We start from the raw sequence: 56646 nt of genomic DNA, 5'->3' as shown, positions 1-56646 counted from the left end.
CCCGGCGGCGCGCCGATCAACCTGGCCACCGAATGCTTCTCCATGAACTCGCTCATGTCGATGCGGATCAGGGATTCCTCGGTGTCGAACAGGAAGGCGGCCAGCGCCTTGCACAGCTCGGTCTTGCCGACGCCGGTCGGCCCCAGGAACATGAAGGAGCCGTACGGGCGGTTCGGGTCGGACAGGCCGGCGCGCGAGCGGCGGATCGCGTCCGACACCGCTTCGATCGCCTCGTCCTGGCCCACCACGCGCTTGTGCAGCTCGTCCTCGATGTGCAGCAGTTTTTCGCGCTCGCCCTGCATCATGCGCGACACCGGGATGCCGGTGGCACGCGCCACCACCTCGGCGATTTCCTCGGCGCCGACCTGGGTGCGCAGCAGTTTCGGCTTGCTTGCCTCGCCGTCTGCGCCTTCTGCGGCCTCTTCGGCCTTCTTCAGCTGGGCTTCCAGTTCCGGCAGGCGGCCGTACTGCAGTTCCGAGACGCGCTGCCAGTTGCTCTGGCGCTTGGCTTCCTCCATCTGGTGGCGCAGGCGCTCGATCTCTTCCTTGATGTGGGTGGTGCCCTGCACCGCCGCCTTCTCGGACTTGAGGATCTCTTCGTAGTCGTTGTACTCGCGTTCCAGGCGCGCGATCTCTTCGCCGATCAGCTCGAGGCGGCGCATCGACGCTTCGTCGGTTTCCTTGCGCACGGCTTCGCGCTCGATCTTCAGCTGGATCAGGCGGCGCTCGAGCTTGTCCATCACTTCCGGCTTGGAGTCGATCTCGATCTTGATCTTGGCCGCCGCCTCGTCGATCAGGTCGATCGCCTTGTCCGGCAGGAAGCGGTCACTGATATAACGGTGCGAGAGCTCGGCCGCGGCGATGATGGCCGGGTCGGTGATCTCCACCTTGTGGTGCAGCTCGTATTTTTCCTGCAGGCCGCGCAGGATGGCGATGGTCGCCTCCACGCTCGGCTCGTCGACCATGATCTTCTGGAAGCGGCGCTCCAGCGCGGCGTCCTTCTCGACGTACTTGCGGTACTCATCCAGCGTGGTGGCGCCGACGCAGTGCAGCTCGCCGCGCGCCAGCGCAGGCTTGAGCATGTTGCCGGCGTCCATCGCGCCTTCGGCCTTGCCGGCGCCGACCATGGTGTGGATCTCGTCGATGAAGACGATGGTCTGGCCTTCGTCCTGGGCCAGCTCCTTGAGCACGCTCTTCAAGCGCTCCTCGAACTCGCCGCGGTACTTGGCGCCGGCCAGCAGGGCCGCCATGTCGAGCGAGAGCACGCGCTTGCCCTTGAGCGAATCGGGCACTTCGCCGTTGACGATGCGCTGCGCCAGGCCTTCGACGATGGCGGTCTTGCCCACGCCCGGCTCGCCGATCAGGACCGGGTTGTTCTTGGAACGGCGCTGCAGCACCTGGATCGCGCGGCGGATTTCGTCGTCGCGGCCGATCACCGGGTCCAGCTTGCCCATCCGGGCACGTTCGGTCAGGTCGAGGGTGTATTTCTTCAGCGCTTCACGCTGACCTTCGGCGTCCTGGGAATTCACCGATTCGCCGCCGCGCACGGCGGAGATGGCGGATTCGAGCGCCTTGCGCGCCAGCCCGTGCTCGCGCGCCAGGCGGCCGGCCTCCGACTTGTCTTCGGTCAGCGCCAGCAGGACCATCTCGGAGGCGAGGAACTGGTCGCCGCGCTTCTGCGCTTCGCGATCGGCCAGGTTCAGCAGCGCCACCAGCTCGCGCGAGACCTGCACGTCGCCGCCGGTGCCCGAGACCTGAGGCAGGCGTTCGAGTGCCGACTTGAGCGCGTTGGCGAGGCCGCCGACGTTGACGCCGGCGCGCTGCAGCAGTGAACGGGCACCGCCGTCGTCCTGGTTCAGCAGGGCGACGAGCAGGTGGACCGGATCGATGTACTGGTTATCGTTGCCGACCGCCAGGCTCTGGGCATCCGCCAGCGCTTCCTGGAGCTTGGTCGTCAGTTTGTCTTGCCGCATGGTATTGCTCCCTAGTGGTGTTCTTAACTGAGGAGCAAAATTGGGATGTCTGTCTGCTTTTCAAGATGTGCAACGCAGCTCCCCTTGCACGGCAAGCCGCGTCCTCATTCCACGGCGGCCTTGGGCTCGCCAGGGCGCGCGCCGCCGAGGTCGCGCACGTTCTTCTGGACGGCGACCACGGCGAACAGGCTCAGCACGAAGGACATGGCGTAGAAACCCTTTTCGCTCGGCGCCAGGGTGGCGTTCCACAGGCCGACCGTGAGCAGCAGGATGGCCGAGATCAGCGACACCCAGCACAGGCCGGCGTAGATGCCGGTCACCGGCAAGCCCTCGCTGCGGTCACGGACCGTCTTTTGCAGCGATACCGCTGCAAAGAGGCCGAACAGCAGCAGGGTCAGGTAATAGCCCTTCTCGTTCAGCTGCATCTGGGCATTCCACAGGCCGATCAGGTAAGCGCTGCCGCCGATCAGGAGTGCACCCCAGGAAGCACCGACGAAGGCGGCGGTAGGACGCTGGACGGTTTGCATGGCTGTTTCCTCAAGTTAATGAACTAGCCGCAAACTTATCACGCTCCCCGAGCAGCACGATTGATCTATGCAGGGGGTAGCAGCCCGTGATACCGCTAGCCGCGCAGGACGCGCCATGTGGCGAAGCCTGCCACGCAGAACAGGATCGAGCCGAGCAGGTGCAAGAGGGTATGGGCCAGCGCCCAGCCGTATTCGCCGCGCTGGAGCAGCAGCACCGATTCGCCGGAAAAACTGGAGAAGGTGGTCAGGCCGCCGAGGAAGCCGGTGATGGCGAACAGGCGCCACTCGGGCGACAGGCCGGGATAGGCGCTGAAGAAGCCCAGCGCCAGCCCGACCAAGTAGCCGCCGACCAGGTTGGCCGCCAGCGTCCCGACCTGCACGTAGGCGTGCAGGGTCCCCAGCCAGAGGCCCAGCCCCCAGCGCAGCCAGGCGCCGATCGCCGCCCCGGCACCGACCGCCAGCCAGCTCACGCTTCAGCCCACTTGCGCTTGGCGGAATCGTCGCTGGCGCGCGCGTCGACCCAGCGCGCTCCTTCCGGCGTCTGCTCCTTCTTCCAGAACGGCGCGTCGGTCTTCAGGTAGTCCATGATGAACTCGCAGGCGGCGAAGGCCTCGCCGCGGTGCGCCGAGCTGCAGGCCACCAGCACGATCTGGTCGAGCGGTTTCAAGGGACCGACGCGGTGGATGACCTGCACGCCGAACAGCGGCCAGCGCGCCCTGGCCTGGGCCACGATCTCTTCCAGCGCCTTTTCCGTCATGCCTGGATAGTGCTCCAGCTCCATCTCCGACACGGCGGAACCCTCGTTCAGGTCGCGCACGGTGCCAATGAAACTGACCACGGCGCCCACACGACCGTCGCCCGCGCGCAGGGCAGCGAGTTCACGCGACAGGTCGAAGTCCGCTTCCTGCACGCGGATGTCGGTCACCTGGGCCGATGCCGGCGCGCGCATCGGCACAGTCATCGGCCGTCCTTCGCGTAGCGCGTCAGCAATTGCTCGATGCGCAGTTCGGTGCGGGCGTCAAGCAGCGCCGGCAGCGCCAGCAGCTCGTGCAAGCCCTTGGCAGCGGCGCCCTGCCCCGCGCCGTGGCCCGACTTGTGACCGGACTTGAGCGAGCTTTGCAGCACCTCGACCTGCAGCTTGAGACGCTCGCGCGCGAATTCGGCGCCGCTGTCGATGCCGGCCGCGATCTCCAGGCGCAGCAATTCGTGCAGCAGGCGCTCGCGATTGGCCTCCAGCTGGCGGGCGTGGCCGCTGCGGTCGCCTTCGAGCGCACCAAGGGCGGCCTCGAAGCGCGCATGCAGCACCGGTTCGTAGCCGCCTTCGAGTGGCAGCAGCGCGTCCCAGCGCCCGCGCCAGTCGGAAGGATTGGTGTGGGCGTCGGGATTGACGATGGCGTTTTCCAACGCCTGGATCAGGCGCAGCTTGTCGCGCACGGCGCCGGCCAGCGCCAGCCCGGCGGCGCGGCGCGCCACGTCGGCGTGGTGCTGCACCGCCGCCAGCGCGGCGTGGTAGCGCTTCTCGATGCGGGCCTCGTGGGCGCGCGGCACCGGCCCGATCGCCGCCCACTCGGCCGCCGCCTCGCGCAGCAGCTTGCCGGCGGTGGCGGGAGTCGCATCCGGCGCGGCGGCTTCGAGACGCGCGCAGAGCGCCTCCTTGGCGCTTTCATGGGCGCGCCGTTCGGCGTCCGCCGCATGGGCGTGCTCCTTGCGCTTGGCGAACAGCGCGTCGCAGGCGGCGCGGAAGCGCTGCCACAGCGCCTGCTCGGCCTTGCGCTCGAGCGGCAGCGCACGCGCATGTTCCTGCCAGCGCGCCTGCAGTTCGCGCAGCGCGTCGACGGCGTGACGGTCGTGCGGGTCGAGGGCCAGCGCTTCGTCGATCAGCTGCTCGCGCACGCTCATCTCGCCCTTGCGCTGTTCTTCCAGCGGACGCTGGAGCGTGTTGAGCGCGTCGGAGAACAGCGCGTCGAGGCGCTTCTTGTCCTTGCGGTCGATCGCGCCCAGGTGGCTCCAGGCGGTGCGCAGGCGCTGCACGGTGCCGGACACGTGTTTCCAGTCGGCCTCGCCCGACTCCAGGCGCGCGATCTCGGCCTGGGCTTCCTCGACCAGGGCCTGGCCGCGCGCGGCGTTGGCGTGGCGCTCGTCGGCCAGGTGGCGGAAGTGAGCGGCGGCCGGCGCATAAGCCGCCGTGCAGGCGGCGTCGAAGCGCTCCCACAGCGAGCGCGGCGCGGGCCCCGACAGGCTGTCGAGCGCCTTCCAGCGTTCGCGCATGCTGCCGACCTTCTTGGCCAATTCCCCCATCGCCAGGTTCTGGGTCGATAAGACCTCGACCTGCTTGATGAGTTCTTCGCGCGAGACGTTGCCGCCCCAGCGCGCCCAGTCGGACAGGCGCTTGAGCTCGGCGCGCACGTGGTTCAGGCGCTCGAGCTGGGCCGGCGTGAGGCGCATGCCCTTGTCCTTGCTTTCCTTGAGCGACTTGTCGAGTTCGGCGGCGGTGCCGAGGGAACCCTGCTGCAGCGCCGCTTCCATCGCGTCGAGCCGGTCCAGGAAGTGCTGGTCGGCGCCCTTGTTCTGGGCCTTGGGGGCTTTCGGCGCGGCGGGCGCGGCCGCGGCCGGCCTGGCCGGCTCCTGCTTCGGCTTGGGCGCCTCTTGCGGCAGGCCGGCCAGCAGCTCGTCGAAGCGCCCCTGCAGTTGTGCGCCCGGTCCGTTGGCGGGCAATGCCGGCAGGCGCTGCCATTCCTTGCGGAGCAGTTCGGCCTTCAGTTCCGCCACAGGCTGGGCCTGCCATTGCGCCAGCGCAGCCTCGCGCGCGGCCAGCGCGGCGCGGTCCTGTTCGATGGTGGCCAGGCTGGCGGCCAGGCGCGCCTGCTCGGTGGCGACTTCCGCCACCAGCGCCCGCGGCAGCGAGGCGTGACCCGGCGCGATCAGTGCGGCGGCCTGCTCGCGCGACAAGGCGTCGAGGCGTTCGGCAAAGGCGGCAGCCTCGAGGTCGCCCGAGTCGAGCTGGCGCAGCGCGGCCAGGCGGTCGATCATGGCGCGCTGCAACTGCACCTGGTCTTCCAGGCGCTTGCCGAGCTCGGCGCGGACGGCATCGAACTCCGGCGCCAGTTCCGGAGCGGTGATGACCGCCCATTTGCGGTCGAGCTCGGCAACGTGGTTCGGGGTCAGCAGCTCGTCGCCGAGCAGCGCCTTGGCATGCGCCAGGGCTTCCTGGCCGCGGCGCAGTTCGGCGTCATGGTGGCGGATCGCATCCAGGCGCGACTGCATCAGTTTGGCGACGCGACGATCGGTATTGCGCATTGCCGCATGCACGCGTTCGAGCTGCGGCCGGCTGTGGACCAGCTCGGCGGCGGCAAGGCGCAGTTCGGAGAATTCGGAGGAAAGAATGAAGGCGACGGCAGTTTCCTCGTCGCCGTTCAGGTGCTTGAGCTGTTCGGCCTGCTGCTCGCGCGGGGTCGGCGCCCCGGCGTCCGCGCCCCTCGGCCCGCCAGCTGGCGCGGACGGGCTCGTCGCCGCCGGCGCGCTTCCCGGTTGCTCACCGGAAGCGCCGGCCGGCTTGTCGCCACCCTGCCGCTTGAAAAGGAATTCGAACATGATGAAATCGCACTTCCAAAACCCCCATCATAGCAAAGAACCATGGTGGCGCTTGCCGCGCGCTTCAGTGCGCGGCATAGTGCGGCAGGAACGACACCGCGCCTTGCTTGACCGGATTCCTGACCATGGCGCCGGCCGCGACCTGCCCGGGGCCATAGCCACGATTCTCGTTCTGCCAGGCATCCTGGGCCAGCATCTGGTTGGCGATCGCGAACCAGACTTCGCTCGGCACATGGACGCGCGCCAGCGGGAACAGCTCGCGCTCCTCGCGCTCCAGGCGCTCGAGCAGCAGGTTGCAGCACCGTTCCAGCGCGGCGCCGTAGCCGGCGTCATGCACGGCTGCCGCCGCATGGGCGTCGGCGCGCGCCTCGATGGCGGCCAGGGTCAGGGCATCGAGGTCCGCCAGGAGTCCGGCAACTGCGTCGTCAGCCGCGCGGGCGCGGCGCAGGGCCGGCACCACGAACTTGTCGAGCTTGCGCCAGTAGCAGTTGTCGAAGGCGACCCGCAAGGCGTCGCAGGCCAGCTTGACCTCGCGCGGCGTCGGCATGGCATGCTGCCAGGCGCCCGGTTGCCAACGCTCCAGCAGGGACTGCAGGCCGATGCGCGCGCTGGCTTGCTCGATGGACAGGGTAACCAGCGTGTAGGTGGACGTCAGCATCTTGTCTCCTCTCGGGATAGCTTCGCCAAGGCGAGGCCTGGCGCGGGCCGCGAGTCTTGGCTGGGGAAGCGTTTTTTGTCGGGGTGGGCGGCAGCTTTTATTGTTATGGCCGGCCTCTGGGAACTCGTAGTGTAGAGAGATGCCCCTGCTCGGGTTTGAGGTGGCGCAAGCCCGGACCGGTGGACATTGGAGACTTTTTAGTTGTTGCGATGTCAAAGCACGATTACGGCAACCCGACGGTTCCGGAAGCCTCGAAGGCTGCAGCCAGGCGCATGCCGAAGGTTTCCGGCACGGCATGGATCACCCGCACCCTGGGGCATCCATGCCAGCGCGCACAGCGCTGTACGGCGCCCGCCACGTCCTCGACCAGGCGCTCGCTGAGGCGCACGCCCGGTTCCAGGTGAACGCTACGCAGTTCGAATTCGCCGGCCTTGCGGTGGGCCTTGGCGTCGACCCGGCCGACCAGCGCGCCGCGGCGCAGGATCGGCAGCGTGAAGTAGCCGTAGCGCCGCTTTTGCGCCGGGGTATAGCATTCGAGCCGGTAGTCGAAGCCGAACAGTTCGAGCGCGCGGCGGCGGTCCCAGACGATCGGATCGAAGGGCGACAGCAGCGTCGTCAGGCGCGGCGCCAGCCTGCCCTCCTCCGCCTGGCGCGCAAGCACCGCATGTTCGGGATGGATGTAGAGCGGCTCTCGCCAGCCCTCGACCCGTGCGCGCAGCAGCAGGCCCTGCTCCGCCAGCGCCGCCGGGTCGGGGTGCGGACGCCGGGTGCGGTGATAATCGGGAATCCACGCGGCCCTGGCCAGCCCGAGGGCGCGCACTGCCTGCAGCACGAAGCTGCGGCGCACGTCCTCCAGCGGCGGCAGGTGGCCGTCGTGCCAGCTCGGGTGCACGCGTTCGGCCAGGTCGTAGATGCGCTGGAAGTTGTGGCGGCGCGCGATCATCAAGCGGCCCGCGGTGAACAGCACTTCCAGCGTGCGCTTTTCGGGCTTCCATTCCCACCAGCCGCCTCCTTTCCCGTCGCTGCGCTCGAAGTCGGACGAGCGCACCGGACCTTTTTCACGCACGTGCGCCAGCAGGGCCGCGACCTCGTCGGCGCGCTCGCGCATCCAGTCGGCGGAATACTTCCAGCCCATGGCTTGCGGATCGAGCATGCGGTGGCGGTACAGGCCGTAATCCTCGATCGGCAGGAAGCAGGCCTCGTGCGCCCAGTACTCGAACAGGCGGCCCTCGGCCAGCAGTTCGTCGAGCCAGCCCGGGTCGTAGTCGCCCAGGCGGCTCCACAGCACCAGGTAGGGACTGCGCGCGACCACGCTGATGGTATCGATCTGGAGCATGCCCATGCGCCGGATCGCCGCCAGCACGTCAAGCTTTGCCGCACGGCGGCGGCGCGGCGCCAGCATGTCCTGCGCGGCCAAGTGCAGGGCTCGGGCGCCACTTAAAGAAAGTTCGAAATCCGGCTTGATCGCGCTCATATCCTTATTTTAATAGCAAACCAATACTACTGTAAAAAAACACAGTCTTTTCTTGGGCAACACGAGGAGTCTGCGCTATAGTGAGCGCCGACCCGACTTTCCATAATCACCATGCGGCTGCTTCATACTTCCGACTGGCACCTGGGCCAGACCCTGCACACCTTCGACCGGACCTACGAGCATGCGTGCTTCCTCGACTGGCTCGTGGAAACGCTCGAGGCGGAGGAGATCGACGTGCTGCTCATCGCCGGCGACATCTTCGACAATGCCAATCCGTCGGCAGCCGCCCACCGCCAGCTGTACCGTTTCCTGCAGCAGGCGCGCAGCAGGGTGCCGCACCTGCAGGTCGTGGTCATCGCCGGCAACCACGATTCGCCGGGTCGGCTCGAAGCGCCCACGCCGCTGCTGGAAGCGCACGGCACCATCGTGGTGGGCAACGTGGCGCGCGCGCCGGACGGCAGCGTCGACCTCGAGCGCCTGCTGGTGCCCCTGCGCCGGCGCGACGGGACGGTGGGGGCCTGGTGCCTGGCCGTCCCCTTCCTGCGCCCGGGCGACGTGCCGCGCGTGGCGGCAGAAGATGCATCGACCGCGCTGGATCCCTACCTGCACGGCACCACCGTGCTCTACCGGCAAGCCTTCGCGCTGGCGCAGTCGCGCTGCACGGGGAATGAAGCGATCGTCGCCATGGGCCACTGCCACATGGTGGACGGCCAGTCGTCCCAGGATTCCGAGCGCCGCATCGTGATCGGCGGCACCGAGGCGCTGCCGGCCTCGATGTTCGATCCGGCTGTCGCCTACGTGGCGCTGGGCCACCTGCACCTGGCGCAGCGCGTCGGCGGCCACGAGCACCGGCGCTATTGCGGCAGTCCGCTGCCGCTGTCCTTCTCCGAGGTCGGCTACCAGCACCAGGTGCTGCGCATCGAGCTCGACGGCCCTGCCGCGAAGTCGGTGACGCCGCTGCCCGTGCCGCGCGCGGTGCAATTGCTGCGCGTACCGAGCCAGCCGGCGCCGATCGACGAGGTGCTGGCCGCGCTCGAAGCGCTCGCGCTTCCCGAGGCGCCGCCGCACCAGCAGCCCTTCCTCGAGGTGCGCGTGCTGCTCGAAGGTCCCGAGCCGGGCCTGCGCGCGCGGGTCGAAGCGGCCTTGGCCGGCAAGCCGGTGCGCCTGGCCAAGATCGAACCGACGCGCCGCCACGCCGCGCCGGACAGCGTCGAAGAAGCCCTGAGCCTCGACCAGCTGGCCCAGCTGCAGCCGGACGACATCTTCCGGCGCCTGTGGGCGCAGCGCTACGGCGACGAAGCCCCTCCCGAGCAGTTGGCCGCCTTTGCCGAGCTCACCACGGCCCTGGGTGGAGACGCGGCATGAGGATCCTGCGCATCAGCGGCAAGAACCTGGCTTCGCTGGCCGGCGAATTCCTGGTCGACTTCGAAACCGAGCCGCTCGCCTCGAGCGGCCTGTTCGCCATCAGCGGCCCCACCGGCGCGGGAAAAAGCACCCTGCTCGACGCCCTGTGCCTGGCGCTGTACGACGCCACGCCGCGCCTGCTCAAGCGCGCCGGCAGCCAGCTGCCGGACGTCGGCGGCGACACCGTCTCGGCGCTCGACCCGCGCACCCTGCTGCGGCGCGGCGCCGCCGAAGCCTGGGCCGAGGTCGACTTCGCCGGCAACGACGACATCCGCTACCGCGCCCGCTGGAGCGTGCGCCGCGCCTACGGCAAGCCGAGCGGCGCGCTGCAGCCTTCCAAGATGACCCTGCACCGCCTGCCCGAGCTCGATCCGCTGGGCGGCACCAAGACCGAAGTGGCGGCTGAAATCGTGCAGCGCATCGGCCTGTCCTTCGAACAGTTCACGCGCGCCGTGCTGCTCGCGCAGAACGAATTCTCGGCCTTCCTCAAGACCGACGAGAACGAACGCGGCGAGCTGCTGGAAACCCTCACCGGCACCACGATCTACAGCGACATTTCCCGGCGCGCCTTCGAGCGCTACCGGGCCGAGCAGGAACGCACCCGGACCCTGTCCGCGAAGCTGGCCAACCAGGCCCCGCTGCCGCTTGAGGAACGCGACAAGCTCGAAGCCGAGCGCGTGAATGCCGAGCTGGCGCTGGAAGCGGTCGATGCGCGCCGCGTGGCCCTCGAAGGCGAACTGCGCTGGCACCAGGAAGCCGCCAAGCTGGAGCGCAGCGAAGCCCAGGCCGTGGAAAGCCTGGCGACGGCGCAGGCCGCGCAGCAGGAAGCGGCCGGGCGGCGCCAGCGCCTCGCCACCCTCGATGCGGTGCAGCCGGCCCGGCCGCAGGTCGCGGAAGTCCAGCGCCTGCAGGAAGAACACAAGGCGGCGGCCGAATCGACCGGCAAGCTGGAAAGTGCGCTCGCGACGGCGCTGGATGCACGCCGCCAGGCGGTGCTGGACGTCGACGCCGCCCTGTCCGCCCTTGATGCCGCCGAGAGCGCCTTGCGTGCCTCCGCGCCTCAGCTCGACACTGCCAAGGCGCTCGATGCCGCGATCGCCGCCCTTGCGCCCGCACACGGCCAGGCGTCCAACGCACTGGAAGCGGCCCGTGCCGAGGCGCGCCAGGCGCGCAGCGTGCACGCTGCCAAGGCCGCCGAACACGAGACCGCGAAAGGCCAGCGCGAGCGCGCCGCCGGCTGGCTGGCGCTGCACGCACGGCTGGAACCGATGGCGGCCCAGTGGCCGCGCTGGGACAAGCTGCTGGCCCAGGCCGCGCAATCGGTCGCGCTCGATGCCGGCGCCGCGACCGCGCTGGAGACGGTGAGCCGCCAGGCCCGGCAAGCCGGCGCGCACGAACAGGCCGCCGTCCAGGCGCTGACAGGCGCCACCCGGCGCCTCGATGCCCTCGACACGGCGCGGCGCGAAGCGATGGCGGTCCTCGAGGCCGTCGATCCGCAGGCGCTGGACAGCGAACGCCAGGCCCTGGATGCGCGCCGCGAACGCCTCGCCGCCGCCGAAAAAGCCTGGACGGCGCTGGTCACGACACGCCAGGAATATGCCGACACTGCTGGCGAACTCGACCGGGTGGACACGGCCCGCGCCGCCGCCAGCCGCCTGCTCGAGGAAGCACGCGGCGCCGGCCCCGCCCTCACGGCGGCGCTGCAGCAGGCCGAGAAATCGCTGGCGGCGGCGGAGCTGGCCTGCGCCGCCAACGTGGAGCAATTGCGCGCGAGCTTGCACGACGAGGCGCCCTGCCCGGTCTGCGGTTCGCACCAGCATCCCTACCGCGACGATGGCCGCGAGGACATGCTGCACGCCATGCTGGCGAACCTGCGCGCCGAAGTCGGCAACTGCCGGGCTCACCTGCGCGACAACGAAGCCGTGCAGGCGGCGCAGGCCGCCACCCTGGCCGCCTCTGGCGACCGGCTCGCCGGACTGCAGCGCGAGCGCGGCACCCTGCGCAAGCTGCTCGACGAGCTCGAGGCGGAGTGGGTCGCGCAGCCGCTGGCGGCCGAGGTTCCCGCCGCCGAGGGCCAGGACGATACGGCGCGCCGGGCCTGGTTCGCCGACGCCCGCGAAGCGTCGCGCGCCGCCGCGGCGGCGCTGGACGGCCGCGTCGCCGCCCTGCGCCGCGCCGCGCAGGCGCGCGACGCCGCCCAGGCCGCCTACGACAAGGCGCAGCAGGAACATGCCGGCCTGCGCCAGGCCCTCGACACCGCCCGCGAGGCCGGCGCACGCCTGCAGGCCGAGCTGCGGGCCGCGGCGGTCCAGCGCGACGCCGTCGCCGCCCAGCTGGCAGGATTGCTGGCCGAGCTCGACCCGGTCCTGTCGCATGCCTGCGGCGACGGCTGGCAGGACGCCTGGCGCCGCCAAAGCGCCGCCTGGCGCGACAGCCGCGCCCAGGAGGCCGCGCAATGGCAGCAGCAGACCGAACTGCAGACTCGCAGCAGCGCCGCCCTCGCCACGCTCGAGGCCGAGCTTGCCGGCGCGCTCGATCGCATCGCCCAGGCCGATCGCCACGGCGCCGGGGTGGCCGCCGAGTTCAACCGGATCGACGCCGAACTGAAGGACAAGCGCGCCCAGCGCCTCGCCCTGTGGAGCGGCCGGCCGGTCGCGGAGGTGGAACAGGAACTGCAGGCCGCCGTCGGCGCCGCCCGCAATCACCTGGCTGCACGCCAGGCGGCCGCCACCGAAACCGCGCAGCGCGAAGCCAGCGCCCGCAGCGCGCTGGCCCAGCTGGCCGGGCATATCGCCCATCTGGACGCCGCCGGTGTCAAGGCTGCCGCCGCGCTGGCCGACTGGCTCGAGGACTACCGCAAATCGGCCTTCATCAAGGGCCTCGACCCGATCGAGGACTCGGCCGAACTCGGCCGCCTGCTGGCGGTCGGCGGCACCTGGCTGGCGCAGGAACGTAGCGCGCTTGGCGCGCTCGACGCCCAGGTCGCCAGCGCCACCGCCGTGCTGGCGGAGCGCCGCGCCCAGCGCGGACTGCACGCCGAAGGCGCGCCCGAAAGCGGCCTGAGCCTTGAAACCGTGGCCGCCGCCGTCGAAGCCCTGACAAGCGAGCGCCGCGCGGCCCACGACCTGGCCACCGAACTGCGCATGCGCATCGGCCAGGACGACACCCGGCGCGTGCAGGCGCAGGCGGTGCTGGCCGAGATCGAGCGCCAGCAGCTCGAGGAGCAACGCTGGGGCAAGCTGTCCGAGCTGATCGGCTCCAGCGACGGCAAGAAGTTCCGCAATTACGCCCAGCAATTCACCCTCGACGTGCTGCTCGGCTACGCCAATGCCCACCTCGGACAACTGGCGCGGCGCTACCGCCTCGAGCGCGTCAGCCACAACGGCGCGCCCTCGCTGGCCCTGATGGTGCGCGACCAGGACATGGGCGGCGAAGTGCGCTCGGTCAATTCCCTGTCCGGCGGCGAATCCTTCCTGGTGTCGCTGGCCCTGGCGCTCGGCCTGGCCTCGCTGTCCTCGAACCGGGTGCGGGTCGAGTCGCTCTTCATCGACGAGGGCTTCGGCAGCCTCGACACCGACACCCTGGGTGTGGCGATGGATGCGCTGGACGCGCTGCAATCGCTGGGCCGCAAGGTGGGCGTGATCTCGCACGTGCAGGAGATGACCGAGCGCATCGCCACCAAGGTGCTGGTGCGCCCGGCGGGGGGCGGCAGCAGCGCGGTCGTGGTCGAGTAGCCGGCGCGGGTGTAGAATGCCGCTCTTCCCGAAACTCAGACAGACACTCCCATGAAGCCAGCTCGCTTCCTTACTTTCAAGTGCGCCAAGTGCGCCAAACCGGTCAAGGTCACCCTGCAGAAGGTCTCGGCCTGCTCGCACATCCAGCCTTACCTGGGCGTCTGCGAATGCGGCGAGCCCAAGCGCCACGCCACCGGCAGCCCGGACGCGGTCAAGTCCTATCTCGAATCGGCCGACGGCAACTGGCACCACCATCACTGATCGGCCTTCGATGAGCGACATCACGTGGCTGGAAGGTGGTACTGAACGCTCGGCGTCCTGGCGCTCGGAAAGCGGCTGGCCGGCGCCGAAGAAGGTGGTCGTCGCCGACGACACCATGAACGCCGACACCGCCTACCGGCTCGCGCTCGAGGGCACCGCCCTGCTGTGGCGCGGCGACTTCCAGAACGCGCGCCAGCTGCTGAGCGCCCTGGTGCGCCGTGTCGAGCACAAGAGCGATCGTGCGCGCCGCGCCAAGGCGGGCAAGCCGCCGGCGACACCAAGCGAACAGTTCCACCGCCACCGCCTGCAGCAGCTGCAGCGTGCGCGCACGCTTGCCATGCTCCTGATCCCCTTCGAGGCCGGCCACGTGATTCCGCTGCGCCGCGCACCCGACGTGCGCGAGGCCTGCCTCGAGGCCTACGGTCCGGCGGAGAGCCCCTATGTCGCTTCGCTGCGCGAGCTGCTGGGCGTGATCGGCGCCCACGAATGGCGCCGCAAGGGCGTGCGCATCGCGGCGCTCGATGCGAACATCCACCCGTGGTACGGCGTGTTTTCGCCGGTGCGCGGGGAATACGTCGAGCTGGTGGCCCAGGCTCCGCTGCCCAAGGCTGCAAAGCTGGCCTTCGACATCGGCGCCGGCACCGGCGTGCTGTCGGCGGTGCTGGCGCGGCGCGGCATCGAGCGCGTGCTCGCCACCGACATGGATGCGCGCGCACTCGGCTGCGCGCGCGAGAACATCGCGCGCCTCGGCCTGGCCGCCCAGGTCGAGGTGATCCAGGCCGACCTGTTCCCCGAAGGCCGTGCTCCCCTGGTGGTGTGCAATCCGCCCTGGCTGCCCGGCAAGCCCAGCTCGGCCATCGAATATGCGATCTACGATCCCGACAGCCGCATGCTCAAGGGTTTCCTGGGCGGCCTGGCGCAACACCTGGAACCCGGCGGCGAAGGCTGGCTGATCCTGTCGGACCTGGCCGAGCACCTCGCGTTGCGCACGCGCGAACAATTGCTGGGCTGGATAAGGGATGCCGGGCTCGACGTTGTTGCCCGGCACGACGTACGCCCGACCCATGGCAAGGCGACCGACCCCGACGATCCGCTGCACGCGGCCCGCTCGCGCGAAGTGACATCGCTGTGGCGCCTGCGAGCAATCGAAGATTGCACAAGCCGCCAATCCGCGCTATAATATTTTTCTCAGACGCGGGGTGGAGCAGTCTGGCAGCTCGTCGGGCTCATAACCCGAAGGTCACAGGTTCAAATCCTGTCCCCGCAACCAAATACCGATAAAAGCCCGACTCTTGTAGCCGGGCTTTTGTTTTCTGCGGCAGCAAAAACGACGCAGCGCAGCATCCAGGCAGATGAGAGACAAGAAAGACAACGCGACAATCGACCTGCCGGGCTTCGAGCCGGCCGCACCGCTTGACCCCGTTGTCGAACCGAAGCGCACCGCTCCCCGTGCGCGTCGCGCCTCGCTGAAACAGGAGCAGCTGGAACTGCTCGAAGAAACCGACACCACCGGCCTGCCCGTCTGGCGCCGCGACGAGAACCTCGACCTGACCGGCCTGCCGGTGTGGGCGCCGGCCTCGGCGTAGTCCGGCATATGGCTACACTTGGCCAAACCCTGGCAGGACACCCATGAACACGCAACCCTTCACTTCGCTGCCCCTGGCGCCGCGCTTCCTCGCCAACCTTGCCACCCTGGGCTACCACGGGATGACGCCGATCCAGGCCGCCTCGCTGCCGGCGGTGCTGGAAGGACGCGACCTGATCGCCCAGGCCAAGACCGGCAGCGGCAAGACCGCCGCCTTCGGCATCGGCGTGCTGCACAAGCTCAACCCGGCCTGGTTCGCGGTGCAGGGCCTGGTGCTGTGCCCGACACGCGAACTGGCCGACCAGGTCGCGAACGAGCTGCGCCGACTGGCGCGCGGCGTCGGCAACGTCAAGATCCTGACCCTGACCGGCGGCGTCGCCATGCGCCCGCAGATCGCCTCGCTCGAGCACGGCGCCCACATCGTGGTCGGCACCCCGGGGCGCATTCGCGACCACCTGGGCCGCAACACCCTCGACCTGTCGAAAGTCCAGACCCTGGTGCTGGACGAGGCCGACCGCATGACCGACATGGGCTTCTACGACGAGATCGAACGCATCGTCTCGGCCTGCCCGCAGCGCCGCCAGACCCTGCTGTTCTCGGCCACCTATCCGGACGACATCCGCTTCGCCACCGCCGGCTTCCTGGTCGATCCGCTCGAAGTGGCGGTCGAGAGCCAGCACAGCGCGGATAGAATCGAACAGCGCTTCTACGAGATCGGCTTCGAAGGCCGCGACGAAGCGGTGGCGCAGTTGCTCAAGCACTACCAGCCGGTCTCCACCCTCGCCTTCTGCAACACCAAGGCCCATTGCCGCGAGCTGGCCGATCACCTGCGCGAGCAAGGCTTCTCGGCACTGGCCTTGTACGGCGAACTGGAACAGTGGGAGCGCGACGAGATCCTGGTGCTGTTCGCCAACCGCAGCTGCTCGGTACTGGTGGCAACCGACGTCGCCGCGCGCGGCCTCGACATCGCCAACCTCGACACCGTGATCAATGCCGACGTCTCGAAGGACCCGGAAGTGCACGTGCACCGCATCGGCCGCACCGGCCGCGGCGGCGAAAGCGGCCTGGCGCTGACCCTGGCCGCGCCGAACGAAAAGAAATGGGTGCGCCTGATCGAGGAATACCAGGACGCGCCGGCCGAATGGCACAAGCTCGACGAGCTGGGCGAACACCCTGAAGCAGCCGCGCCGGCCCCGATGCTGACCCTGCACATCGCCGGCGGCAAGAAGGCCAAGCTGCGCCCGGGCGACATCCTCGGCGCCCTCACCGGCGACGCCGGGTTGACCAAGGAACAGGTCGGCAAGATCAACGTCGGCGAGTTCGCCAGCTACGTGGCGCTCGACCGCCACGCCGCCCACGCGGCAGTCGCCAAGCTGAACGACCGCCAGGCGCCGGGTCCGGAATTCGGCGTGATCAAGGGCCGCTACTTCAAGATGCGCTTCCTCGAAGTGTGAGTACGGACGGCTGTTTGTAACGAAGTTGTAACAGCCGCGCACGGTTGGCTCAGCAGCGCCACCGGCGCGGCAAATCTGGCATTATTTGTCAAAATACAAATACCGCGCCGGGACACATTCCGGACAGCCTCCTGCGTGTCAGGGCGCGGCTCGACGCCATGATGACCAGCACTCCCGTAACCCAGCAACAGCAGACCGACGGCCGGACCGTGCGCGAAGTCGTCGAGTTCAACCATGAACTCGTCAACGAAGTCTGGTGCCGGCGCATTTTCCGCCAGATCCTGCAGTCGCTCGAACTGCAGTACGCGATGCAGATGCCGCACCGCCCGATCAGCCCCGACACGGTGCTGGTGCTCGACTCCGGCGACCCGATGCTTCTGCCCTCGCCGGACGTGGGCAGTGCCTGGTCGGAAGCGGGCGACATGCACGACCTGGCCGCCGTGGTCCATTACGCCATCACGCGGGAATATCCGCCCGCGGCGCCGCTGCAGGGGCGGCTGTCCGGCAACGGCGGGGACCAGTACAGCGACAGCTTCGTGACCGCCGTCGACCGCTGCCTGTCGCCCGATCCGCAACAGCGCCCCCACAGCATCGAACAATTGCGCAACCTGCTCGGCATCGTGCCGCTCGGTCCGCCCGTTCCCGCGCAGGCGCTGTCCCCGGTGCCGCCGGAGCCGACGGTGTCCTTCCTCAGCGAACCCGCGCCCGTCAGCGAAAGCAGCGGACTGAAGCGCTGGCTGTTGCTGGTTGCCGCGGCGACCGTCCTGCTGGCGGCCCTCGGCGCCCTGTTCGCCCTGCTGCACGGGGCCGACTCGCGCGACACCGTCACGCTGGCCCTGCCGGGAGACGGCGACACGGCAGCCGCGGCGCCTGAAACACCTGCCCCCGCCCCGGCAGTGGCGGGAGCGGACGCCGGCCTGTCCGATCCGTCCATCCTCGCCGCAAGCGATCCTGCCGCACTTCCCACTCCGGCGGCGCCGGCCACCGAGACGCCGCCGGCGACCGGCCAGCCGGCCACGGCGCGCCCGGTAGCAGCCGCGGCAGGCGCTACCTATAAACTGGTGATCAAACCCTGGGCCATGGTGCAGGTCGACGGCGTCGACCACGGCGCCAGCCCGCCGCTCAAGCGCCTGACGCTGGCGCCCGGCCAGCACACGATCCGCATCGTCAACCCGAATTTCCCCGAGCACACCGTGATGGTCAACGCCGTCAAGGGCGCATCGGCGACCATCGAACTGGATTTTACTGAAGAGGAGGTGGAGTGAACCTGCGCATCCCGAACCATGGCTTGCGTGCCTGCCTGCTCGGCGCCGTGATGCTGCTCGGCGGCTGCGCCGAATTGAATTCGCAGCTCAATTCCATCATGGGCAAGAACGATCCGCCGCGTCCCCGTGCGCGCGTGGACGACCGCTCCCACCCGCGCGCCGAGCGTGTCGAGCGCACCGAGCGCCCGGCCCCGCGTCCTGAGCGCCCGGCCTCGAACCGCGACGACGCCGCCCTGCGCGAAGGCATCGCCCTGTACCACGACGGCGACTTCAACGGCGCGATCAAGCGCTTGAGCTCGAACGACATGAACAGCGGCTCGGTGCGCAACCGCGTCAGCGCGCTCAAGTACACCGCGTTCAGCTATTGCGTGACCAACCGCCCTACTCCATGCCGCCAGGCCTTCGAACGGGCGCTGCGGCTGGATGCGTCCTTCGACCTGAGCCCCGGCGAACAGGGCCACCCGCTGTGGGGGCCGCAGTTCGCCAAGGCCAGGCAGAACGTACGCTGATTACAGCTTCACGTTGATGGTCGCCGGATACACCGGCGCGCGGCGGCGCTTCGATGCCTGTTCGTAGGCATAGGCCATCCCGATCAGGGACGCTTCGCTCCACGCCCCGCCGACAAACGAGATCCCCACCGGCAGGCCGCGCGTAAAGCCGGCCGGCACCGTGATGTGCGGATAGCCCGCCACCGCGGCCGGGCTCGAGAAGCTGCCGCCGTAGTGGTCGCCGTTGACGTAGTCGGTGAGCCAGGCCGGGCCGCCGGTCGGCGCCACCAGGGCGTCGAGCTTGTGCTCCTTCATCACCTGGTCGATGCCTTCGTCGCGCGAATAGCGCAGGTCGTTGGCCAGGGCTTCGCGGTACTCGCGTGCGTCCAGCCCCGGCTTGGCCTGGGCCGCGACCAGGTGTTCCTGCTTGAAGTACGGCATCTCGCGGGCCGCGTTCTTTTCGTTGAACGCGATCACGTCCGCCATGTTCTTGACCGGCGCGTGCGGCGCGTAGTTCTTGAGCCAGGCCTCCAGGCCCGGCGCGAATTCGTACAGCAGCACCTGCAGCTCGCTCTCGTTGTACTTGTCGACGTTCGGCACTTTCACGTCGACCAGGGTGGCGCCCTGCGACCTCAAGACCGCCAATTCCTTTTCGATGATCGCGTCGACCGCGTCATTGCTGCCGAAGAAGTTGCGCGCGACGCCGATGCGCTTGCCCTTCAGGCCGTCAAGGCGCAGGGCCGCCGCGTAGTCGGCCACGCGGCTCTTGCTGTCGGCGGTCGCCTTGTCGTCGGGATCGGGGCCGGCCATGGCGGCCAGCATCAGGGCCGCGTCCGCCACGCTGCGGGTCATCGGGCCGGCCGTGTCCTGCGAATGGGCGATCGGGATGATGCCGCTGCGGCTGAGCAGGCCCAGGGTCGGCTTGATGCCGACGATGCCGCAGGACGAGGAAGGCGAGACGATCGAGCCGTCGGTCTCGGTGCCGACGGTCAGGGTGGCCAGGCTGGCCGCGGCGGCGGCGCCCGAGCCCGAGCTGGAACCGCTGGTATTGCGGTCCAGCGCGTAAGGGTTCTTGGTCTGCCCGCCGCGGCCGCTCCAGCCGCTCACCGACTTGGTGGAGCGCATGTTGGCCCATTCGGACAGGTTGGTCTTGCCGATGATGACGGCGCCGGCATTGCGCAGCAGGGTGACGACGTGCGCGTCCTTCACCGCGCGCACGCCGTCGAGGGCGAGCGAACCGGCGCTGGTGCTCATGCGGTCGGCGGTGGCGATGTTGTCCTTCAACAGGACCGGGATGCCGTGCAGCGGGCCGCGCAGCCGGCCGCTGGCGCGTTCGCGGTCCATCTCGGCCGCGATCTTGAGGGCATCCGGATTGGTTTCGATCACCGAATTCAGGCGCGGGCCGGCCTTGTCGACGACGGCGATGCGCGCCAGGTATTGCTGCACCAGGGAGCTTGACGTGAGCTTGCCGGCCGCCATCTGGGCCTGCTGTTCGTGCACGCCGGCATCCAGGATGCCCGCTGCGGCCCCGCCCGGCGCCTTGGTCGCGGCTTGCGCCCCTGCGCTTGCCGCGGTGGCGCCCGCCGCCATGCCTGCGCTTACTCCGAGCCGAACGAAATCCCTGCGTTTCATACACGTCTCCATGTCAAATAATGCATGAGCATAGCAGTAAAAATTACTCATGTGACACGTCGCCGGTGATATCGCCCTGCCGCGTACTGGCGAAAAAAAACGCTGCCGAAGCAGCGTTTTTCCTTGGGCGTTCGACGCTTAGTTACGAACGACTTTCTTGTACTCGTTGGTGCGGGTGTCGATTTCGATGACGTCATCGGTGCTGACGAACAGCGGCACCATCACGGTGTGCTGCTTGGCTTCGATGGCGTTCTCGATCTTGGCTTCCTTCAGGACGTTGCCCGAGGTGTTGCCCTTGACGGCCGGCTCCGAGTACACGACCAGGCGTGCGATGGTGGTCGGCAGTTCGACCGAGATGGCCTTGCCGTCGTAGAACACGGCTTCGCATTCCATACCGTCTTTCAGGTAGTTGATGGCGTCGCCCATGTTCTCTTCTTCGATTTCGTACTGGTTGTACTCTTCGTCCATGAAGACGTACAGCGGGTCGGCGAAGTACGAGTAGGTCACCGGCTTCTTGTCCAGCACGACCACGTCGAACTTGTCGTCGCCGCGGAACACGTTTTCCAGCGGAGCGTTGGTCAGAAGATTCTTCATCTTCCACTTGTAGGTGAAGCCCGTGCGGCTCGAACCGTTCACGTCCGAACGCAGCACGATGAATGGCTTGTCTTCGACCATAATGATGTTGCCAACACGGATTTCTTTAGCGAATTTCATAGTAGTTTTACGTAAAAAGTAAGTTGCATTAAATCAGCGGTGGCTATGAGCGAAGAAAGCTTGGGAGCCTACGTTTGATCCTGTGGTATTCGTTACAAACTAACCGCGCATTATACCGGATTTTGCGCAGCGAGCCTCAGTTCACGGGCGAAATCCAGCAGCTTCGTCGTCAAATCGCCATGGGCGAGCACTTCGCCCCGCCATTCTTCTGCACGAATGGCAATGCGGGGCAACTCACCTTGCAAGTCCTGCCACGCGACCGGCATCGGATCGATATCGATGGCGCCATTCCATCCAAGCGAGAAGCGCTCGAGCGCCGGCAATCCGTTCGCATAACGGCCGAGGAAGGCGCGCAGTTTTTTGTGATGCAGGTTTTCGTCTTGCGGATAGATATGCCAGACAAAAGGCCGCCCCGCCCATTGGGCGCGCACGAAAGAATCCTCGCCGCGCACGAAATTCAGGTCGCAGGCCCACAGCAGCCGGTCGTAGTCGGGTTGCGGCACGAAAGGCAGCACCCGCACGGTGAGCGCGCCGGCCGTAGCGCTGTCACCGGCACGCGCGCCGCTCCCCATGAATGCCTGGACCGCCTCGGCCGCCACGCCTTCCGGCACCACGCAAGTCACGGGCCGGACGCCTTCCGACCAGGCGCGCAGCAGCTCGGCGACCGGCGCATGCGGATAGCAGAACAGCGAGACTTTCAAGGCGTCCATCTCCGCGGCAGGCAGGCCGAGGCCGCCGAGGAAGGCAGCCATCGCGGGAGGGTCGGCCTGGAAGGCCAGGCGTTCCTCGTCGAGCCCGGCTTCGTGCAGCACGCCGCCGGTCTTCGCGGTAAATCCCGGGAAGAAGAAATGCTTGGTCAGTTTCAGGCGCGGATGCATGGACGGCAGGCGGTGGCAGCCCTCCACCCACTCTTCCGCCGTCAGGCCTTCGAGGTTGAACCACACCGGTCGCGGCGTGCGCTGCGCCATGGCCGCGACATAGCCGGGCGGAATGTCGACCGCGAAGAATTCGATCACGATGTCCGCGACCTCTTCCGGCGCGAATGTGCCTTCCTGGTCGCGCCAGTGACGAACGAGCACGCCCTGCACCGTCTGCGCGGCGGCGGTGACGTCGACCTCCGGGCAGATGCGGCGGAAACTGTGGAGATCGTCGACCCAGAGGCTGACGTGGACGCCATGTTCGCGCCACAGCTGGCGCGCCAGGCGCCAGCAAATGCCGATGTCGCCGTAGTTGTCGACGACCTTGCAGAACAGGGCGAGGGTAAGAGCTGGAGTGAATGGCATGTCGATACGCGAAAGCGTTGGACAAAATGAAAAACCGGAGCACCTCTCCGCGCATGCGCGTTGATCTACTCCGGTTTTATGCTGGCGTCCCCACGGGGATTCGAACCCCGGTACTCACCGTGAAAGGGTGATGTCCTAGGCCTCTAGACGATGGGGACCTTGAACTGTACTTGCTGCTGTTTACTACGAATTGCACCGCACCGCGGTGTCAATCTTGCTGCCAAATTCTTGGCGTCCCCACGGGGATTCGAACCCCGGTACTCACCGTGAAAGGGTGATGTCCTAGGCCTCTAGACGATGGGGACCCGGACGGTCAGAACTGTTGTTTTTCCTACGTGGTGGAGGTAAGCGGGATCGAACCGCTGACCTCTTGCATGCCATGCAAGCGCTCTCCCAGCTGAGCTATACCCCCTACGGGAAAACAACATTCTAACATACTGCAACTACTTCTACTACTGCGTGCCGCTGGTTGCACGCTGGCGTCCCCACGGGGATTCGAACCCCGGTACTCACCGTGAAAGGGTGATGTCCTAGGCCTCTAGACGATGGGGACCTTGAACTACCGCACTACTTTACTACCGCGACCTGATTACTGCCGCACTCCAGAGTGGTGGAGGTAAGCGGGATCGAACCGCTGACCTCTTGCATGCCATGCAAGCGCTCTCCCAGCTGAGCTATACCCCCTCTTTTCACACTGTCGCAAACTACTTCGTACTGCCTGTTTGCTACCGTGTGCTGCTGAAGTGCGAGCATTATAGCGGAGCGCCTTGCATTTCGCAAATACCCATTTCGAGAAAATGCGCGCTCCGCAAAAAAACAATTTAGAGGTACTTCGCGATGCGGGTTAACACCACGTCGCGGCCGAACAGTTCCAGCACCGCATCGATGGCCGGCGTCTGCAGCTGGCCGGTGACGATCAGGCGCAGCGGCATGGCGATCTGCGGCATCTTCAGGCCGTGCGCGCCCAGCACTTCCTTGAACATGGCGGCGATCGCAGCCTTGTTCCATTCCACATCCTTGCAGCGCTCTGCGAAAGCGGCCAGCGCCGGGCGCACCGCATCGGTCAGGTGCTGGGCCAGCAGCGCGGCATCGGGCTGCGGTTCGCGATAGAACAACATGGCGGTATCGGCCAGCTCGTTGATGGTATTGGTGCGATCCTTCACCAGCGCGATCACGGTCGGCAGCGCCGGTGCGTTCTCGAATTGCGCGCCCTGCTGCTGCAGCACCGGACGGGCCAGGCCGGCCAGGCGCTCGTTGTCGGCCTGCTTGATGTAATGGTTGTTCAGCCAGGCCAGCTTTTCCGGGTTGAACTGGGCCGCCGACGCGGTCAGGTGCTCGAGGTTGAACCACTCGGTGAACTGCTCCATCGAGAAGATCTCGTCGTCGCCGTGGCTCCAGCCCAGGCGCGCCAGGTAGTTGAGCATCGCTTCCGGCAGGTAGCCCTGCTCCGGATACTGCATGACGCTGACCGCGCCGTGGCGCTTGGAGAGCTTCTGGCCGTCCGCGCCCAGGATCATCGGCAGGTGGCCGTACTGCGGCAGCTCGGCGCCGAGCGCGCGCAGGATGTTGATCTGGCGCGGCGTGTTGTTCACGTGGTCGTCGCCGCGCAGCACGTGGGTGATCTTCATGTCCCAGTCATCCACCGACACGCAGAAGTTGTAGGTCGGGGTGCCGTCCGGGCGCGCGATGATCAGGTCGTCGAGCTCCTTGTTGGCGATGGTGATCGGGCCCTTGACCACGTCGTTCCAGGTGACTTCGCCATCGAGCGGGTTCTTGAAACGCACCACCGGCTTGACGCCTTCGGGTACCGGCGGCAGGGTCTTGCCCGGCTCCGGACGCCAGGTGCCGTCGTAGCGCGGCTTCTCGCCGGCTGCGCGCATGCGCTCGCGCATCGCCTCGACTTCTTCCGGCGAGCAGTAGCACAGGTAGGCAGTGCCCTGCTCCAGCATCGAGGCCACCACCTCGCGGTAGCGGTCCATGCGCTGCATCTGGTAGAACGGGCCTTCGTCATGCGACAAGCCGAGCCACTGCATGCCGTCCAGGATCGCCTGCACGGCTTCCGGCGTCGAGCGTTCGAGGTCGGTGTCTTCGATGCGCAGGATGAAGGTGCCGCCGAAGTGGCGTGCATAGGCCCAGGAATACAGCGCGGTGCGGGCGCCGCCCAGGTGGAGGTAGCCGGTCGGGCTGGGTGCGAAACGGGTGCGGACGGTCATGTCTGGATGCAAGAAAGGTAAAGGAGTTATTTTACCCCGCCGTCCTTGGCTCACGCACCCATGCGCGCACCCGCCCTGCTTCAGGCCTGCGTGGACGGCTGCAGCAGTGGCCGCGGCGCCGCCAGGGCGCGCCGTACCGCCTCGGCCAGCTGGCGCGCGGCGCGCCGGACCTGGGCCGGCGTATGCCGCGCCATCAATTGCAGGCGCAAGCGCGCCGCGCCGAGGGGCACGCCGGGAAATTCCATCGGGTTGACGAACACCTGCCGGCGCGCCAGCAGCATGCCGGCGATCCGCGTGGCGGATTCGGGGCCCAGCAACAGCGGGACAATCGGCGACGGGTTGCCCAGGCAGCGCAAGCCCTCCTCCTGCAACAGGGCGCGCAGCTCGACCGCGTTGCGCATCAGGTCGGCGCGCAGGCGCTCGCCTTCCTCGCCGGTCGCGATGCGCAGGCACTCCAGCACGGTGGCGGCCTGCACCGGCGACAGCGCATTCGAGAACATGTGCGGCCCCGCGAACAGCTGCAACTGGCGCCGCACGCTGGGCTCAAGGCAGGCCACGAAGCCGCCGTTCGAGGCGAAGGTCTTGGAAAAGGCGCCCATCACGATGTCGATCTTGCCCAGCATCCCCTGGGCGCCGATCACGCCGCTACCGCCCGGCCCCACCGCCCCGAGGTCGTGCGCCACGTCCACCAGCAGGGTGGCGCCATACTCGCGGCACAGGTACTGCATCAGCGGCAGGTCGGGACTGTCCGCATCCATGCTGAACAGGCCTTCGGTGATGACCAGGATCGCACCGTTGGCATCTACCGCGCGCAGGCTGGCCAGCAGTTCGCGCAGGTGGTCGCAGTCGTTGTGGCGGAACGCGGCGACGTTGCGGGTGGCCGCGTGCGCGCCCTGGCGCAGCGAGGCATGGGCCAGGGTGTCGATCAGCACGTGGTCGCTGCCGTGCACCAGGGCGGTCACGGCGCCGAAGGCCGCGCCCCAGCCGGTCGGGAACAGCACCACCTGGCTGCAGTCCAGCAGCTGGCCGATCGCCTCCTCCAGCGCACTCGAATAGCGGCTGTTGCCGAGCAGGATGGCCGAGCCGGCGCTGTGCGGCCCGCATTCGGCCATCACGCGCATGGCCGCGTCGATGACGGCCGGGTGGGCGGACAGCGACAGGTAATCCTGCGAGGCGAAGTTGATGCCCTGGCGGCGCTCGACGGTGGCCAGCGGCGCCGGCGGGCCGTCCAGGGTGCGGCCATAGGGCCAGACGCCGTGGCGGGCGCGCAGCGCGCACCACTCGTCGAGCGGCGCGGCGCGGCGCAGCAGGTCGCGTCCGCGCGGCTGGCGGAACAGGGCGACGTTGCCGCCCAGCGCGCCCGACGCGGCCAGCGCGTCGAGGTCGTGGGCGGGATCAAAGGGAATCGGTTCATTCAGCACGGCATCCTCCGGTACAAGAGATGAGCAGACAAGCGACATGGACGGGAATTCAGGCCGGGACGAGGGGCGCGGCCTCGACCTGGCGCGCCAGCATCGCCGCCACCTCGGCGGGCGGCAGCGGGCGGGCGAAGTAATAACCCTGGGCGCAATCGCATCCCATCGCGCACAGGTCGGCCAATTGCTCGGGCGTCTCGACCGCCTCGGCGATCACGTTCAGGCCGAGCCGGTGCGCCATCGACACGATGGCCTCGGCGATCGCGAACGAGCGCCCGCCGGACCTGCCCGCGCCCGCCCCGGCCGTGCCCAGGCGGCGCACGAACAGGCCGTCCATCTTGAGAATGTCGATCGGCAGCTCGGACAGGTAGTTCAGGCTCGAGTAGCCGGTGCCGAAGTCGTCGATCGAGACCAGCACGCCGGCCTGGCGCAGCCCGCTCATCAGGGCGCAGTTGCCGGCCAGGTCTTCGATCAGCATGCCCTCGGTGATCTCGAGGTCGAGGCAGCGCGCCGGCATCCCGGTTTCATGCAGGATCGCCAGCACCCGCGCCGGTAGCCCGGGCTCCTTGAGCTGGCGCGCCGACAGGTTGACCGCGGTCTTGATCTCGGGGAGGCCGCTGGCGCGCCAGGCGCGGTTCTGCAGGCAGGCGGTGCGCAGCGCCCAGTCGCCGATCGGGACGATCATGCCGGTCTCCTCGGCCAGCGGAATGAAGCGGCCGGGGTCGACCCGCCCGTACACCGGATGCTGCCAGCGCAGCAGCGCTTCGACGCCGACCACGCAGCGGGTGGCCAGGTCGATCTGCGGCTGGTATTCCAGGAACAGCTGGCCTTGCGCGAGGGCGTCGCGCAGGCCGTTCTTGAGGGCCAGGCGTTCGCTCTGCGGCTGCACCGTGTCGCCGGAGTAGACCTGGACGCTATGCTCGCCCCAGCGCTTGGCGCTGCGCATGGCGATGTCGGCGCGCTTGAGCAGCGCGTCGAGGTCGCAATCGGCCGCCGGGTACAGGGCCACGCCCACCGCCAGCGTGACGAAGCATTCGCGTCCCGCCACGCTCAGGGGCAGGCCGAAGCGGTCGAGGACCTTCTCGGCCACCACCTGGGCGTCGGATTCGAAGCTCAGGTCTTCCAGCAGCGCGATGAATTCGTCGCCGCCCCAGCGCGCCACCGTGTCGGAATCGCGCAGGCAGCGCCGGATCGCGGCGCCGGCCTGGGCCAGGAGCTCGTCGCCGGCCTCGTAGCCGAATTCGTCGTTGATCTCCTTGAAGCCGTTGATGTTCAGGAGCAGCAGCGCCACCAGGCGGCGGTTGCGGTTGGCGCGGTCCATGGCATGGCGCAGGCGGTCGCGCAGCAGGTTCCGGTTGAGCAGGCCGGTGAGCTGGTCGCACTGGGCGCCACCCTGCAGGCGTCCGGCGCTCACCCGCGGGCCGCTGCCGGGGCCCTCCGCCCCGGCCTGCTCGACCGCCAGCTTGGGCAGCACCGGCAGGCGCTCGTCGTCGTCATGGCACTGGACCCGGTTGCGCCCCAGGGACTTGGCCACGTACAGCGCCTCGTCGGCGCGCGCGATGGCCTGGGCCACAACTTCGCCGAGCCGGTATTCGACCACCCCGACCGATACCGTCAGGCTGATCTCGCTGCCGCCGGTTTCCTGGCCGCGGAAGCGGAGGCCGGCGATCACGCGCCGCACCCGCTCGGCCAGCACCAGCGCGTCCGGCGCCGGGGTCTCGGGCAGCATCAGGAGGAACTCCTCGCCGCCGTAGCGCCCGAAGGCGTCGGTGCCACGCACCTGCCCCTGCACCGCCTCGGCGAAGCGGTGCAGCACCAGGTCGCCGGCCGCATGCCCATAGGTGTCGTTGATGCGCTTGAAGAAGTCGATGTCGAACAGGCACAGGCAGAACGGGCGGCCATTGCGGTCGGCGCGCTCCTTTTCGCGGTCGATCAGGCCGAGCAGGAAGCGGCGGTTGTGGCTGCCCGTGAGCTCGTCGCGGATCGCCAGCTCGTTGATGGTGGCCAGGGCGCGCTGGAGCTTGACGAAGCCCTCGGTCTTGGTCAGTTCGAACAGCAGCACGAACACCAGCACCACCACGTACAGGCCGAGGTTGCAGATCAGGTGCAGCAGCGGCATGTCGAGGCTCGGGGTGTGCAGCACCGCCAGGCCGAAGGCGCTCACGCCCCAGATCGCGGCGGCGGCGGCGCAGCTGACCATCAGCCAGAACACGCCGCTGGCCACCCCGCCGAGGAACATGGCCACCACCGGCGCGGTGATCAGCCAGCTGGCCGTGGGCGCATGGATGCCGCCCAGGTGCCAGGTCAGCCAGGTGAAATTGAAGAACAGCGCGCACAGGAACAGTTCGCGCGCCAGCGCGATGCTGCCCGTCAGGCGCAGCACCGGGGGCGCCATCAGCATCACCAGGCAGCAGGCCAGGATCTCGGCGGCCGCCAGCCGCAGGCCCAGCATCCAGTAGGCCAGCGCGTACAGCGGGCCGGCGGTGGCCGCCATTAGGGCCGCGTTGACCACGTTCTCGGCACGCGCCAGCGCGGTCGCATCCTGCCGCAGCCTGGTCGGCACGAACAAGTGAGCCGCGTCCAGGTAACGCCCGCGCCACCGCTGTCTGCTGTTATCGCTCATCAAGCATCCCATGCGCCACGCTCCAAACTCCGAGTGTAGGCAGGAATAGTTTGGTGAACTTTATTTTCGGACAGAAAATTGCCGAAAAGAAGAGTCATCCCGGCAGGCATGCCGCCAGTAGATTGTGCGTGACAAGTGTTGCCGGTCTGCCCGCACTTACCTACAATAACACTTCGACAACCCGTGTTCTGTACGCCATGCTGAACGTGACGCCCACCAAGCAGTCGCAGGCACCGCTGCACGACATCATCCTGTCTGCCGTCGACCTTGCCAGGATCTGCCTGCGCATGGATGTGGCCTTCATTTCGGAATTCAAGAACGGCCGCCGCATCTTCCGCCACATCGCGGCCGACGGCGATCTGCCGGTCCAGCCAGGGCACTCAGATCCGTTGGCGGAGAGCTACTGCCAGCATATAGTCGATGGATCGATCCCGTCCATCGTCGACGATAGCCACATCTACCCCATCTTGAAGCGCCTGAACAGCACCGAAGCGCTGAAAATCCGTGCTCACTTGGGCGTCCCGATCTGGCTGTCCGACGGCTCGGTGTTCGGGACCTTCTGTTGCTACAACCGCAGCCCGAACTCCTCGCTGCGCGAGGTCGACGTGGAAGCGATGCGGCGCTTTGCCGGCCTGATCGCCGTGATGCTGGAACAACGCGTGCTTGCCGAGCGCGCCGCCGAACAGACCTGCGCTCGCCTGACCCGGGTAATCCAGGGCCGCGCGATTGCCATCGCCTGCCAGCCAATCGTCGACCTGGCGAGCGGCGGTGTGCTCGGGTACGAAGCGCTGTCGCGCTTTCCTGCTCCCGAAAGCTGCCCTGCCGGGTGGTTCGACGACGCGCATCAGGTCGACAAGGGCGCCGAACTGGAACTGCTGGCCATCGAACTGGCCCTTGCGTGCCTACCGACGCTGTCGCCGCAGGCCTACCTCTCGTTCAACGTTTCCCCCGGCACGATCCTTAGCGGCGCACTGGCTTCCCGCCTAAGCGATGCGCCGCTCGGCAGGCTGGTACTGGAACTCACCGAGCACGCGCCGATCGAGGAATACCCTGCGATTGCGGTCGCCCTGGATACACTGCGCCGGTCCGGCCTGCACCTGGCAATCGACGATGCCGGCTCGGGTTATGCCAGCTTCCGCCATATCCTGCAGCTGCAGCCCGACATCATCAAGCTGGACCAGAGCCTGATCCAGGGGATCGACGCCGATTCCGGCCGCCGAGCACTGGCCGCGGCCCTGACCGGCTTCGCGCGCGACACCGGCTGCGACGTGGTGGCCGAGGGCATCGAAACGGACGCCGAGCTGGCCGTGCTGCGCGGCCTGGGCGTCAAGGCCGGCCAGGGCTACCTGTTCGGGCGTCCCGCGCTGGCCTGAGCGATGGCGCGGCGACGAGGATCCGGGGATTACGCGCCGGCGGTCATGCCTGGGGCCTGCTCTAGCGCCATCTGGTGTTCGGCCATGCGCCGGCTGATGGTGCCAGGCTCGCCCAGCTCGCGCTCGGCGAGCATGCGCAATTCCTCGCTCTCCAATCCGCGCAGCAAGCCGTCGCGTACGGCGTAGGCCTCGGCTGGCCGGTCCAGGCCGTGCAACACGGCGATGGCGATCCGGACCTCGCGCGTCAGGCTCATCAGCTCGGCAGCCAGGCGCGGTGCCTGCCTGCCCGGCGGGAACAGGGTCAAGCTCCGGGCATTGCAGTTGACTTCGGCCAGCAGCTTGAGCGGATCGCCGCGGTAGCGCTCCGCCAGGACGAAGTCGCCTGTCTCGACGATGGCCGGCAAGGCGCGCCATGCATGGCGGCGCGTCAGGTCGGGCTCCTGTGCTTCCAGTTGCAGGAACAGCGCGTGGGTCGCACGCGGGTCACCCAGCGTCTCGTTCATGTCGACGATGAGGAAGAAACGTTCGACCCGCTCGAACATCTGGCGGTGGTCCTCCAGCCAGGGAGCGGTGCCGGCATACGGCTCGCCGCCCAGCAGGCGCCGTACCTGCTCATCGCGCGCCCGCGCCAGCGCGCTGGCTGCCGGCGCGTATTTCTCGATGAGCAGCTTCCACTGGAACATCGTCATGAAATAGTCGGCCCTGGCCGGCGCCGGCGCATGCTCGGCCTGCGCGTACAGCCCCTCCAGGCAGGCCAGCAGCTCGTCGTACCGGCCTTCGTCCTCCAGGGTCTGCATCCGCTGCATGCTTGCGCGGGTTTGTTCGTCCATGTCGGATGCCATTCAAGCCCGGCGCAGCGCGATGGTGCGCCCTGCCCGGGCGCGCAGCTGGCCGCAGCCGCCGTCGACGTCCTGCCCGGCCGAATCGCGCAGCTTGGTCAGCACGCCGCGCGCGTGCAGGCCGGCCGCGAGCGCGCGGGCGCGTTCCCAGCTCGGTCTTTGGTACGCCAGGTCGGGCACCGTGTTATAGGGAATCATGTTCAGGATGGCGTACTTGCCGCGCAGGAGCGACACGATGCCGTCCATCTCGTCCGGGCCGTCGTTCACGCCCTCCAGTAATGTCCACTGGTACTGGATCGGATAGCCGCTCAGGCGCGCATAGCGCTCGCCGTGCTCCACCAGCGCCGAGGGCGACAGGCGCGGCGCGCGCGGCAGCAGTTCGGCGCGCAGCTGAGGCTTGGTGGTGTGCAGCGACAGCGCCAGCGCCGGTTTCACCCGCCCCAGGGCCAGCCGCTCGAAGGCGCGCGGGTCGCCCACGGTGGAAAACACCAGGTTCTTGTGCGCAATGCCGGCCTCGATGCCGAGCAGCTCGATCGCTTCCAGCACATTGTCGAGGTTGTGGGCCGGCTCGCCCATGCCCATGAAGACGACCTTCTTCACTGGCCGGCGGCGGCGCGCCAGCACCACCTGGGCCACGATCTCGCCGCTCGTCACCTGGCGCAGCAGGCCTTCGCGGCCGGTCATGCAAAACGTACAGCCGACCGCGCAGCCGACCTGGCTCGAGACGCACACACCGTCGCGCGGCAGCAGCACCGATTCGACCATCTGACCATCGCTCAAGCCCACCAGCAGGCGTTCGGAACCGTCCTCGCCCGGGTGGCTGGAGACCAGCCGCACCAGGCCGGCCAGTTCGGCATCCAGCGCGGGCAAGGCCTCGCGTACGGATTTAGGCAGGAAGTCGGAGGCCGGACGGCGGCCGCGCTCGTGCGCCGCGCCCTGCACCCAGTCGCGCAGCACGCGCTCCTGGTGCAGCGGCAGCGCGCCCAGCAGGGCCAGGCGCTCGCGGATGCTGGAAACGCGCATCGTTTTTTACCAGATGGTAGAAAATCAGTCGTTCTTGACGACGATGCTCGGGAACTTGCTGGTCATGTCCTTCGCCTTTTCGGCGACCTTGACGGCGACCTTGCGCGCGATCTCCTTGTACACGCTCGCGACCGGGCCTTCCGGATCGGCCACCACGGTCGGGCGGCCGGAATCGGTCTGCTCGCGGATCGACAGGTTCAGCGGCAACTTGCCGAGGAAGTCGACGCCGAAGTCGCGGCACATCTTCTCGCCGCCGCCTGCGCCGAAGATTTCCTCGTGGTGGCCGCAGTTGGAGCAGATGTGGGTGCTCATGTTCTCGACCACGCCGATGATCGGGATGCCGACCTTCTCGAACATCTTGAGGCCCTTGCGCGCGTCCAGCAGGGCGATGTCCTGCGGGGTGGTGACGATGACGGCGCCGGTGACCGGCACCTTCTGCGACAGGGTCAGCTGGATGTCGCCGGTGCCCGGGGGCATGTCGACGATCAGGTAGTCGAGGTCGCGCCAGTTGGTCTGCTCCAGCAGCTGCTGCAGCGCGCCGGTGACCATCGGGCCGCGCCAGACCATCGGCTCGTCCGGATCGATCATGAAGCCGATCGAGGACACCTGCACGCCGTGGTTCTCGAGCGGTTCCATGGTCTTGCCGTCGCGGCTCTCGGGGCGGGCGTTGATCCCCAACATCATCGGCTGCGACGGACCGTAAATATCCGCGTCCAGGATGCCGACGCTGGCGCCCTCGGCGCTCAGCGCCAGGGCCAGGTTGACGGCGGTGGTCGACTTGCCCACCCCGCCCTTGCCCGAGGCGACCGCGATGATGTTCTTCACGTTCGGCATGACCTTCAGGCCGCGCTGGACCGCGTGCGACAGGATCTTGGTATAGACCCTGGCCGTCACGTTGCCCACGCCGGGCAGCGCCTTCACGCCAGCCACGACGCTGTCGCGGATGCCGGCGACCTGGCTGGCCGCCGGATAACCCAGCTCGACGTCGAAGGAGACGTCCGCGCCGCTGAGCTTGATGTTCTTGATGGATTTGGAAGAAACGAAATCCTTCCCGGTATTCGGATCGATGACCGCCGACAATGCTGCCTTGACATCGTTCTCAGTGATGCTCATGTGTTTCTCCAGGTTATAGGGGCGAAGTGTAGCGCAAAATGCCGCTCGCTTCTTGTTGCTTTGGCAAACCCGGCGCCGGCCGCTGCGCAGGTGCCGCCTTCCGCTGGTAAAATGCTTCTTTCCATATAACCAAAGCGCTTCGACCACCATGACCCGCAAGCTGTTCGTCACCACTGCCCTGCCCTACGCCAACGCTGCCTTCCATATCGGCCACATGATGGAATACATCCAGGCCGACATCTGGGTCCGGTTCCAGCGAATGCAGCGCGATAATGGTATCCAGCGCCAGGTGCATTTCGTCTGCGCCGACGACACCCACGGCACCCCGATCATGATCGCTGCCGAAAAAGAAGGCATCACGCCGCAGGAATTCGTGGCCAAGATCGCCGCCGGCCGCCCGCAGTACCTGAACGGCTTCCACATCGCCTTCGACAACTGGTATTCGACCGATTCGCCGGAAAACGTCGAACTTTCACAAGGTATCTACCGCCAGTTGCGTGAGACCGGCCTGATCGTCACCAAAACCGTCGACCGCTTCTACGACCCGGTCAAGGGCATGTTCCTGGCCGACCGCAACATCAAGGGCGAGTGCCCGGTCTGCCACGCCAAGGACCAGTACGGCGACAACTGCGAAGTCTGCGGCGCCGCCTACCAGCCGACGGAACTGATCAACCCGTTCTCGGTCTTCACCGGCTCGACCCCGATCCTCAAGCCTTCGGAGCAGTACTTCTTCAAGCTGTCCGACCCGCGCTGCTTCGCTTTTCTGAAGGAATGGCTGAACACCCCGGGCCGCCTGCAGCCGGAAATGGTCAACAAGGTCTCGGAATGGCTGGGCGAGTCCGGCGAAAAGCTGGCCGACTGGGACATCTCGCGTGACGCGCCCTATTTCGGCATCCCGATTCCCGACGCGCCGGGCAAGTTCTTCTATGTATGGCTGGACGCGCCGGTCGGCTACCTGGCCTCGCTGAAGAACTACTTCAGCAAACAGGGCATCGACTACGAGGCCTTCCTGCACGACCCGGCCGCCGAGCAGGTCCACTTCATCGGCAAGGACATCGTGTCCTTCCACCTGCTGTTCTGGCCGGCGATGCTGAACTTCTCGCAGCACCCGATCATCGACAAGCTGAAGGTCGCGGTGCACGGCCACCTGACGGTCAACAACGAAAAGATGTCGAAGTCGCGCGGCACCGGCATCTCGCCGCTGCGCTACCTCGAGCTGGGCATGAACCCGGAATGGCTGCGCTACTACCTGGCGTTCAAGTTGAATGCGAAAGTCGAAGACCTCGACTTCAACGGCGACGACTTCGTGGCGCGCGTGAACAGCGACCTGATCGGTAAATACATCAACATCGCCAGCCGCTGCGCCGGCTTCATCGCCAAGAAATTCGACGGCAAGCTGGCCGACACCCTGTCCGATAACGCCAAGGGCTGGATCTGCAAGGCCCTGATGATTGACGGCGCCGAGCGCCAGGCCAGCATCGCGGCCGCGTTCGAAGCGCGCGAGTACGGCCGCGCGATGCGCGAGATCATGGAGATCACCGACATTGTCAACCAGTACGTGGACGAGAACAAGCCCTGGCTGCTGGCCAAGGATGAGTCGAAGCTTGCTGAACTGCACGACGTCTGCACCACCGCGCTGATCCTGTTCCGCCAGCTCACCATCATGCTGTCGCCGGTGCTGCCGCAGGTGGCCGCGCGCGTCACCGAGTTCCTGGGCGACAGCGAGCTGAGCTGGCTCGACACCCACGGCGCGGCCGTCTACGAAACCATGCTGGGCCGCACGATCGGCGCCTACAGCCACCTGATGCAGCGCGTCGATGCGAAGATGGTCGAGAACCTGTTCGACAAGCCGGCTGCACCGGCGGCCGCAGCCCCTGTACCGGCTGCAGAAGCCGCCGCACCGGTGGCCGAGGCCGCGCCGGCGGGCGACATCGAGGAACTGGCGCCGGAAATCTCGATCGACGATTTCCTGAAGGTCGACCTGCGCGTGGCGAAGATCGTCAACTGCGAACACGTCGAAGGCGCCGGCAAGCTGCTGCGCCTGACCCTGGACGTGGGCGAAGGCCGCTACCGCAACGTGTTCTCGGGCATCAAGTCGGCCTACAAGCCGGAAGACCTGGTCGGCAAGCTGACCGTCATGGTCGCCAACCTGGCGCCGCGCAAGATGAAGTTCGGCGTGTCGGAGGGCATGGTGCTGTGCGCATCCGCTGCCGACGAAAAGGCCAATCCGGGCCTGTACCTGCTCGATCCGATGCCGGGCGCGCAGCCGGGCATGCGTATTCGCTGAGCCAGGCCCGAGCCGGGTTCCCGCCCCACGGGAGCCCGGCCTTCCTCTCCCCGCCCCACCGCCAAAATCAACGCCCACGCCCATCCGCGGCGTTATAATGACGTGTTATTTTTCTGAAACTCGTGCTTCCACCGGCCCTTGCCGGCAGGCCTTCTTCAGACCATACAAGATAGGTAGATAATAAGATGACCGAATTCACTCCTCTCCGCCATATCCCGCAAGCCAACGTGTTCCGCAAGGGCGACGTCTTCGTCCTGTTCGGCGAACTGTTCGGCCGCGGCTATGTGAACGGCCTGATCGACGAGGCGCGCGCTGCCGGCATGAGCATCGTCGGCATCACCGTCGGCCGCCGCGACGAGTCCGGCGCCCTGCGCGCCCTCACCGCGGAAGAACACCTTGAAGCGGAAGAGAAGCTCGGCGGCAAGATCGTCAACGTGCCGCTGATGGCCGGTTTCGACATGGACGCCCCGGAAGGCGAGCAGAACCCGACCGAACTGCTGGCGGACGTCAAGCTCAAGACCTGGCAGGACGACAAGCTGGACTGGGACAAGATCGAGCGCTGCCGCGAGGCCGGCGTGCGCCGCTTCACCACCAGCGCCGCCCAGGCGATGGCTGAAATCGACAAGCTGATCCCGGAAGGCGCGAACGTCTTCTTCGCCCACACCATGGCCGGCGGCATCCCGAAGATCAAGGCCTTCCTGGCCATCGCCAACCGCATCTACAAGGGCCGCGGCGAGCGCTTCGAATCCTCGCGCGCCCTGCTCGACAGCGACCTGGGCAAGCTGATCCTGATGAACTTCGACGAAGTCACCGCCAACACGCTGAAATACCTGATCGATGCGTCAAGCGCGATCCGCGAGCGCGTGACGAAAGCCGGCGGCGAAGTGCGCTACACCGCCTACGGCTACCACGGCACCGAGATCCTCATCCAGGGCGAGTACCAGTGGCAGACCTACACCAACTACACCCAGGGCTACGCAAAGATGCGCCTGGAGTCGATCGCCCAGGCGGCCTGGAACCAGGGCATCTACGCCACCGTGTTCAACTGCCCGGAAATCCGCACCAACTCCTCGGACATCTTCGTGGGCGTCGAGCTGTCGCTGTTCCCGCTGCTGGTCGCCCTGAAGAAGGAAGGCGGCGGAGCATGGGCCGAGCAGCAATGGCAAATCTGCCAGGACCTGCTGGGCGACGGCATCTCGCTGCAGTCGCTGCTCGACACCATCGAGCACTACAACAACGACGCGACCAGCGCCCACTTCCGCAACTTCGAAGCCTGGCCGATGGACAACACCCCGGAACTGGCCGAAGTCATGATCGGCACCTCGGAAGCCATCACCAACCTGCACAAGGACAAGAAGGCGCTGATCACCGACCACCTGTCGAGCCTCGTATTGGAAGGCGCCGGCCCGCTGATGTTCCATGGCGCATCGGAAAAGATCGCCCCGGTGCTGTGGCTCAACCACGACATCATCGCCCGCCAGCTGAACGAACTGCACAAGTAAACTTGACGCAAACCTGCCGGGGCTGAAGAATCTGCCCCGTCTGTTTGCTACTTCATTCTGGAAATCATGTTCTTCAAGAAACAACACTCGCTGTACGAATCCGAGCACACCAAGTTCATCAAGGAACTGAAAGCCAAGACTCCGGGCATGGAAGCGCGCCAGGTGGAAGGCCGCGCCCTGCTGTGGGACAAGGCCCCGCTGTCGCTGGACGAACAAGAGCGCATCAACGCGTCGCGCCTGCGCCAGCAAGCCTACCCGTACCAGTCCAAGGTCTGAGGCTGAGGTAAGTCCCATGCTGCCCGAGCAGGCCGCGCCAAGCGCGGCCGATCCCTCGCAGGATGGGGCGTCCCCGCCTATCCACGACGAGCACCTGAACGCAGCGGCCGATGCGGCCGAGGCGGCCATCGCGCGCCTGTACGGCGAGCCTTTGACGCGCCTGCCCAACGATCTGTACATCCCGCCGGACGCGCTCGAGGTCTTCCTCGACGCCTTCGAAGGTCCGCTCGACCTGCTGCTGTACCTGATCCGCAAGCAGAACTTCAACATCCTCGACATCCCCATGGCGCAGGTGACCCTGCAATACCTGGAATACGTCGAGCAGATCCGCCAGCGCAACCTGGAGCTGGCCGCCGAGTACCTGCTCATGGCGGCGATGCTGATCGAGATCAAGTCGAGGATGCTGCTCCCCAAGAGGCACGAGGACCTGGTCGAAGACGTCGGCGACCCACGCGCCGAACTGGTGCGCCGCCTGCTGGACTACGAGCAGATCAAGGCGGCGGCGGTGGCGCTCGGCGCCCTGCCCCAGGAAGGCCGCGACTTCGTGCGCCCGCAGCTGTTCGTCGAACAGGGCGTGGCAACCATGCTCCCGGAGGTCGACCCATGGGACCTGCAGCGCGCCTGGCTGGATGTGATGCGCCGCGCCAAGCTGACCCAGCACCACCGGATCAGCCGCCAGGAGCTCTCGGTGCGCGAGCACATGTCCGCCATCCTGCGCACCCTGCAGTCGCAGCGCTTCGTCGAATTCTCCGAATTGTTCGCCGGCCAGCACACGATTCCGATCGTGGTTGTACACTTTGTCGCCATGCTCGAACTGGCGAAGGAAACCTTGATCGAGATCACGCAGGCCGAACCCTTTGCGCCGATCTATGTGCGCCTGGCCTATTCCCCGGCTTGAAGAGCCGGTTACTTTATTCCTATTCCGTTACCCCCATGAAAATCATTTCCTCCATCGACGAACTGCGCGACCAGCTGCGCGGCCAGCTGCGCACCGCCTTTGTGCCGACGATGGGCAACCTGCATGAAGGCCATTTGTCGCTGATGCGCCTGGCGCGCCGGCATGGCGACCCGGTGGTGGCGTCCATCTTCGTCAATCGTCTGCAGTTCGGCCCGAACGAGGATTTCGACAAGTACCCGCGCACCTTCCAGGACGACGTGGCCAAGCTGGAAAAGGAAGGCGTCTACGTGCTGTTCGCGCCGACCGAGAAGGACATGTACCCGGAGCCGCAGGAATACCGCGTGCGTCCGCCCGAAGGCCTGGGCAACACCCTGGAAGGCGAGTTCCGCCCCGGTTTCTTCGACGGCGTCTGCACCGTGGTGACCAAGCTGTTCTCCTGCGTGCAGCCGCGCGTGGCCGTGTTCGGCAAGAAGGATTACCAGCAGCTGATGATCGTCCGTAACATGGCGCGCCAGTTCGCCCTGCCGACCGAAATCATCGGCGCCGAGACCTTCCGCGCCGAGGACGGCCTGGCCCTGTCCTCGCGCAACGGCTATCTTTCGAGCGAGGAGCGGCGCGAGGCCCCGGCGCTGTACCAGCAGCTCAATGCCGTCGCCGAAGCGATGCGCGCAGGCAGCCGCGACGTCGCCGCCGTCGAGCGCCAGGCCATGGATTTCCTGGCCGCGCGCGGCTGGAAGCCGGACTATGTCTCGATCCGCAAGCGCATCGACCTGCAGGCACCCGGCATGGCCGACCTGGAAGCGGGCGCTCCGCTGGTCGTGCTGGCCGCTGCCAAGCTCGGCAACACGCGCCTGATCGACAACCTGGAGATCTAAGCGTAACAAACAGCTATCTTTGCTTGCTAAATTGCAATACCAGCCGGACTAGCCTTATACTTGACGTGCGCGGAAACCAGCCGGTTTTCGCGCGGCATGAAGGAATCTCGCAAGGAAAGTTGCCGTGAACGACACCCCCACTCCCATCGACCGCAAGGGCCCGCCGCGGCAGTCGGACGCGCTCAGCCGCATCGGCAGCACTGCCGAGCCGCATGAAATGCGCGATCCTTTCGATATCGGCGAGGCCTTGACCGCCCTGTCCCTGTCCGGCGAGCCGATCACGGTGTTCCCGGCCGGCTGGATCGAGCCGCTGCTGGCCCGCATCGAATCGGTCGACCCGGAGCTGCCGCATTTCGTGATCGACTTCACCGGCAGCGAGCGCCCGCCGGCCGGCAAGGCCACCCTGGTCGCTTCGCTGGGCGGCAATGCCAAGCTGCAGTTCGAACTCGACCAGTCCTGGAAGCCGGCGCCCTCCGACAAGCTGCACGTCCAGGCCGAATTCCCGCCCTCCTGCCTGGTGCTGAACCGCCGCGCCGCGCGCCGGGTCGAGACGCCGGTGGGCGTCCATTACCTGGCGAGCTTCCGCATCAAGGGCACCGAGATGGAACTGCCCCTGTACGACTTTTCGCAAGGGGGCGTGGGGCTGCGTGCGACGCCCGAGCAATGCTTCGGGCTGCACGTGGGGAAGAAGCTGGAAGGCGTGCGCCTGCAGCTGGGGCCGAGCCTGGTGATCATGGCCGACCTCGAAGTACGCCTGCTGCGGCCGTTCCGCACCTTCCTGCTGGGGGAGCAGGTGCAGATCGGTTGCAGCTTCGCGAGCATCTCGATGCAGATGCAGCAGACACTGGAACGCTTCGTGACCACCGGGACGCCGGAGCGGCGGGCGGTTGCGCGATAGGCGCTAGCGGTATGCTGGCAAAATTGGGTTCCCGCCTTCGCGGGAACGACCTCGGTTATTGTTGGGCTGAGCAGACGCAGCGGTTTCTATCCGTTAGCTGAAAGACCGTCATTCCCGCGCAGGCGGGAATCCAAGTTGTCTTTGACGTTTACGCCGCCACCGACTGCGCCCAGGCCAGCGCCGACAGGTGCGCCTTGTTGACTTCCAGCGGGGAGATGTCGAGCGACTCCGCCAGCCCCGCCACCAGCGCCGAATTGAGTTCGCAAGCCTCGGCCAGGGCCAGGTAAGGCCCATATTTTCCTTCGCGCGACACCAGCGCCCTGACCACTTCCTCGGGCAGCGGCACCGTCTCCAGCACCTCCTGCATCGGCAGGCCCAGCAGCCGGTCCAGCAGCGAGAACATGCCGGCCACGAACAGGTGCTCGCCCTCGCCGCGCAGCGCCTTTTGTCCGAGCAGCTCGGCCAGGCGGCCGCGCACCACCGCGGTCTCCATCAGCACCGGCGAATAGCCGCTCGAACTGGCCGTCGCCAATAGCAGCACCAGCCAGCGGTACAGCGGGGCATAGCCCATCAGGGCAATCGCTTGGCGCAGCGACTCTACCCTGCGCGCGGCCCCGAAGCCCGCGGAATTGATGTAGCTGAGCAGCTTGTAGGTGAGCGCCGGATCGCGCTTCAGGATGTTCTCGAGCTTGGGCAGGTCCTCGTTGTTCTGCACCAGCTGCATCAGCTGCAGGATGGTGCTCTGGGTCGGGTTCATACCCTTGACCGGGTTGCCCGGCCGCGGGGTCAGGTGCAGCTTGCCGACAAAGGCATCCAGGCCGAGGGTGGCGCAGGCGTCGAAGTCGGCCCAGGTGGCTACCGGGCGGCCCACCATGCGCACCGCGGCATGCCTGGCGGCGGCATAGGTGCGGGCCTGGGTGGCGACGTCGCTGCCGGCGAACTGCACCTCGACGTAGGAGGCATAGGGCGACAGGTTGCGGCCCAGCAGCTTGAGGTCGGCGCCGCGGATCGACACCCCTACCCCGCCCACGCGCACCGCCTGCACCGCCGCGCGCACGTCCGGGTCGGTCAGCTTGCGGATGTTCAGGGTCAGGACGGTGCGCTCCGGCGGCAGCGCGTGCAGCGCATCGAGGGAGAGCATCTCCGGGACGGCATCGAGGAACAGGACCTTGTCGCGCAGCAGCCAGCCATGCTCGGCATGGTTGACGTGCTCGGCGACGAAGCCGACCAGGTCTTCCAGTTCCTGGTCGCTCGGGACCTTGCCGTCGTGATGCTGCCACGACAGCTCGTAGCCGATGACGCGCTGCCTGGGGTCGAGCAGCGGTTCGCGGACGATGAAGTTAGTTTGATGCATGTGGCGCGTGATGAAACGTGTAACGGTGCGCGGGCGGCCCCGTGGCCCGCGCGCCTTAGAAACCGAGGCTGTCGAGCAGGTCGTCGACCTGGCCCTGGTCGGCAACCACTTCGCTCTTGCCTTCCGGCTTGATCTGCGGGCCGTTGAGCAAGCCATTGTCGATCTCGCGCCGGATCTCGCTCGGCGCGAAGTCGATCAGCACCTGCACCAGCTGCTTCTCGAGGTTCTGGGCGATGCCCGTGATGCGGCCGATCACCTGGCCGGTCAGGTCCTGGAAGTCCTGGGCCATCATGATGTCCATCAGCTGGGCACGCGTCGCGCAGGCCCCGGCACGGGACTCATCGAGGCCGGCGATGGTGCGCTGCGCCAGCGCGCGCCAGTCCTGTTCCGAAGCACCCTGGTCCAGCAAGGCCTGCCAGGCGCCGGCGAGCTCGCCGGAGCGGGTCTCGATCGCATCCTGCACCGGGCCGGCGGCGTCGGTGGCGTCCAGCACGCGCTTTGCAGCCTGTTCGGACAGGCGCGCCACGTAGTCGAGGCGATCGCGCGCATCGGGAATGTCGCTCGCCGCCTTTTCGATCAGCTTGTCGAGACCGAGGCCACGCAGGCTTTCGTGCAGCGCGCGCGTCATGTGCCCGATCCGGCTCAGGACCTCCTCGTGGGAGGTCTCGACCTGCGCCGCAGTCTGCTCCGTCATGTCAGCCCGCCTTGTCCATCTTTTCGAAGATCTTGTTGAGCTTCTCGTCCAGCGTGGCGGCCGTGAACGGCTTGACCACGTAACCGCTGGCGCCTGCCTGCGCGGCCGCGATGATGTTTTCCTTCTTGGCTTCGGCGGTCACCATCAGCACCGGCAGCTTGGCCAGCGCGGGATCGGCACGGATGTTCTGCAGCATGGTCAGGCCGTCCATGTTCGGCATGTTCCAGTCCGACACCACGAAGTCGAAGGGTTCGCTGCGCAGCTTGGCCAGCGCCATCACGCCGTCTTCTGCTTCGTCGACATTGGCATAACCCAGTTCCTTCAACAGATTCCGGACGATGCGGCGCATCGTCGAGAAATCGTCAACAACCAGAAAACGCAACTTTGGATCAGCCATGAATTACTCCGTTTTGAATCTTTTGCTTTGGTTTAGTAGGTGAGCGCTGAACAAAACCGCGCGACCGTGGGATCAGCCTCAAGAATAGCATTTTTGTTGCCGTACGGCGATAAAATGGCATCAATACAAGCGCATCCGGATCAAACACGCAACGCCCGGCTGCCCTGCGAGGCCAGGTGCTCGAGCACCATGCCCGGCAAGGCCTGCAAACTGCCTACTTCGTGGGCAGCGCCGAGCGCGATCGCTTCGCGCGGCATGCCGAACACGACGCAGCTTGCCTCGTCCTGGGCAAAATTGTGCGCGCCCGCAGTACGCATGTCCAGCATGCCGGCGGCCCCGTCCTTGCCCATGCCGGTCAGGATAACACCGACCGCGTTCTTGCCCGCCGCCTGCGCGGCGCTGCGGAACAGCACGTCCACCGAGGGACGGTGCCGGTTGACGGGCGGGCTCTGCTCGATCTTCGTCATGTAGTTGGCGCCGGAACGGGTGAGCAGGAGGTGCGAATGCCCCGGCGCGATGTAGGCGTGGCCGGGCAGCACCCGCTCGTTGCCCTGCGACTCGCTGACACTGATCTTGCACAGCGAATCGAGGCGCTTGGCGAAGGAGCTGGTGAAGCCTTCCGGCATGTGCTGGGCGATCAGGATGCCCGGGCAGTCCGAGGGCATCTGCATCAGGAATTCGCGGATCGCCTCGGTGCCGCCGGTGGAGGCGCCGATGATGATCAGCTTTTCCGACGAGATCAGGGGGCTGCGCAGGGCCGACAGCTGCGGCGCCGGGCTACTGCCCGGGACCATGCGCTTGATGCGCGCGCGGCTTGCCGCGCGAATCTTGTCGGCGATGAGTTCGGTGTACTCGCGCATCCCGGTCTGGATCGACAGCTTCGGCTTGGTGACGAAGTCGACCGCGCCCAGTTCCAGCGCGCGCATCGTGATCTCCGAGCCGCGCTCGGTCAGCGAGGACACCATCAGCACCGGCATCGGGCGCAGGCGCATCAGCTTTTCCAGGAAATCGAGGCCGTCCATCTTCGGCATCTCGACGTCGAGGGTCAGCACGTCCGGGTTGTGGCGTTTGATCAGCTCGCGCGCGACCAGCGGGTCGGGGGCCGTGGCCACGACTTCCATGTCGGGCTGGGAGTTGACGATTTCGCTCATCACGCTGCGGATCAGCGCCGAGTCGTCGACGATCAACACCTTGATTGTCATGTGTCGTCCTTTCAGGTCTTGTTCTTCCCTGGTCAAAACAAGTCGATGTCGCCGCCGACCGGTTCGACCTTGAGTCGTTTGGCGTAATCGAGCTCGCGTTTTGCCAGCGTATCGTTCTGGGTCTGCATCAGCTTCTTCACCAGCACCTTGCCGGTCTTGGGGAAGAAGTACACCTTGCGCGGATAGACGTCGTTCAGGTCCGAAGCCAGCACCGGGATGCGTTCGGTCTTCAGGAAGTCCACCACGAAGGAGGCATTGCGTTCGCCCACGTTCATGGCGGTGAAGCCGCGCAGCACGGCGCCGCCGCCGAACACCTTGGCTTCCAGGTTCTCGCGGCGCGCGCCCGCCTTGAGCAGGTCGTTGATCAGGATCTCCATCGCGAAGCTCCCGTAGCGCATCGAGGCCGACACCGGGCTGCCGGCGTCGCCGCCGTCGGGCAGCATGAAATGGTTCATGCCGCCCAGGCCGGTGATGCGGTCGCGGATGCAGGCCGACACGCAGGAACCGAGCACGGTCACGATCAGCATGTTCTTGCCGGTGTAGTAGTACTCGCCCGGCAGGATCTTGGCGGCGTCGCAGTCGAAGGTGCGGTCGTAGTAGACGTTGGTGGCGAACTGGTTGTTCATGTCGGTGTCTTAGAACGGGTGGCGGCGCGCGGCCTGATCGAGTTCGTACACCGTCTTGCCGCGCAGGCGCAGCGAATCCGACACGTACAGGAAGTTTTCGGAATGCCCGGCGAACAGCAGGGCATGGGGCTTCATCAGGGGCACGAAGCGCGCCAGGATCTTGCGCTGGGTGTCCTTGTCGAAGTAGATCATCACGTTGCGGCAGAAGATCGCGTCGAACTGCCCTTCCACCGGCCATTCGTTCGCCAGCAGGTTCAGCTGGCGGAAACTCACCAGCTGGCGCAGTTCCGGACGCACCCGCGCCATGCCCTCGTTGGCGCCCTTCCCCTTCAGGAAGAAGCGCTTCAGGCGCTCCGCGCCCACCTTGTCGACGCGCTCCATCGGGTAGACCCCGGTGGCGCCGACCGCCAGCACGTTGGTGTCGATATCGGTCGCGACGATCTGTACCGGCGGGCTCAAGCTGTTGAAGGCCTCGCAGGCGGTCATCGCGATCGAATACGGCTCCTCGCCGGTGGACGCGGCCGAACACCAGATGGTGAGCGGCTGGCCGTCGCGGCGCTGCAGCCCGGCCAGGTGATCGGCCAGCAGCGGGAAGTGGTGGGCTTCGCGGAAGAACGAGGTCAGGTTGGTGGTCAGCGCATTGGTGAAGGCTTCCCATTCGGTCGCCATCCGGCCTGCTTCCAGGTCGTCGAGGTAGCGCACGAAGGACTGGATGCCGGTGGCGCGCAGGCGCCGCGCCAGGCGGCTGTAGACCATCTCCTGCTTGCTGTCGGCCAGGGATATCCCGGCGCGCTGGTAGATCAGCGCGCGGACCCGCTCGAAATCACTGCGCGTGAAATCGAATTCCTTGGCCGTATCGGTTCGTTGCTGCGGCACGTTATTGCCTCTTCGTTGCTATCAGTGTTGCTTGTGCCGGCTGTTCGTTGGGGTGGGCGGCGAAGCCGTCCACCCCAACGAAATTACGCTGCCAGCTTGTCCATCAGGCCCATCTCGCTGGACGACATCAGCTTGTCGATGTCGACCAGGATCAGCATGCGCTCGTCCACCGTGCCCAGGCCGATCATGTAGTCCGAATTGAAGGCGGTGCCCATTTCCGGCGCCGGCTTGATCTGGTCCGGGGTGAGCGTGGTCACGTCCGACACGCTGTCCACCACCATGCCCATGATGCGCCCGCCGATGTTCAGGATGATCACCACGGTGAACTGGTCGTACACCGGGGTGCCCAGCTTGAACTTGATGCGCATGTCCACCACCGGGATGATGATGCCACGCAGGTTGATGACGCCCTTGATGAATTCCGGTGCGTTGGCGATGCGGGTCACCGCTTCGTAGCCGCGGATCTCCTGCACCTTGAGGATATCGATGCCGTATTCCTCGGAGCCCAGGGTGAAGGCCAGGAACTCGCTGCCGGCCCCTTCGATGGTGCCGTCGGCCGGTTTGTTGTTCTGTACAGTAGACATGTTCACGTCCTCTTGGGGTTAATGTTTTGTAAAAATCTTCACGATGCGACGGTGTCGCCGAGCAGCTGGCGCGAGGAGCGCACCAGCGCGGCCACGTCGAGGATCAGGGCGACGCCGCCGTCGCCCAGGATGGTGGCGCCCGAGATGCCGGCCACCTTGCGGTAATTCGCTTCCAGGTTCTTCACCACCACCTGCTGCTGGCCCACCAGTTCGTCCACGAACAGCGCGGCCTTCTTGCCCTCGGTCTCGAGGATCACCACGATGCCCTCGGAGGGGTCCGTGATGCGCGGCTGGATGTCGAACATCTGGTACAGCGGGATCAGGGGCAGGTATTCGCCGCGCACCTTCAGCACGCGGCCGCGTCCCGCGATCTCGCGGATGTCGGCAAGCGCCGGCTGCAGCGACTCGACGACAAAGGACAGCGGCAGGATGTAGACCTCTTCGCCGCTGCGGATCGACATGCCGTCCAGGATGGCCAGCGTCAGGGGCAGCGAGATCGAGATCGTGGTGCCGAAGCCGCGCGCCGAGCGGATGTCGACGCTGCCGCCCATCGAGGCGATGTTGCGCTTGACGACGTCCATGCCGACGCCGCGGCCCGACACGTCGGTCACCTGCTCGGCGGTCGAGAAGCCCGGCGCGAAGATCAGCTGCCAGACTTCCTCGTCGCTCATGTTCTCGCTCACCGGGAGCCCGTTCTGGGCCGCCTTGGAGAGGATCCGCTCGCGGTTCAGGCCGGCGCCGTCGTCCGAGACTTCGATGACGATGTTGCCGCCCTGGTGGCCGGCCGACAGGAACAGGCGCCCCGCCTCCGACTTGCCGCTGGCGACACGCGCGGCCGGCATCTCGATGCCGTGGTCGATCGAGTTGCGCACCAGGTGGGTCAGTGGATCGACGATGCGCTCGATCAGGCCCTTGTCGAGCTCCGTGGCGGCTCCGTTGGTGATGAAGTCGACTTTCTTGCCAAGCTTGCTGGCCAGGTCGCGCACCATGCGCGGGAAGCGCGAGAACACGAAGTCCATCGGCATCATGCGGATCGACATCACCGCTTCCTGCAGCTCGCGGGTGTTACGGCCCAGCTGGCTGATGGAATTGAGCAGGCGCTCGTGGGACATCGGATCCAGCCCGCCGCTCCTTTGCTCGAGCATGGCGTTGGTGATCACCAGTTCGCCGATCAGGTTGATCAGCTGGTCGACCTTCTCGACCGACACCCGGATCGAGGACGATTCCGCGTGCGGGTCCTTCTTGGCGGCGGCCTTCTTTTCAAGCGCCAGCTCGCTTGCCGTTTCGGACAGCTCGAGCGGTTCCGGGCCCTTCGGCGCGGCAGCCGGCTTCGGTTCGCCCGTGATGCCGGCCGCGGCGCGGATCTGTTCGATCGGCTGGAAGAAGCCGTAGCCGCGCTCGTCGTCCGACAGCTCGTCGTCGCCGCTTGCCGCGGCCGCGCCCTCGTCGTCGGCGTCGAAGAAGCCGTAGCCCTGCTGGTCCTCGATGCGCTTGCGCTCGGCGGCCTCGATGGCGCGCTGTTCGGGCGTCAAGGCCGGGGCCTCGAAGATCTTCAGGTCTTCCGGATTGAGCACGAAGGAGCAGATCGCGATGATGTCGTCCAGGCTCTCGTGCGTGGTGATGATGATGGCGCTGCGCCCGCCCTCCAGCGGCGTCACCTTGGCGCGCCCCATCAGGCCCAGCTCGTCGACCAGGGCGCTGATGTCGCGCTGCTCGACCGGCGGCAGCTCGATCTTGTAGCGGTGCGCTCCCTCAGTCGGGTGATGTACCTTCGCCTCGGCGGTGAGATAGGACGGCGCCACCACGGGTGCGTGCGGCACCAGGCCCTCGGCCAGGTCGTGCAGCACCATGCGCACGTTGGCGACCGCTTCCTGGTCGACGGCTGCGCCGTGGCGGTGGCCGTCGAGCTGCATCTTGAGACTGTCCTTGGCCGCCAGGAAGGCGTCCACGTGGTTCGAGGTCAACGCCATCTCGCCCTTGCGGATGCGGTCCAGCAGCGACTCGAGCACGTGCGTGACCTCGCTCATGTCGGACAGGCCGAAGGTCGAGGCGCCGCCCTTGACCGAATGGGCGGTGCGGAAGATCGCGTTCAGGTCTTCCGGGTCGGGCGCGGCCACGTCGACTGCCAGCAGCAGCCGCTCCATTTCGGCGAGCAGTTCCTCTGCCTCGTCGAAAAAGACCTGGTAGAACTGGCTGATGTCGATCGTCATGGTGCTGTTTCCTCGATTACCCGGCGCATCATCGGTTCAACCGATGACTTTTTTGACGACCTCGATGAGGCGCTGCGGATCGAAAGGCTTGACCAGCCAGCCGTTGGCGCCGGCGGCGCGGCCCTTGGCCTTCATCTCGTCGGACGACTCGGTGGTCAGCATCAGGATCGGGGTCTTGGCGTAGGTCGGCAGCGTGCGCAGGGTCTTGATCAGCGCCAGGCCGTCCATGCGCGGCATGTTCTGGTCGGTCAGGACCAGGTCCACGCTCTGCAGCTTTGCCTTGTCGAGGCCATCCTGGCCGTCCACGGCTTCCACCACGTTGTAGCCAGCCGCCTTCAGGCTGAAGGCCACCATCTGGCGCAGCGAACTGGAATCGTCGACCGCGAGAATCGTTTTTGCCATGTTTTGCTCCTGCTGTTTTATCCGGTATGTTCCGGTTGAATGTTAAGTGGCGAAGTATCGTGTTGTTCAGTACCGGCGCCGCACTCAGAAGAGTTCGATGTCCCCGCTCTCGAGGTGCTGCTGGTCGACCGACTTGCGCAGCATGCTGCGCAGCTCGAGCGACTGGATCGCCAGCGCCATGCTGACCTTGCCCAGGCGTTCGACGATCTCGTCGCTGTCGGTTTCCGGTGCGATCTCGGCGCCATGCTCGCTGAGCGTGCCGAGGAAATCGCGCAGGCCGGTCACGCGCCGCAGCGTGCGGTCGATCAGCTGGCTGGTCATGTCCTGGAACTGCATGCTGGTGATGGCCGAGTTCACGTGCTGGCCGATTTCGCCGGACATTTCAGACAGGTGCGCGCTGTCTTCGGCGCTCGGCGTCTCGCCGGCCAGCAGGCGGTTGATCGCTTCCTGGCGCGCCCCGACCGCCGTGTGGATGGCCATGAAGCTGCTGGTCAGCTTGTCGATGGCTTCTTCCAGCAGCAGCTCGGTCTGCAGCAGGTCGGTCTCGACCTCGGTCAGGTGGCGGCGTCCGTGGATGGCCACACCGGAGAGCAGGCGCTTGACGTGTGATCCGAGAATCTTTTTTCTTTTCATTCGAGTCTCCTGCTGGACTACTTGCCTGCGGCCGGCATACCGGCGTTCGCCGCGACCGCTTCGGCCGCCGCCGCGGGCTGCTGCGCCGGCACCTCGAGCGAGGCGGCGTCGCGCTGCACGGCTTCCTCGGTCTTCTTGTTCATGACGATGATGCTGATGCGCCGGTTGATCGGGTTGAACGGGTCCTTGCGGTCGAGGTTGGCGGCCGAGGCCAGGCCCACCACGCGCAGCACCTTGTCGTCGCCCAGGCCGCCGCGCACCAGTTCGCGGCGCGAGGCGTTGGCGCGGTCGGCCGACAGCTCCCAGTTGCTGTAGCCGGCATGGCTGAAATACGGGGTGGCGTCGGTATGGCCCGACAGGCCGATCTTGTTCGGCACCTCGTTGAGCACCATGCCGATGATATTCAGGATTTCTTTCGTGTACGGCTGCAGTTCGGCCTTGGCCAGCTCGAACATCGGGCGGTTCTGCTCGTCCACGATCTGGATGCGCAGGCCTTCGCTGGTGAGGTCGAGCAGCAGCTGGTTCTTGTATTTCTTGAGCAGCGGATTGACCTCGATGACCGATTCGATCTTCATTTTGAGGGACTGCAGGCGCTCGGCCTCGGCGCGCGCGATCTGGGCCTTGGCCGCTTCCAGGTTGTAGGTCTTCGAGGTCGGGTCGATGTCGCCCTTCTTGACCTGGCCGTTGCGGCGGGACAGGTCGGTGCCGCCGCCCTTGATCACCGACGAGGAGTCGCCGGCGCCCGAGCCGCCCGCCATCGCCACCTTGAGCGGCGTCTTGAAGTATTCCGAGATGCCTTCCAGGTCGCCCTTGGCGGTCGAGCCGAGCAGCCACATGAGCAGGAAGAAGGCCATCATCGCGGTCACGAAGTCGGCGTAGGCGATCTTCCAGGCGCCGCCATGGTGGCCGCCCTGGACCTTCTTGATGCGCTTGACGACGATGGGACGCATATTGTCGTCAGCCATGGTCCCCTCCTCGTCTCGATTCCTGCAGTTGATCTGAAAGCAGCATCACGCTCTACTTCTTCTTCTTGATGTGCTCTTCGAGTTCGGCGAAGCTTGGACGCTCGGTCGAGTACAGCACCTTGCGGCCGAATTCGACGGCCAGCGCCGGCGCGTAGCCGTTCAGGCTTGCCAGCAGCGTGACCTTCACGCACTGGAACATCTTGGTCGATTCTTCCAGCTTCTGCTCCAGCACGCTGGCCAGCGGGGTGACGAAGGCGTAGGCCAGCAGGATGCCGAGGAAGGTGCCGACCAGCGCCTTGGCGATCAGGATGCCCAGCTCGGCCGGCGGCAGGCCCACCGATTCCATGGTGTGGACCACGCCCATCACCGCCGCCACGATACCGAAGGCCGGCAGGCCGTCGCCGACCTTGGCGATCACGTGGGCCGGGATCGCGCCCTCGTGGTGGTGGGTCTCGATCTCGTTGTCCATCAGGTTTTCGATCTGCATCGCGTCCATGTTCCCCGACACCATCAGGCGCAGGTAGTCGGTCATGAATTCGACGATGTGGTGGTCCCCCAAGACAGCCGGGTACTTGGAGAACAAAGGCGAGGCTTCCGGCGCCTCGATGTCGCCTTCGATCGACATCAGGCCTTCCTTGCGTACTTTAGAGAGCACGTCGAACTGCAGCGCCATCAGCTCCATGTACATGTCCTTGGTGTACTGCGAGCCCTTGAACACACCCGGCAGGGCTTTCATGGTCGCCTTGACCGACTTCATGGTGTTACCGACGAAGAAGGCGCCCAGGGCGGCGCCGCCGATCATCAGCAGTTCGATCGGCTGCCACAGCGAGGCCAGGTGGCCGCCGGCCAGGGCAAAGCCGCCGAAGACGCAGAGGCAGACGACGATGTAACCAAGAATGACTAACAAGGGAATTCCGCTCCAGAAATGCCGGGAATGTTTCGTCCGGCCGACTCAAATAATAGTGATTTCAGGCAAAGTTGACGCAGGGAACCACTCTAGCGGGAGAATGGCTTACCGGCAAGCAGAAAGGCCGGTTTTGTCGTCTAAAAGTGCCAGATATGAAGGGCCGGGCCGCCCTCTGTGGGATAGACGATACGGTTAGGTAGACGATCGTCAATGATGAATTCGTAACTGAGAAGCAGCGAACCGGGCCGCATTTCGCGCGCCGCCTTGCGCCACAGGGCGGGCATCGCGGCCGGCGACAGGTAGGCGAACACCAGGTCGAATTCGCCGAAATTGAGGGCGTCGTAGTCGCCGCGGATGAAACGGGCGCGGCTGCCAAGCAGGCGCGCGCGCAGGCGGCTGACCAGCCAGGGTAGCGGCGCCAGCTCGATGCCAAGGGCCTCGACCGCCGGGCCGCGGCGCGCCAGGTCCAGCACCAGGCCGCCCAGGCCGCTGCCGATGTCGATCACGCGCACCGGCTGCTTGTCCGGCAGGAGTCCGGCCACCGCCTCCCAGACGCGCCGGTTGGACGGGTAGTACGGCACCTGGGTACGGTAGGTGGACCAATAGAGCAGGAGCAGGAACAGGAAGACGGCCAGGAAGACCAGCGGCGGTATCGCCAGTTGAACGGCGCCGAACAGCGCGACCGGGAACAGCAGCTGGATCGCGCGCCACCAGCTCGCCAGGCCGCGCCACCAGCTCAGGCCGGCGGCGGCCAGTCCCTGGATCACGGCCACGGAGAGGTAGGACATGGGGATGCCGGCAGTGGCCAGCAGCCAGGTGACGGCGAGCGTGAGGGGAAAAGCGGCAAGCTGCAGCAGCAGCGCCGCCACCGCGGGCTTCATGTAGGGTGGGCGGCGAAGCCGCCCACCCTACGAAACCCCATCATCACTTGTTTTGGCTTGCGGCAGCAGCGGCCGCGTCCCTGGCATCCTTGGCCTTGCGCGTCTTGCCGGCGCGCGAAGGCATGTGGCACAGGCCGCACAGGTAGCCGGCGTTCAGGTCGAGGGCATTGACGACGAACTTGCCCTGGCATTTCTGGCACGGGGCCAGCACCAGCATGCCGCTCTGGAAGAAGCGCACCAGAGTCCAGGCGCGGGTGAGCGACAGCAGCGGCTCTTCGCCCGGCTCGGGCGGCATCTGTTCGAGGTAGAGTTGGTAAGCCTTCATCACCGCCTGGATGCCGCTGGCGCCGGCATGTTCGACCAGGAAGTTATGGATGTTGATGAACAGCGAAGAATGGATGTTGGGCTGCCAGGTCAGGAACCAGTCGGTCGAGAACGGCAACATGCCCTTGGGCGGAGAGACGCCCTTCAGTTCCTTATACAGCTTGAGCAGGCGCTCGCGCGACAGCGAGACTTCGGTTTCGAGCAGCTGGAGGCGCGCCCCCAGGTTGATCAGTTCGATCGCAAGCTGGATTTCCTGCGCTTCCGATACGACACTCTTCTTGCTCATTGCCACTCCCGCCCGTGTTACTTGCCATGCAGCCCCGACGGGACCGCGTCAGCGGGATTTTATACGATCTCTTCAACAGGCTGGCCGGCCATCAGGATCGCGGCGTGCGATTGGGCCAGGCTGCGCTCCTTGGTGTGGCTGGTCAGCATCGACAGGATGGCGGTGTCGTCGAAGCGGAAACGGGCCAGCATCATGTTGCCGCTTGCCAGCTTCAGGATCTGGGCATTGCTCATGCCTTCGATCAGCTCAGCGATGTCGGCGGAGATGCCGAGACGGAAAATGGCGGTGACTTTGTCGGCGCGGATCATCTGCTGGGCCAGCATCAGGTAGCTCAGGTTGGCGTCGCGGATTTCAGCCATCATGTCGTTCATCGTCATTTTTCTATCTCTCCGTATCCGTTGATCGGCGACTCAGTTGCTACTGAGGTGTTGCCGTTGAGATAGATTCTGACCGTGAGGAAACTTTTTCGGTATTGGACGAACTCTGTATTTTTCGTCCGCGAAATGACGGCAGGACCCGTAGGAGTTTGTCTGACAAACCCTGCTGGATCACTCTGGCGCCCCTATGAAAACGGGGCTGGGGGGAGCTGCGGAAAATCCGCCGAATTGTGCGCGCTCGAGACTGCTTCTGTCGTGCGCTTGATACGGTTTACGTCAAGCTTTCGGAGAACTTTAGGGTTTTCGCAAAATATTTTTTCAAATCTTGCTGCCCTTCTCCACTCCATTAACGGAGCGCCTGGCGAGAACTTGAGGGTTTGTCGAAAATATTTTTCATGACCCTTTACCGCGCTTCTGGTACGGGTAACGGCAGCGGTTTGGAGAACTTTAGGGTTTTCGAGAAAAAATTTTGAAAATTTTTCGAGACGCGAAAAAGTTATCGGCAAGCCAACAAAGGCAGGCGGCAGGCCCGGGAACTTGCTACACTGCGAGACTAACAAAAGCTTCAAGCCTCAACTAATCCAAGGCAAGCATGGAATCTTTACGCATCTGGGACATCAGCCCGACGATATCGAACGGCATTCCCGTCTGGCCAGGCGACACCCCGTTCGAGGCCGCCCCGACCTGGGAGATCAAGGATGGCTGCCCGGTCCGCGTCAGCCGCATGACCATGACCACCCACCTCGGCGCCCATACCGACGCCCCCAGCCACTATGACCCGGCCGGCAAGTCGATCGACCAGGTCGACCTGCTGCCCTACATCGGCGCCTGCCGCGTGATCCACTGCACCGGCGTGAGCACGGTCGAGCCCGGACACCTGGAGGGCAAGCTGGATGGCGTCCCGCCGCGCGTGCTGCTGCGTACCTACGCCAGGGCGCCCCGGCAGGCCTGGGACCCGGCCTTCCCCGCCATCAGTCCGGACGCGATCGCCTTGCTGGCCAGCCGCGGCGCGATCCTGGTCGGCACCGACGCCCCCTCGCTCGACCCGCAGGATTCGAAGACCCTGGACGCCCACCATGCGGTGCGCGCCGGCGGGATGGCGATCCTGGAGGGCATCGTGCTGGACGAGGTCCCCGAGGGCGACTATGAGCTGGTCGCCCTGCCCCTGAAATTCGTCGGCATGGACGCCAGCCCGGTGCGCGCCATCCTGCGTCAATTACCCATGAAGGAAGCTGCATGACCGCTGTAACGACACGCGCCGACTGCGTCGCGCGCGACCAACGCGACCCGCTGCGCGCCCTGCGCGAGCGCTTCGACCTGCCCGACGGCGTCATCTACCTGGACGGGAATTCGCTTGGCGCCCGCCCGAAGGCCGCCCTGGCGCGCGCCCAGGATGTCGTCGCCCGCGAATGGGGCCAGGACCTGATCAAGAGCTGGAACACGGCCGGCTGGTTCGACCTGCCCAAGCGCCTCGGCAATCGCCTGGCGCCGCTGATCGGCGCCAACGAGGGCGAAGTCGTGGTCACCGACACCACCTCGCTCAACCTGTTCAAGGCGCTGGCCGCGGCCCTGCGGCTGCAGGCTGAAGGAGCGGGGGCCGGACGTCGCACCATCGTCACCGAACGCAGCAACTTCCCGACCGACATCTACATGGCCGAAGGCCTGACCCAGTGGCTGGATCGCGGCTACCGCGTGCGCCTGGTCGATTCGGTGGACGAGATCCCGGCGGCGGTGGACGCCGACTGCGCGGTGCTGATGCTCACCCACGTCAACTACCGCACCGGCTACCAGCACGACATGGCGGAGCTGACCCGCCACGCGCACGCCGCCGGCGCGCTCGCCGTCTGGGACCTGGCCCACTCGGCCGGCGCGGTGCCGGTCGACCTGCATGCGGCCAAAGCCGACTTCGCGGTCGGCTGCACCTACAAATACCTGAACGGCGGCCCCGGCGCCCCTGCCTTCATCTGGGTGCCGCAGCGCCACCAGGCGGCGTTTGCCCATCCGCTCACGGGCTGGTGGAGCCATGCGAAGCCCTTCGCGATGTCGCACGGCTTTGCGGCTTGCGAAGGTATCGGGCGCGCGCTGTGCGGCACCCAGCCGGTGCTGTCGCTGGCGCTGGTCGAGTGCGGGCTGGAAGTGTTCGAGGAGACCACCATGGCGGCCATCCGCGAGAAGTCCTTGGGGCTGACCGACCTGTTCATCGAGCTGGTCGAATCGACCTGCGGCGACCATCCGCTCGGCCTGGTGACGCCGCGCGAACACGCGCGGCGCGGCAGCCAGGCCAGCTTCACCCATCCGCACGGCTACGCGGTGATGGCGGCATTGATTGCCCGCGGCGTGATCGGCGACTACCGCGAGCCCGAGATCATGCGCTTCGGCTTCACCCCGCTCTACACCAGCTTCGCCGACGTCTGGGATGCGGTGGCGATCCTGAAGGACATCCTCGACCGCGAGGCCTACGACACCCGGGCCGAACGCAGCGCAGTGACCTGAGGCCGGACATGAACGACAAAGCTACCCCCAAGCCGGCCGAGTGGCACGGCGCCAAGCTCGATTTCAAGGAATCGATGAGCTACGGCGACTACCTGGGCCTCGACCAGATCCTGGCCGCCCAGCATCCGCTCTCGCCGAACCACAACGAGATGCTGTTCATCATCCAGCACCAGACCAGCGAGCTGTGGATCAAGCTGATGCTGCACGAGCTGCAAGCAGTGCGCCGCCACATTCGCGAGGACAACCTGCCGCCGGCCTTCAAGATGCTGGCGCGCGTGGCCCGCATCATGGACCAGCTGGTGCATGCCTGGGACGTGCTGGCAACCATGACCCCGCCCGAATACACGGCGATCCGCCCCTACCTGGGCGCGTCCTCGGGCTTCCAGTCCTTCCAGTACCGCGAGCTCGAATTCATCCTCGGGAACAAGAACCCGAACCTCTTGGGCGTGCACGAGAAGTCGCCCGAGGCGCATGCCGTCCTGGAACGCGAGCTGCACGCGCCTTCGGTCTACGACGAGGCGGTGATGCTGCTGGCGCGCAGCGGCTTCACGATCGCCCCGGAGCGCCTGGCCGCCGACTGGACCCGGCCCACCGTGGGCGACGAGAGCGTGAAGGCGGCCTGGTTGGCGGTCTACCAGGACACCGAACACCACTGGGCGCTGTACGAACTGGCCGAGAAACTGGTCGACCTGGAGACCGCCTTCCGCTTCTGGCGCTTCCGCCACGTGAGTACGGTCGAGCGCATCATCGGCTTCAAGACCGGCACTGGCGGCACCTCGGGCGCGAGTTACCTGCGCAAGATGCTCGACGTGGTGCTGTTCCCTGAATTGTTCGCCCTTCGAACCGCACTTTGAGCCAGACAGGCCGAGCGGTGTATGATCGCATTGTTTCCATAACCTAGAGAAACAATGCAATCCGCACCGCCTGCGCTCACGCAGCCCTTTTCCGTCTATCTCGACCTGACCCGCTTCCTCGCGGCGGTCATGGTGGTGCTCGCCCATGTCGAGTACTTCGGGGTCATCCCGAAGGGCGCCTGGGGCCTGGTGCCGGAGATGGGGCGCGAGGCAGTGATCGTGTTCTTCGTCCTGTCCGGCTTCGTGATCGCGGCGACGACGGCGCAGCGCCGGCCGTCCGCGCGCGACTACGCGGTGGCGCGCCTGTCGCGCCTGTATTCGGTGGCGCTGCCGGTTCTGCTGCTGGGCCTGGCCTGCGCCCTCGCCGTGCGCAGCTTCACCGATATGGTCCCGCCGGACGGCTACGTGCTCGACAAGCTGTACGTGTACGTACCATTTCACCTGCTCTTCCTTGGCCAGCACTGGACCCTGACCGAAGTCCCGCCCTACATGGAACCCTACTGGTCGCTCAACTACGAAGCCTGGTACTACCTGCTGTTCGGGCTGGCTTGCTACTTGCGCGGCCGGCGCCGCATCCTGCTCATGGCGCTGGCGCTGGTCGTGATGGGCTACAAGCTGTGGCTGCTGCTGCCGGTGTGGCTGGCCGGCGCCTGGCTGTACCGGCGCAGCCATGGCCCCTGGCTCGGCCGCAATGCGGCCCGGGCCGGATGGCTGGCCAGCCTGGTGCTGCTCGCCGCCTGGGTAGGCCTGCGCCTGGAAGAGCCGCTGCGCATGGCCAGCATCGCCTGGTGGCCCTTCCCCGGGCTGCCCCTTGGCAGTGCCGACCGCTTCCTGGCCGACTACTTGGTCTGCGCCATCGTCCTGCTCAACTTCGCCTGCGCGCGCGATGCCGGCTTCACGGCACTGCTGCGCATCGCACCGGCGGTGCGGCTGCTGGCCTCGTACACCTTCACGCTCTACCTGTCGCATGCGATCGTCATCGGACTGTGGCTGGTGGCCTTTCCGCAGGTGCGCGCTTCCAGCGCGGCCCTGCTGGGCCTCGGCGCGGCGATCGTGGCGACGACCTTCGCCCTCGGCACGATCACCGAACACCGCCGCCACCTGTTCCAGGCCCTGTTCGCGCGGCTGCTGGCGCCGCGCAGGCCGATGGTCGCGGCCGAGAAAACCGGAGCCTGAAACCGGCCTGCCGCTTTCGACGTACAA

50 protein-coding genes and 6 tRNA genes (1 of these 56 only partly in view) are annotated in these 56646 nt (G+C 66.5%); 20 read left to right on the top strand and 36 right to left on the bottom strand.

The features are described 5' to 3' along the window. The 7 genes from clpB to ACK6C6_RS07105 form a co-directional block, all read right to left on the bottom strand. A protein-coding gene (clpB, locus tag ACK6C6_RS07135; protein ID WP_409266588.1) for an ATP-dependent chaperone ClpB crosses the window boundary here: on the bottom strand, positions 1 to 1973 show its 5' portion. 634 nt of this gene lie to the left of the window's left edge; the window shows 1973 of its 2607 coding nt (coding positions 1-1973); its start codon is at positions 1971 to 1973; its stop codon lies off the left edge, out of view. Positions 1974 to 2077: 104 nt separating this feature from the next. Continuing rightward, entirely contained in the window at positions 2078 to 2500 is a 423-nt protein-coding gene (gene yiaA, locus ACK6C6_RS07130; protein WP_409266587.1) for an inner membrane protein YiaA, read from the bottom strand. A 95-nt stretch (positions 2501 to 2595) separates the two neighbouring features. Then, positions 2596 to 2970 (bottom strand): fluoride efflux transporter CrcB, encoded by a 375-nt coding sequence (crcB, locus tag ACK6C6_RS07125; RefSeq protein ID WP_409266586.1) that lies wholly within the window; start codon positions 2968 to 2970, stop codon positions 2596 to 2598. Continuing rightward, positions 2967 to 3461: a molybdopterin synthase catalytic subunit MoaE gene (gene moaE / locus ACK6C6_RS07120; RefSeq protein WP_409266585.1), complete on the bottom strand. Its 495-nt coding sequence runs from the start codon at positions 3459 to 3461 to the stop codon at positions 2967 to 2969. The genes crcB and moaE overlap by 4 nt, the downstream gene beginning before the upstream one ends. Beyond that, positions 3458 to 6091 (bottom strand): DUF349 domain-containing protein, encoded by a 2634-nt coding sequence (locus tag ACK6C6_RS07115; RefSeq protein ID WP_409266584.1) that lies wholly within the window; start codon positions 6089 to 6091, stop codon positions 3458 to 3460. Before ACK6C6_RS07115 ends, moaE begins: the two co-directional genes overlap by 4 nt. Before the next feature lie 64 nt (positions 6092 to 6155). After that, on the bottom strand, positions 6156 to 6749 hold the full coding sequence (locus ACK6C6_RS07110) for a hypothetical protein (protein ID WP_409266583.1): 594 nt from the start codon (positions 6747 to 6749) through the stop codon (positions 6156 to 6158). 223 nt (positions 6750 to 6972) lie between these two features. Continuing rightward, positions 6973 to 8223, bottom strand: coding sequence for a winged helix-turn-helix domain-containing protein (locus ACK6C6_RS07105; protein ID WP_409266582.1), 1251 nt, complete (start codon positions 8221 to 8223; stop codon positions 6973 to 6975). A 111-nt stretch (positions 8224 to 8334) separates the two neighbouring features. On the opposite strand from ACK6C6_RS07105, the gene ACK6C6_RS07100 reads away from it, so the two are divergent. The 9 genes from ACK6C6_RS07100 (at position 8335) to ACK6C6_RS07060 (ending at position 18435) form a co-directional block, all read left to right on the top strand. After that, the gene (locus ACK6C6_RS07100) at positions 8335 to 9588 is read left to right on the top strand and encodes an exonuclease SbcCD subunit D C-terminal domain-containing protein (RefSeq protein ID WP_409266580.1); all 1254 of its coding nucleotides are present in this window, start codon (positions 8335 to 8337) and stop codon (positions 9586 to 9588) included. Then, a complete protein-coding gene (locus tag ACK6C6_RS07095) occupies positions 9585 to 13361 on the top strand; it encodes an AAA family ATPase (RefSeq protein WP_409266579.1) in 3777 nt (1258 codons plus the stop codon). The genes ACK6C6_RS07100 and ACK6C6_RS07095 overlap by 4 nt, the downstream gene beginning before the upstream one ends. Before the next feature lie 51 nt (positions 13362 to 13412). Then, positions 13413 to 13622: a hypothetical protein gene (locus ACK6C6_RS07090; RefSeq protein WP_027863734.1), complete on the top strand. Its 210-nt coding sequence runs from the start codon at positions 13413 to 13415 to the stop codon at positions 13620 to 13622. A gap of 10 nt (positions 13623 to 13632) precedes the next feature. Further along, the gene (locus ACK6C6_RS07085; protein ID WP_409266577.1) at positions 13633 to 14802 is read left to right on the top strand and encodes a methyltransferase; all 1170 of its coding nucleotides are present in this window, start codon (positions 13633 to 13635) and stop codon (positions 14800 to 14802) included. Between the two features lie 13 nt (positions 14803 to 14815). Further along, positions 14816 to 14892 (top strand) — tRNA-Met (locus tag ACK6C6_RS07080). Positions 14893 to 14974: 82 nt separating this feature from the next. Further along, positions 14975 to 15208, top strand: a complete 234-nt coding sequence (locus tag ACK6C6_RS07075; protein ID WP_036207356.1) for a hypothetical protein — start codon at positions 14975 to 14977, stop codon at positions 15206 to 15208. A 43-nt stretch (positions 15209 to 15251) separates the two neighbouring features. After that, a complete protein-coding gene (gene dbpA, locus ACK6C6_RS07070) occupies positions 15252 to 16661 on the top strand; it encodes an ATP-dependent RNA helicase DbpA (RefSeq protein WP_409266576.1) in 1410 nt (469 codons plus the stop codon). A gap of 158 nt (positions 16662 to 16819) precedes the next feature. After that, positions 16820 to 17926, top strand: a complete 1107-nt coding sequence (locus tag ACK6C6_RS07065; protein ID WP_409266574.1) for a hypothetical protein — start codon at positions 16820 to 16822, stop codon at positions 17924 to 17926. Next, positions 17923 to 18435, top strand: a complete 513-nt coding sequence (locus ACK6C6_RS07060) for a TssQ family T6SS-associated lipoprotein (RefSeq protein ID WP_409266573.1) — start codon at positions 17923 to 17925, stop codon at positions 18433 to 18435. Before ACK6C6_RS07065 ends, ACK6C6_RS07060 begins: the two co-directional genes overlap by 4 nt. Here ACK6C6_RS07060 and ACK6C6_RS07055 read toward each other — a convergent pair whose 3' ends face one another. From ACK6C6_RS07055 to ACK6C6_RS07005, 11 genes are all read right to left on the bottom strand, one after another. Further along, a complete protein-coding gene (locus ACK6C6_RS07055; RefSeq protein WP_409266572.1) occupies positions 18436 to 20046 on the bottom strand; it encodes an amidase in 1611 nt (536 codons plus the stop codon). 138 nt (positions 20047 to 20184) lie between these two features. Next, on the bottom strand, positions 20185 to 20760 hold the full coding sequence (locus tag ACK6C6_RS07050; RefSeq protein WP_027863741.1) for an elongation factor P: 576 nt from the start codon (positions 20758 to 20760) through the stop codon (positions 20185 to 20187). Between the two features lie 110 nt (positions 20761 to 20870). Further along, the gene (gene earP, locus ACK6C6_RS07045) at positions 20871 to 22043 is read right to left on the bottom strand and encodes an elongation factor P maturation arginine rhamnosyltransferase EarP (RefSeq protein WP_409266571.1); all 1173 of its coding nucleotides are present in this window, start codon (positions 22041 to 22043) and stop codon (positions 20871 to 20873) included. 82 nt (positions 22044 to 22125) lie between these two features. After that, positions 22126 to 22201, bottom strand: a tRNA-Glu gene (locus ACK6C6_RS07040). A 71-nt stretch (positions 22202 to 22272) separates the two neighbouring features. Next, positions 22273 to 22348: transfer RNA gene (locus tag ACK6C6_RS07035), tRNA-Glu, on the bottom strand. A 31-nt stretch (positions 22349 to 22379) separates the two neighbouring features. After that, positions 22380 to 22455, bottom strand: a tRNA-Ala gene (locus ACK6C6_RS07030). Positions 22456 to 22520: 65 nt separating this feature from the next. Then, positions 22521 to 22596: transfer RNA gene (locus ACK6C6_RS07025), tRNA-Glu, on the bottom strand. 55 nt (positions 22597 to 22651) lie between these two features. Continuing rightward, positions 22652 to 22727 (bottom strand) — tRNA-Ala (locus ACK6C6_RS07020). A gap of 137 nt (positions 22728 to 22864) precedes the next feature. Continuing rightward, positions 22865 to 24256 (bottom strand): glutamate--tRNA ligase, encoded by a 1392-nt coding sequence (gene gltX / locus ACK6C6_RS07015; RefSeq protein WP_209586095.1) that lies wholly within the window; start codon positions 24254 to 24256, stop codon positions 22865 to 22867. Positions 24257 to 24336: 80 nt separating this feature from the next. Continuing rightward, positions 24337 to 25677: an aminotransferase class I/II-fold pyridoxal phosphate-dependent enzyme gene (locus ACK6C6_RS07010; protein WP_409266570.1), complete on the bottom strand. Its 1341-nt coding sequence runs from the start codon at positions 25675 to 25677 to the stop codon at positions 24337 to 24339. Between the two features lie 49 nt (positions 25678 to 25726). Next, a complete protein-coding gene (locus ACK6C6_RS07005; protein WP_409266568.1) occupies positions 25727 to 28294 on the bottom strand; it encodes a putative bifunctional diguanylate cyclase/phosphodiesterase in 2568 nt (855 codons plus the stop codon). 53 nt (positions 28295 to 28347) lie between these two features. On the opposite strand from ACK6C6_RS07005, the gene ACK6C6_RS07000 reads away from it, so the two are divergent. Continuing rightward, positions 28348 to 29667 carry an EAL domain-containing protein gene (locus tag ACK6C6_RS07000; RefSeq protein WP_409266567.1) on the top strand — a complete coding sequence of 440 codons (1320 nt, stop codon included), beginning with the start codon at positions 28348 to 28350 and terminating at the stop codon, positions 29665 to 29667. Between the two features lie 29 nt (positions 29668 to 29696). Here the strand turns inward: ACK6C6_RS07000 and ACK6C6_RS06995 are convergent, their stop codons facing one another. From ACK6C6_RS06995 to apbC, 3 genes are read right to left on the bottom strand one after another with little or no spacing between them, the layout of a single operon-like run. Continuing rightward, positions 29697 to 30497 (bottom strand): hypothetical protein, encoded by an 801-nt coding sequence (locus ACK6C6_RS06995; protein ID WP_409266566.1) that lies wholly within the window; start codon positions 30495 to 30497, stop codon positions 29697 to 29699. Between the two features lie 12 nt (positions 30498 to 30509). Beyond that, on the bottom strand, positions 30510 to 31529 hold the full coding sequence (locus ACK6C6_RS06990; protein WP_409266565.1) for an RNA methyltransferase: 1020 nt from the start codon (positions 31527 to 31529) through the stop codon (positions 30510 to 30512). 24 nt (positions 31530 to 31553) lie between these two features. Then, on the bottom strand, positions 31554 to 32642 hold the full coding sequence (gene apbC, locus ACK6C6_RS06985) for an iron-sulfur cluster carrier protein ApbC (protein WP_209586090.1): 1089 nt from the start codon (positions 32640 to 32642) through the stop codon (positions 31554 to 31556). A 148-nt stretch (positions 32643 to 32790) separates the two neighbouring features. Here apbC and metG point away from each other — a divergent pair, with 148 nt between their 5' ends. The 6 genes from metG (at position 32791) to ACK6C6_RS06955 (ending at position 39378) form a co-directional block, all read left to right on the top strand. Then, the gene (gene metG, locus ACK6C6_RS06980) at positions 32791 to 34929 is read left to right on the top strand and encodes a methionine--tRNA ligase (protein WP_409266564.1); all 2139 of its coding nucleotides are present in this window, start codon (positions 32791 to 32793) and stop codon (positions 34927 to 34929) included. A 185-nt stretch (positions 34930 to 35114) separates the two neighbouring features. Beyond that, positions 35115 to 36431, top strand: a complete 1317-nt coding sequence (locus tag ACK6C6_RS06975) for an enoyl-acyl carrier protein reductase FabMG (RefSeq protein WP_409266562.1) — start codon at positions 35115 to 35117, stop codon at positions 36429 to 36431. 66 nt (positions 36432 to 36497) lie between these two features. Then, entirely contained in the window at positions 36498 to 36707 is a 210-nt protein-coding gene (locus tag ACK6C6_RS06970) for a DUF3460 family protein (RefSeq protein WP_409266560.1), read from the top strand. A gap of 16 nt (positions 36708 to 36723) precedes the next feature. Then, positions 36724 to 37605 (top strand): segregation and condensation protein A, encoded by an 882-nt coding sequence (locus ACK6C6_RS06965; protein ID WP_409266559.1) that lies wholly within the window; start codon positions 36724 to 36726, stop codon positions 37603 to 37605. Between the two features lie 35 nt (positions 37606 to 37640). Continuing rightward, entirely contained in the window at positions 37641 to 38480 is an 840-nt protein-coding gene (panC, locus tag ACK6C6_RS06960) for a pantoate--beta-alanine ligase (RefSeq protein ID WP_036207329.1), read from the top strand. Between the two features lie 124 nt (positions 38481 to 38604). Continuing rightward, positions 38605 to 39378 carry a PilZ domain-containing protein gene (locus ACK6C6_RS06955; RefSeq protein ID WP_409266558.1) on the top strand — a complete coding sequence of 258 codons (774 nt, stop codon included), beginning with the start codon at positions 38605 to 38607 and terminating at the stop codon, positions 39376 to 39378. A gap of 148 nt (positions 39379 to 39526) precedes the next feature. On the opposite strand, the gene ACK6C6_RS06950 is transcribed toward ACK6C6_RS06955, so the two are convergent. The 15 genes from ACK6C6_RS06950 to flhD all read right to left on the bottom strand — a co-directional run bounded on the left by ACK6C6_RS06950 (position 39527) and on the right by flhD (position 52096). Beyond that, the gene (locus ACK6C6_RS06950) at positions 39527 to 40732 is read right to left on the bottom strand and encodes an EAL and HDOD domain-containing protein (protein ID WP_409266557.1); all 1206 of its coding nucleotides are present in this window, start codon (positions 40730 to 40732) and stop codon (positions 39527 to 39529) included. 55 nt (positions 40733 to 40787) lie between these two features. After that, positions 40788 to 41426 (bottom strand): protein phosphatase CheZ, encoded by a 639-nt coding sequence (cheZ, locus tag ACK6C6_RS06945; RefSeq protein ID WP_292045307.1) that lies wholly within the window; start codon positions 41424 to 41426, stop codon positions 40788 to 40790. Position 41427: 1 nt separating this feature from the next. Continuing rightward, positions 41428 to 41823 (bottom strand): chemotaxis response regulator CheY, encoded by a 396-nt coding sequence (gene cheY / locus ACK6C6_RS06940; protein WP_036207318.1) that lies wholly within the window; start codon positions 41821 to 41823, stop codon positions 41428 to 41430. Positions 41824 to 41963: 140 nt separating this feature from the next. Next, on the bottom strand, positions 41964 to 43025 hold the full coding sequence (locus ACK6C6_RS06935; RefSeq protein WP_036207316.1) for a chemotaxis response regulator protein-glutamate methylesterase: 1062 nt from the start codon (positions 43023 to 43025) through the stop codon (positions 41964 to 41966). Positions 43026 to 43057: 32 nt separating this feature from the next. Continuing rightward, positions 43058 to 43651 carry a chemoreceptor glutamine deamidase CheD gene (cheD, locus tag ACK6C6_RS06930; protein ID WP_036207314.1) on the bottom strand — a complete coding sequence of 198 codons (594 nt, stop codon included), beginning with the start codon at positions 43649 to 43651 and terminating at the stop codon, positions 43058 to 43060. Positions 43652 to 43660: 9 nt separating this feature from the next. Beyond that, positions 43661 to 44527 (bottom strand): CheR family methyltransferase, encoded by an 867-nt coding sequence (locus ACK6C6_RS06925; RefSeq protein ID WP_409266555.1) that lies wholly within the window; start codon positions 44525 to 44527, stop codon positions 43661 to 43663. 83 nt (positions 44528 to 44610) lie between these two features. Continuing rightward, positions 44611 to 45111 (bottom strand): chemotaxis protein CheW, encoded by a 501-nt coding sequence (locus ACK6C6_RS06920; RefSeq protein ID WP_209586083.1) that lies wholly within the window; start codon positions 45109 to 45111, stop codon positions 44611 to 44613. A 38-nt stretch (positions 45112 to 45149) separates the two neighbouring features. Continuing rightward, entirely contained in the window at positions 45150 to 47321 is a 2172-nt protein-coding gene (gene cheA / locus ACK6C6_RS06915) for a chemotaxis protein CheA (RefSeq protein WP_409266554.1), read from the bottom strand. A gap of 36 nt (positions 47322 to 47357) precedes the next feature. Next, positions 47358 to 47723, bottom strand: a complete 366-nt coding sequence (locus ACK6C6_RS06910) for a response regulator (RefSeq protein ID WP_027863763.1) — start codon at positions 47721 to 47723, stop codon at positions 47358 to 47360. Positions 47724 to 47807: 84 nt separating this feature from the next. Beyond that, the gene (locus ACK6C6_RS06905) at positions 47808 to 48356 is read right to left on the bottom strand and encodes a chemotaxis protein (RefSeq protein WP_209586081.1); all 549 of its coding nucleotides are present in this window, start codon (positions 48354 to 48356) and stop codon (positions 47808 to 47810) included. A gap of 17 nt (positions 48357 to 48373) precedes the next feature. Then, complete coding sequence (motB, locus tag ACK6C6_RS06900) at positions 48374 to 49321, bottom strand: flagellar motor protein MotB (RefSeq protein ID WP_036207300.1); 948 nt, start codon at positions 49319 to 49321, stop codon at positions 48374 to 48376. 52 nt (positions 49322 to 49373) lie between these two features. Beyond that, complete coding sequence (gene motA, locus ACK6C6_RS06895; RefSeq protein ID WP_409266552.1) at positions 49374 to 50228, bottom strand: flagellar motor stator protein MotA; 855 nt, start codon at positions 50226 to 50228, stop codon at positions 49374 to 49376. A gap of 137 nt (positions 50229 to 50365) precedes the next feature. Further along, positions 50366 to 51109: a class I SAM-dependent methyltransferase gene (locus ACK6C6_RS06890; RefSeq protein ID WP_409266550.1), complete on the bottom strand. Its 744-nt coding sequence runs from the start codon at positions 51107 to 51109 to the stop codon at positions 50366 to 50368. A gap of 43 nt (positions 51110 to 51152) precedes the next feature. Next, positions 51153 to 51719, bottom strand: a complete 567-nt coding sequence (gene flhC / locus ACK6C6_RS06885) for a flagellar transcriptional regulator FlhC (RefSeq protein WP_409266549.1) — start codon at positions 51717 to 51719, stop codon at positions 51153 to 51155. A 59-nt stretch (positions 51720 to 51778) separates the two neighbouring features. Then, the gene (flhD, locus tag ACK6C6_RS06880) at positions 51779 to 52096 is read right to left on the bottom strand and encodes a flagellar transcriptional regulator FlhD (protein ID WP_027863769.1); all 318 of its coding nucleotides are present in this window, start codon (positions 52094 to 52096) and stop codon (positions 51779 to 51781) included. Positions 52097 to 52688: 592 nt separating this feature from the next. Between flhD and kynB the strand changes: the two genes are divergently transcribed. From kynB to ACK6C6_RS06860, 4 genes are read left to right on the top strand one after another with little or no spacing between them, the layout of a single operon-like run. After that, positions 52689 to 53336 carry an arylformamidase gene (gene kynB / locus ACK6C6_RS06875; RefSeq protein ID WP_409266548.1) on the top strand — a complete coding sequence of 216 codons (648 nt, stop codon included), beginning with the start codon at positions 52689 to 52691 and terminating at the stop codon, positions 53334 to 53336. Then, a complete protein-coding gene (kynU, locus tag ACK6C6_RS06870) occupies positions 53333 to 54589 on the top strand; it encodes a kynureninase (protein ID WP_409266547.1) in 1257 nt (418 codons plus the stop codon). Before kynB ends, kynU begins: the two co-directional genes overlap by 4 nt. Positions 54590 to 54597: 8 nt before the next feature. Continuing rightward, complete coding sequence (gene kynA / locus ACK6C6_RS06865) at positions 54598 to 55443, top strand: tryptophan 2,3-dioxygenase (protein ID WP_409266546.1); 846 nt, start codon at positions 54598 to 54600, stop codon at positions 55441 to 55443. 54 nt (positions 55444 to 55497) lie between these two features. Beyond that, entirely contained in the window at positions 55498 to 56619 is a 1122-nt protein-coding gene (locus ACK6C6_RS06860) for an acyltransferase family protein (protein WP_409266545.1), read from the top strand. Positions 56620 to 56646 lie beyond the last annotated feature (27 nt).

This window comes from Massilia sp. BHUDP2 (assembly GCF_046236355.1).
GTDB classification, from domain to species: Bacteria; Pseudomonadota; Gammaproteobacteria; order Burkholderiales; family Burkholderiaceae_D; genus Telluria; species Telluria varians.
Note: the sequence above shows the minus strand (reverse complement) of the source record. Positions and strands in the feature narration are given on the sequence as shown.

What these genes read in the sequence shown, in the direction of transcription:
- yiaA (WP_409266587.1), bottom strand. Translation starts at nt 2,500, where the DNA reads ATGCAAACCGTCCAGCGTCCTACCGCCGCCTTCGTCGGTGCTTCCTGG.
- moaE (WP_409266585.1), bottom strand. Translation starts at nt 3,461, where the DNA reads ATGACTGTGCCGATGCGCGCGCCGGCATCGGCCCAGGTGACCGACATC.
- ACK6C6_RS07115 (WP_409266584.1), bottom strand. Translation starts at nt 6,091, where the DNA reads ATGTTCGAATTCCTTTTCAAGCGGCAGGGTGGCGACAAGCCGGCCGGC.
- ACK6C6_RS07110 (WP_409266583.1), bottom strand. Translation starts at nt 6,749, where the DNA reads ATGCTGACGTCCACCTACACGCTGGTTACCCTGTCCATCGAGCAAGCC.
- ACK6C6_RS07105 (WP_409266582.1), bottom strand. Translation starts at nt 8,223, where the DNA reads ATGAGCGCGATCAAGCCGGATTTCGAACTTTCTTTAAGTGGCGCCCGA.
- ACK6C6_RS07100 (WP_409266580.1), top strand. Translation starts at nt 8,335, where the DNA reads ATGCGGCTGCTTCATACTTCCGACTGGCACCTGGGCCAGACCCTGCAC.
- ACK6C6_RS07095 (WP_409266579.1), top strand. Translation starts at nt 9,585, where the DNA reads ATGAGGATCCTGCGCATCAGCGGCAAGAACCTGGCTTCGCTGGCCGGC.
- ACK6C6_RS07090 (WP_027863734.1), top strand. Translation starts at nt 13,413, where the DNA reads ATGAAGCCAGCTCGCTTCCTTACTTTCAAGTGCGCCAAGTGCGCCAAA.
- ACK6C6_RS07085 (WP_409266577.1), top strand. Translation starts at nt 13,633, where the DNA reads ATGAGCGACATCACGTGGCTGGAAGGTGGTACTGAACGCTCGGCGTCC.
- ACK6C6_RS07075 (WP_036207356.1), top strand. Translation starts at nt 14,975, where the DNA reads ATGAGAGACAAGAAAGACAACGCGACAATCGACCTGCCGGGCTTCGAG.
- dbpA (WP_409266576.1), top strand. Translation starts at nt 15,252, where the DNA reads ATGAACACGCAACCCTTCACTTCGCTGCCCCTGGCGCCGCGCTTCCTC.
- ACK6C6_RS07065 (WP_409266574.1), top strand. Translation starts at nt 16,820, where the DNA reads ATGATGACCAGCACTCCCGTAACCCAGCAACAGCAGACCGACGGCCGG.
- ACK6C6_RS07055 (WP_409266572.1), bottom strand. Translation starts at nt 20,046, where the DNA reads ATGAAACGCAGGGATTTCGTTCGGCTCGGAGTAAGCGCAGGCATGGCG.
- ACK6C6_RS07050 (WP_027863741.1), bottom strand. Translation starts at nt 20,760, where the DNA reads ATGAAATTCGCTAAAGAAATCCGTGTTGGCAACATCATTATGGTCGAA.
- earP (WP_409266571.1), bottom strand. Translation starts at nt 22,043, where the DNA reads ATGCCATTCACTCCAGCTCTTACCCTCGCCCTGTTCTGCAAGGTCGTC.
- gltX (WP_209586095.1), bottom strand. Translation starts at nt 24,256, where the DNA reads ATGACCGTCCGCACCCGTTTCGCACCCAGCCCGACCGGCTACCTCCAC.
- ACK6C6_RS07005 (WP_409266568.1), bottom strand. Translation starts at nt 28,294, where the DNA reads ATGAGCGATAACAGCAGACAGCGGTGGCGCGGGCGTTACCTGGACGCG.
- ACK6C6_RS06995 (WP_409266566.1), bottom strand. Translation starts at nt 30,497, where the DNA reads ATGGACGAACAAACCCGCGCAAGCATGCAGCGGATGCAGACCCTGGAG.
- ACK6C6_RS06990 (WP_409266565.1), bottom strand. Translation starts at nt 31,529, where the DNA reads ATGCGCGTTTCCAGCATCCGCGAGCGCCTGGCCCTGCTGGGCGCGCTG.
- apbC (WP_209586090.1), bottom strand. Translation starts at nt 32,642, where the DNA reads ATGAGCATCACTGAGAACGATGTCAAGGCAGCATTGTCGGCGGTCATC.
- metG (WP_409266564.1), top strand. Translation starts at nt 32,791, where the DNA reads ATGACCCGCAAGCTGTTCGTCACCACTGCCCTGCCCTACGCCAACGCT.
- ACK6C6_RS06975 (WP_409266562.1), top strand. Translation starts at nt 35,115, where the DNA reads ATGACCGAATTCACTCCTCTCCGCCATATCCCGCAAGCCAACGTGTTC.
- ACK6C6_RS06970 (WP_409266560.1), top strand. Translation starts at nt 36,498, where the DNA reads ATGTTCTTCAAGAAACAACACTCGCTGTACGAATCCGAGCACACCAAG.
- ACK6C6_RS06965 (WP_409266559.1), top strand. Translation starts at nt 36,724, where the DNA reads ATGCTGCCCGAGCAGGCCGCGCCAAGCGCGGCCGATCCCTCGCAGGAT.
- panC (WP_036207329.1), top strand. Translation starts at nt 37,641, where the DNA reads ATGAAAATCATTTCCTCCATCGACGAACTGCGCGACCAGCTGCGCGGC.
- ACK6C6_RS06950 (WP_409266557.1), bottom strand. Translation starts at nt 40,732, where the DNA reads ATGCATCAAACTAACTTCATCGTCCGCGAACCGCTGCTCGACCCCAGG.
- cheZ (WP_292045307.1), bottom strand. Translation starts at nt 41,426, where the DNA reads ATGACGGAGCAGACTGCGGCGCAGGTCGAGACCTCCCACGAGGAGGTC.
- cheY (WP_036207318.1), bottom strand. Translation starts at nt 41,823, where the DNA reads ATGGCTGATCCAAAGTTGCGTTTTCTGGTTGTTGACGATTTCTCGACG.
- ACK6C6_RS06935 (WP_036207316.1), bottom strand. Translation starts at nt 43,025, where the DNA reads ATGACAATCAAGGTGTTGATCGTCGACGACTCGGCGCTGATCCGCAGC.
- cheD (WP_036207314.1), bottom strand. Translation starts at nt 43,651, where the DNA reads ATGAACAACCAGTTCGCCACCAACGTCTACTACGACCGCACCTTCGAC.
- ACK6C6_RS06920 (WP_209586083.1), bottom strand. Translation starts at nt 45,111, where the DNA reads ATGTCTACTGTACAGAACAACAAACCGGCCGACGGCACCATCGAAGGG.
- cheA (WP_409266554.1), bottom strand. Translation starts at nt 47,321, where the DNA reads ATGACGATCGACATCAGCCAGTTCTACCAGGTCTTTTTCGACGAGGCA.
- ACK6C6_RS06910 (WP_027863763.1), bottom strand. Translation starts at nt 47,723, where the DNA reads ATGGCAAAAACGATTCTCGCGGTCGACGATTCCAGTTCGCTGCGCCAG.
- ACK6C6_RS06905 (WP_209586081.1), bottom strand. Translation starts at nt 48,356, where the DNA reads ATGAAAAGAAAAAAGATTCTCGGATCACACGTCAAGCGCCTGCTCTCC.
- motB (WP_036207300.1), bottom strand. Translation starts at nt 49,321, where the DNA reads ATGGCTGACGACAATATGCGTCCCATCGTCGTCAAGCGCATCAAGAAG.
- ACK6C6_RS06890 (WP_409266550.1), bottom strand. Translation starts at nt 51,109, where the DNA reads ATGAAGCCCGCGGTGGCGGCGCTGCTGCTGCAGCTTGCCGCTTTTCCC.
- flhC (WP_409266549.1), bottom strand. Translation starts at nt 51,719, where the DNA reads ATGAGCAAGAAGAGTGTCGTATCGGAAGCGCAGGAAATCCAGCTTGCG.
- flhD (WP_027863769.1), bottom strand. Translation starts at nt 52,096, where the DNA reads ATGACGATGAACGACATGATGGCTGAAATCCGCGACGCCAACCTGAGC.
- kynB (WP_409266548.1), top strand. Translation starts at nt 52,689, where the DNA reads ATGGAATCTTTACGCATCTGGGACATCAGCCCGACGATATCGAACGGC.
- kynU (WP_409266547.1), top strand. Translation starts at nt 53,333, where the DNA reads ATGACCGCTGTAACGACACGCGCCGACTGCGTCGCGCGCGACCAACGC.
- kynA (WP_409266546.1), top strand. Translation starts at nt 54,598, where the DNA reads ATGAACGACAAAGCTACCCCCAAGCCGGCCGAGTGGCACGGCGCCAAG.
- ACK6C6_RS06860 (WP_409266545.1), top strand. Translation starts at nt 55,498, where the DNA reads ATGCAATCCGCACCGCCTGCGCTCACGCAGCCCTTTTCCGTCTATCTC.